At 51.0% G+C, this 57,671-nt stretch carries 54 protein-coding genes, 2 pseudogenes and 1 riboswitch; of the genes and pseudogenes, 46 read left to right on the forward strand and 10 right to left on the reverse strand.

Going from position 1 to position 57,671, the window contains the following annotated elements; genetic code table 11:
- A partial coding sequence (locus ACX1DY_RS13045) for an IS256 family transposase (protein WP_458964630.1) occupies positions 1-782 on the reverse strand: 782 nt, incomplete at its 3' end.
- A gap of 94 nt (positions 783-876) precedes the next feature.
- Positions 877-1,071, reverse strand: coding sequence for a hypothetical protein (locus ACX1DY_RS13050; protein WP_458964631.1), 195 nt, complete (start codon positions 1,069-1,071; stop codon positions 877-879).
- 181 nt (positions 1,072-1,252) lie between these two features.
- Between ACX1DY_RS13050 and ACX1DY_RS13055 the strand changes: the two genes are divergently transcribed.
- The 7 genes from ACX1DY_RS13055 to ACX1DY_RS13085 all read left to right on the forward strand — a co-directional run bounded on the left by ACX1DY_RS13055 (position 1,253) and on the right by ACX1DY_RS13085 (position 6,025).
- Entirely contained in the window at positions 1,253-1,840 is a 588-nt protein-coding gene (locus ACX1DY_RS13055; protein WP_458964632.1) for a TetR/AcrR family transcriptional regulator, read from the forward strand.
- Positions 1,841-1,856: 16 nt separating this feature from the next.
- Positions 1,857-2,198: an Asp23/Gls24 family envelope stress response protein gene (locus tag ACX1DY_RS13060; protein ID WP_458964633.1), complete on the forward strand. Its 342-nt coding sequence runs from the start codon at positions 1,857-1,859 to the stop codon at positions 2,196-2,198.
- Positions 2,186-3,001: a glycosyltransferase family 8 protein gene (locus ACX1DY_RS13065; protein WP_458964634.1), complete on the forward strand. Its 816-nt coding sequence runs from the start codon at positions 2,186-2,188 to the stop codon at positions 2,999-3,001. Before ACX1DY_RS13060 ends, ACX1DY_RS13065 begins: the two co-directional genes overlap by 13 nt.
- A gap of 116 nt (positions 3,002-3,117) precedes the next feature.
- Positions 3,118-3,909, forward strand: a complete 792-nt coding sequence (locus ACX1DY_RS13070; RefSeq protein WP_458964635.1) for a helix-turn-helix domain-containing protein — start codon at positions 3,118-3,120, stop codon at positions 3,907-3,909.
- Positions 3,906-4,544: a GNAT family N-acetyltransferase gene (locus tag ACX1DY_RS13075; protein ID WP_458964636.1), complete on the forward strand. Its 639-nt coding sequence runs from the start codon at positions 3,906-3,908 to the stop codon at positions 4,542-4,544. The genes ACX1DY_RS13070 and ACX1DY_RS13075 overlap by 4 nt, the downstream gene beginning before the upstream one ends.
- 246 nt (positions 4,545-4,790) lie before the next feature.
- Positions 4,791-5,798 carry an alpha/beta hydrolase family protein gene (locus tag ACX1DY_RS13080; protein ID WP_458964637.1) on the forward strand — a complete coding sequence of 336 codons (1,008 nt, stop codon included), beginning with the start codon at positions 4,791-4,793 and terminating at the stop codon, positions 5,796-5,798.
- Between the two features lie 44 nt (positions 5,799-5,842).
- Entirely contained in the window at positions 5,843-6,025 is a 183-nt protein-coding gene (locus ACX1DY_RS13085; protein ID WP_458964638.1) for a hypothetical protein, read from the forward strand.
- A 78-nt stretch (positions 6,026-6,103) separates the two neighbouring features.
- Here ACX1DY_RS13085 and ACX1DY_RS13090 read toward each other — a convergent pair whose 3' ends face one another.
- Complete coding sequence (locus ACX1DY_RS13090; RefSeq protein WP_458964639.1) at positions 6,104-6,982, reverse strand: glycosyltransferase family 2 protein; 879 nt, start codon at positions 6,980-6,982, stop codon at positions 6,104-6,106.
- 142 nt (positions 6,983-7,124) lie between these two features.
- On the opposite strand from ACX1DY_RS13090, the gene ACX1DY_RS13095 reads away from it, so the two are divergent.
- The 15 genes and pseudogenes from ACX1DY_RS13095 (at position 7,125) to ACX1DY_RS13165 (ending at position 23,681) form a co-directional block, all read left to right on the forward strand.
- A complete protein-coding gene (locus ACX1DY_RS13095; RefSeq protein WP_458964640.1) occupies positions 7,125-7,376 on the forward strand; it encodes a CarD family transcriptional regulator in 252 nt (83 codons plus the stop codon).
- Between the two features lie 216 nt (positions 7,377-7,592).
- Positions 7,593-8,261 (forward strand): annotated as a pseudogene (locus ACX1DY_RS13100) (excinuclease ABC subunit UvrA); the annotation flags it as partial.
- A 33-nt stretch (positions 8,262-8,294) separates the two neighbouring features.
- On the forward strand, positions 8,295-8,615 hold the full coding sequence (locus ACX1DY_RS13105; RefSeq protein ID WP_458964641.1) for a hypothetical protein: 321 nt from the start codon (positions 8,295-8,297) through the stop codon (positions 8,613-8,615).
- A gap of 260 nt (positions 8,616-8,875) precedes the next feature.
- Positions 8,876-9,481 carry a pentapeptide repeat-containing protein gene (locus tag ACX1DY_RS13110; RefSeq protein WP_458964642.1) on the forward strand — a complete coding sequence of 202 codons (606 nt, stop codon included), beginning with the start codon at positions 8,876-8,878 and terminating at the stop codon, positions 9,479-9,481.
- Between the two features lie 341 nt (positions 9,482-9,822).
- On the forward strand, positions 9,823-11,574 hold the full coding sequence (locus tag ACX1DY_RS13115) for a sensor histidine kinase (protein WP_458964643.1): 1,752 nt from the start codon (positions 9,823-9,825) through the stop codon (positions 11,572-11,574).
- A gap of 32 nt (positions 11,575-11,606) precedes the next feature.
- Positions 11,607-12,293, forward strand: a complete 687-nt coding sequence (locus ACX1DY_RS13120; RefSeq protein WP_458964644.1) for a response regulator transcription factor — start codon at positions 11,607-11,609, stop codon at positions 12,291-12,293.
- Positions 12,294-12,320: 27 nt separating this feature from the next.
- On the forward strand, positions 12,321-12,845 hold the full coding sequence (pssA, locus tag ACX1DY_RS13125; protein WP_458964645.1) for a CDP-diacylglycerol--serine O-phosphatidyltransferase: 525 nt from the start codon (positions 12,321-12,323) through the stop codon (positions 12,843-12,845).
- A 5-nt stretch (positions 12,846-12,850) separates the two neighbouring features.
- Positions 12,851-13,342 (forward strand): DedA family protein, encoded by a 492-nt coding sequence (locus ACX1DY_RS13130; RefSeq protein WP_458964646.1) that lies wholly within the window; start codon positions 12,851-12,853, stop codon positions 13,340-13,342.
- A gap of 85 nt (positions 13,343-13,427) precedes the next feature.
- Entirely contained in the window at positions 13,428-14,261 is an 834-nt protein-coding gene (locus tag ACX1DY_RS13135) for a metallophosphoesterase (RefSeq protein WP_458964647.1), read from the forward strand.
- 415 nt (positions 14,262-14,676) lie between these two features.
- Positions 14,677-16,284 (forward strand): extracellular solute-binding protein, encoded by a 1,608-nt coding sequence (locus ACX1DY_RS13140; RefSeq protein ID WP_458964648.1) that lies wholly within the window; start codon positions 14,677-14,679, stop codon positions 16,282-16,284.
- A 94-nt stretch (positions 16,285-16,378) separates the two neighbouring features.
- Positions 16,379-17,281 carry an ABC transporter permease gene (locus ACX1DY_RS13145; protein WP_458964649.1) on the forward strand — a complete coding sequence of 301 codons (903 nt, stop codon included), beginning with the start codon at positions 16,379-16,381 and terminating at the stop codon, positions 17,279-17,281.
- A 39-nt stretch (positions 17,282-17,320) separates the two neighbouring features.
- Entirely contained in the window at positions 17,321-18,193 is an 873-nt protein-coding gene (locus ACX1DY_RS13150) for a carbohydrate ABC transporter permease (protein ID WP_458964650.1), read from the forward strand.
- A gap of 24 nt (positions 18,194-18,217) precedes the next feature.
- Positions 18,218-19,921: a hypothetical protein gene (locus tag ACX1DY_RS13155; RefSeq protein WP_458964651.1), complete on the forward strand. Its 1,704-nt coding sequence runs from the start codon at positions 18,218-18,220 to the stop codon at positions 19,919-19,921.
- Positions 19,922-20,051: 130 nt separating this feature from the next.
- Entirely contained in the window at positions 20,052-21,236 is a 1,185-nt protein-coding gene (locus ACX1DY_RS13160; RefSeq protein WP_458964652.1) for an MFS transporter, read from the forward strand.
- 198 nt (positions 21,237-21,434) lie between these two features.
- On the forward strand, positions 21,435-23,681 hold the full coding sequence (locus ACX1DY_RS13165; protein ID WP_458964653.1) for a helix-turn-helix domain-containing protein: 2,247 nt from the start codon (positions 21,435-21,437) through the stop codon (positions 23,679-23,681).
- Positions 23,682-23,728: 47 nt separating this feature from the next.
- Here ACX1DY_RS13165 and ACX1DY_RS13170 read toward each other — a convergent pair whose 3' ends face one another.
- The gene (locus ACX1DY_RS13170) at positions 23,729-24,583 is read right to left on the reverse strand and encodes a LysR family transcriptional regulator (RefSeq protein WP_458964654.1); all 855 of its coding nucleotides are present in this window, start codon (positions 24,581-24,583) and stop codon (positions 23,729-23,731) included.
- Positions 24,584-24,734: 151 nt separating this feature from the next.
- Here ACX1DY_RS13170 and ACX1DY_RS13175 point away from each other — a divergent pair, with 151 nt between their 5' ends.
- From ACX1DY_RS13175 to ACX1DY_RS13185, 3 genes are all read left to right on the forward strand, one after another.
- A complete protein-coding gene (locus ACX1DY_RS13175; protein WP_458964655.1) occupies positions 24,735-25,040 on the forward strand; it encodes a DUF1330 domain-containing protein in 306 nt (101 codons plus the stop codon).
- 12 nt (positions 25,041-25,052) lie between these two features.
- Positions 25,053-25,847: an SDR family oxidoreductase gene (locus tag ACX1DY_RS13180; protein WP_458964656.1), complete on the forward strand. Its 795-nt coding sequence runs from the start codon at positions 25,053-25,055 to the stop codon at positions 25,845-25,847.
- Between the two features lie 102 nt (positions 25,848-25,949).
- A complete protein-coding gene (locus tag ACX1DY_RS13185) occupies positions 25,950-26,447 on the forward strand; it encodes a hypothetical protein (RefSeq protein WP_458964657.1) in 498 nt (165 codons plus the stop codon).
- Positions 26,448-26,533: 86 nt separating this feature from the next.
- Here the strand turns inward: ACX1DY_RS13185 and ACX1DY_RS13190 are convergent, their stop codons facing one another.
- Positions 26,534-27,751 (reverse strand): sugar efflux transporter, encoded by a 1,218-nt coding sequence (locus ACX1DY_RS13190; protein ID WP_458964658.1) that lies wholly within the window; start codon positions 27,749-27,751, stop codon positions 26,534-26,536.
- Positions 27,752-27,871: 120 nt separating this feature from the next.
- Here ACX1DY_RS13190 and ACX1DY_RS13195 point away from each other — a divergent pair, with 120 nt between their 5' ends.
- The 4 genes from ACX1DY_RS13195 (at position 27,872) to ACX1DY_RS13210 (ending at position 32,869) form a co-directional block, all read left to right on the forward strand.
- On the forward strand, positions 27,872-28,765 hold the full coding sequence (locus ACX1DY_RS13195; RefSeq protein WP_458964659.1) for a helix-turn-helix domain-containing protein: 894 nt from the start codon (positions 27,872-27,874) through the stop codon (positions 28,763-28,765).
- A gap of 180 nt (positions 28,766-28,945) precedes the next feature.
- Positions 28,946-29,620 carry a hypothetical protein gene (locus ACX1DY_RS13200; RefSeq protein ID WP_458964660.1) on the forward strand — a complete coding sequence of 225 codons (675 nt, stop codon included), beginning with the start codon at positions 28,946-28,948 and terminating at the stop codon, positions 29,618-29,620.
- The gene (locus tag ACX1DY_RS13205; RefSeq protein ID WP_458964661.1) at positions 29,614-29,928 is read left to right on the forward strand and encodes a hypothetical protein; all 315 of its coding nucleotides are present in this window, start codon (positions 29,614-29,616) and stop codon (positions 29,926-29,928) included. Before ACX1DY_RS13200 ends, ACX1DY_RS13205 begins: the two co-directional genes overlap by 7 nt.
- 115 nt (positions 29,929-30,043) lie before the next feature.
- Positions 30,044-32,869, forward strand: a complete 2,826-nt coding sequence (locus tag ACX1DY_RS13210) for a glycoside hydrolase family 3 protein (RefSeq protein ID WP_458964662.1) — start codon at positions 30,044-30,046, stop codon at positions 32,867-32,869.
- A 74-nt stretch (positions 32,870-32,943) separates the two neighbouring features.
- Here ACX1DY_RS13210 and ACX1DY_RS13215 read toward each other — a convergent pair whose 3' ends face one another.
- Together ACX1DY_RS13215 and ACX1DY_RS13220 are read right to left on the reverse strand one after the other, a co-directional pair.
- Entirely contained in the window at positions 32,944-33,330 is a 387-nt protein-coding gene (locus ACX1DY_RS13215; protein WP_458964663.1) for a hypothetical protein, read from the reverse strand.
- 188 nt (positions 33,331-33,518) lie between these two features.
- Positions 33,519-34,793 carry a helix-turn-helix domain-containing protein gene (locus tag ACX1DY_RS13220; RefSeq protein WP_458964664.1) on the reverse strand — a complete coding sequence of 425 codons (1,275 nt, stop codon included), beginning with the start codon at positions 34,791-34,793 and terminating at the stop codon, positions 33,519-33,521.
- A gap of 115 nt (positions 34,794-34,908) precedes the next feature.
- On the opposite strand from ACX1DY_RS13220, the gene ACX1DY_RS13225 reads away from it, so the two are divergent.
- From ACX1DY_RS13225 to ACX1DY_RS13300, 16 genes and pseudogenes are all read left to right on the forward strand, one after another.
- Positions 34,909-37,176, forward strand: coding sequence for a glycoside hydrolase family 3 C-terminal domain-containing protein (locus ACX1DY_RS13225; protein ID WP_458964665.1), 2,268 nt, complete (start codon positions 34,909-34,911; stop codon positions 37,174-37,176).
- A 253-nt stretch (positions 37,177-37,429) separates the two neighbouring features.
- Positions 37,430-38,788 (forward strand): glycoside hydrolase family 30 protein, encoded by a 1,359-nt coding sequence (locus ACX1DY_RS13230; protein WP_458964666.1) that lies wholly within the window; start codon positions 37,430-37,432, stop codon positions 38,786-38,788.
- A gap of 202 nt (positions 38,789-38,990) precedes the next feature.
- Complete coding sequence (locus ACX1DY_RS13235) at positions 38,991-40,775, forward strand: sensor histidine kinase (RefSeq protein ID WP_458964667.1); 1,785 nt, start codon at positions 38,991-38,993, stop codon at positions 40,773-40,775.
- 420 nt (positions 40,776-41,195) lie between these two features.
- Positions 41,196-42,281, forward strand: coding sequence for a response regulator transcription factor (locus ACX1DY_RS13240; RefSeq protein ID WP_458964668.1), 1,086 nt, complete (start codon positions 41,196-41,198; stop codon positions 42,279-42,281).
- A gap of 79 nt (positions 42,282-42,360) precedes the next feature.
- A complete protein-coding gene (locus tag ACX1DY_RS13245) occupies positions 42,361-43,671 on the forward strand; it encodes an ABC transporter substrate-binding protein (RefSeq protein ID WP_458964669.1) in 1,311 nt (436 codons plus the stop codon).
- A 100-nt stretch (positions 43,672-43,771) separates the two neighbouring features.
- Positions 43,772-44,656 (forward strand): carbohydrate ABC transporter permease, encoded by an 885-nt coding sequence (locus ACX1DY_RS13250; protein WP_458964670.1) that lies wholly within the window; start codon positions 43,772-43,774, stop codon positions 44,654-44,656.
- The gene (locus ACX1DY_RS13255) at positions 44,653-45,480 is read left to right on the forward strand and encodes a carbohydrate ABC transporter permease (protein ID WP_458964671.1); all 828 of its coding nucleotides are present in this window, start codon (positions 44,653-44,655) and stop codon (positions 45,478-45,480) included. The genes ACX1DY_RS13250 and ACX1DY_RS13255 overlap by 4 nt, the downstream gene beginning before the upstream one ends.
- Positions 45,481-45,868: 388 nt before the next feature.
- Positions 45,869-47,893, forward strand: coding sequence for a beta-galactosidase (locus ACX1DY_RS13260; protein WP_458964672.1), 2,025 nt, complete (start codon positions 45,869-45,871; stop codon positions 47,891-47,893).
- 78 nt (positions 47,894-47,971) lie between these two features.
- Positions 47,972-48,078: riboswitch (guanidine-I (ykkC/yxkD leader) on the forward strand.
- A 61-nt stretch (positions 48,079-48,139) separates the two neighbouring features.
- Complete coding sequence (locus ACX1DY_RS13265; protein WP_458964673.1) at positions 48,140-48,484, forward strand: DMT family transporter; 345 nt, start codon at positions 48,140-48,142, stop codon at positions 48,482-48,484.
- A 1-nt stretch (position 48,485) separates the two neighbouring features.
- Positions 48,486-48,800: a DMT family transporter gene (locus ACX1DY_RS13270; protein ID WP_458964674.1), complete on the forward strand. Its 315-nt coding sequence runs from the start codon at positions 48,486-48,488 to the stop codon at positions 48,798-48,800.
- A gap of 71 nt (positions 48,801-48,871) precedes the next feature.
- Positions 48,872-49,546: a response regulator transcription factor gene (locus tag ACX1DY_RS13275; RefSeq protein ID WP_458964675.1), complete on the forward strand. Its 675-nt coding sequence runs from the start codon at positions 48,872-48,874 to the stop codon at positions 49,544-49,546.
- On the forward strand, positions 49,534-50,739 hold the full coding sequence (locus ACX1DY_RS13280; RefSeq protein WP_458964676.1) for a HAMP domain-containing sensor histidine kinase: 1,206 nt from the start codon (positions 49,534-49,536) through the stop codon (positions 50,737-50,739). The genes ACX1DY_RS13275 and ACX1DY_RS13280 overlap by 13 nt, the downstream gene beginning before the upstream one ends.
- Positions 50,740-50,831: 92 nt before the next feature.
- Positions 50,832-51,506, forward strand: a pseudogene (locus tag ACX1DY_RS13285) (ATP-binding cassette domain-containing protein); the annotation flags it as partial.
- Between the two features lie 56 nt (positions 51,507-51,562).
- Positions 51,563-52,636, forward strand: a complete 1,074-nt coding sequence (locus ACX1DY_RS13290) for a hypothetical protein (RefSeq protein WP_458964677.1) — start codon at positions 51,563-51,565, stop codon at positions 52,634-52,636.
- Complete coding sequence (locus tag ACX1DY_RS13295; RefSeq protein WP_458964678.1) at positions 52,633-53,313, forward strand: hypothetical protein; 681 nt, start codon at positions 52,633-52,635, stop codon at positions 53,311-53,313. Before ACX1DY_RS13290 ends, ACX1DY_RS13295 begins: the two co-directional genes overlap by 4 nt.
- 100 nt (positions 53,314-53,413) lie before the next feature.
- Positions 53,414-54,277, forward strand: a complete 864-nt coding sequence (locus ACX1DY_RS13300; protein WP_458964679.1) for an aldo/keto reductase — start codon at positions 53,414-53,416, stop codon at positions 54,275-54,277.
- A gap of 45 nt (positions 54,278-54,322) precedes the next feature.
- Here ACX1DY_RS13300 and ACX1DY_RS13305 read toward each other — a convergent pair whose 3' ends face one another.
- Positions 54,323-54,589, reverse strand: a complete 267-nt coding sequence (locus ACX1DY_RS13305; RefSeq protein WP_458964680.1) for a hypothetical protein — start codon at positions 54,587-54,589, stop codon at positions 54,323-54,325.
- Between the two features lie 180 nt (positions 54,590-54,769).
- Between ACX1DY_RS13305 and ACX1DY_RS13310 the strand changes: the two genes are divergently transcribed.
- Entirely contained in the window at positions 54,770-56,113 is a 1,344-nt protein-coding gene (locus tag ACX1DY_RS13310) for a GH1 family beta-glucosidase (protein WP_458964681.1), read from the forward strand.
- A 66-nt stretch (positions 56,114-56,179) separates the two neighbouring features.
- On the opposite strand, the gene ACX1DY_RS13315 is transcribed toward ACX1DY_RS13310, so the two are convergent.
- Complete coding sequence (locus tag ACX1DY_RS13315) at positions 56,180-57,067, reverse strand: anti-sigma factor (protein WP_458964682.1); 888 nt, start codon at positions 57,065-57,067, stop codon at positions 56,180-56,182.
- The gene (locus ACX1DY_RS13320; protein WP_458964683.1) at positions 57,039-57,650 is read right to left on the reverse strand and encodes an RNA polymerase sigma factor; all 612 of its coding nucleotides are present in this window, start codon (positions 57,648-57,650) and stop codon (positions 57,039-57,041) included. Before ACX1DY_RS13320 ends, ACX1DY_RS13315 begins: the two co-directional genes overlap by 29 nt.
- Positions 57,651-57,671 lie beyond the last annotated feature (21 nt).

A 57,671-nucleotide genomic window follows, 5' to 3' on the forward strand; every position in this document is an offset into this window, starting at 1 on the left:
ATGACGTCCGTCTTGTGTTTGACCCGGATTTTGGGGAACGTGGCACGGACTTTGTGAACGACACAGTGCTGTACATCGGCCTTGGGGTACACTTCTTTGAATGCGGCATCCAGTCCGGGCAGACCGTCAAATACACCGAGCAGGACTTCCTGCGCTCCACGGTTGTAAAGATCTTTGAGCACCTCTCTCCAACCGTTCGAGCTCTCTTGACCCCCGACGTAAAACCCAAGAATTTGACGGTGTCCGTCTTCATCAATGCCCATAGCAAAATAGACAACTTCACCGCCGACGGTGCCTCGTTTGAGCTTCACGTACAGCCCATCCAGGTAAATCACGGAGTAGCGTTTGGCGAGTGGACGCGACTGCCAGTTCTGAATGTCCTCCAGTACCGTGGCGGTAATATTGCTCACAGTCGCTGCGGAATAATGGCTACCAAACATACTTTCAATAAAACGGGCAACATCCCGCGTACCCATGCCGCTTTTGTACATCTGGATCACCGCCTCTTCCAGCCAGCCGTCCCGGCGTTGGTAGGGCTCAAACATTTGCGTCTGGAAGTGTCCTCTACGGTCCCTGGGAACCTCCAGATCCTCTAGATGGCCGTACTTGGTGTGCAGACTCCGGGTGTAGTAGCCATTACGGCTGTTTCGCTCACCGGCTTGCTCGTTCTCCATGAAGTGCTGAATTTCAGCTCTCATGATGGATTCCAGGTTCTCTTTGACAAACTCAGTGACAAGATTTTCAAATAGATTATTCATTAGATTTTCGGGTACAATAGTCATCGAGTAGGGTTCCTCCTTGGTGGTTTCGCAATCCCGAGGATACCCTACTTTTTTGTTGCCTGGCTAGGCTCCAAATCTTGGTACACAACTTACTTTACGCCATCGGAGATGGAGGAAACAACGGCAGAAATGCCGTTGTTAGGCGATCCGGGGCCGGAGATGGAGGAACAACGGCAGAAATGCCGTTGTTGGACGGTCCGGGGCCGGAGATGAAGAAAACAACGGCAGAAATGCCGTTGTTAGGCGATTCAGGGCCGATGATTGTGGATGATGTGGCCGGGATTCCCATAAGCAGTGGGGACCCAGGCTTTTTTTTGTTGGGACGCATGCCTGGTTGTCAAGTAAAACGGCCGCAAGTTTGACTATTACCGGTGGGACAATTATCATATAATTATGATAGTATATTCTATCAAATGATTGTTATAGCAATCATAAATTGTCATGATATTGATCCAATAGAGGAGCCGCTGATGAAAAAAGAAATGACGGCAGTCAAACAAACGAGGCTTCATTCCATACTGGATGCGGCGACGAATTTACTGATCGACAAGCCGAGTGCATCCATGAATGAAATTGCCGAAGCGGCAGGAATCGGGATCGCGACACTGCACAGGTATGTGGAAAGCAGGGAGCAACTGATGGTTCACCTGGGACTTCGGGCCATTGAGGTGGTAAGCGAGACGATGCGAAGCGTTGCACTAAATGAAGAAAACTGTGAAGCCTACATTCCGGAACTGATCGAAGCGCTTATTCCACTAGGGGATAAAATATATTTTCTCGCCCATGATGCATCGGTTAACTATAACCCGGAAATTGATGCCGCGGACCAGAAGCTGAGAGAACCGGTCATGCATGTGATCGACTTATTGCAGAAGAAGGGCTTTTTGCGCTCCGATATGGATAGAGAATGGATTATGAACGTCCTGTACTCGTTGCTATTTTTAACCTGGCAGCAGGTGAAAAGCGGGCACATTGCAATGAAATCTGCGGCGGCGCTGGTGGTAGACACTTTTTACAATGGTGTTCAAATGAAGGCAGTTCAAGAGGCCAAGCGATAAACAGGAGGGGATTGTAATGTTGATTCAAAATATGCTGGGGAGCATCACCATTTCAAAAGAGGTAGTAACTAAAATCATCGGCACGGCAGCAGCCGGCACCAGCGGGATTGCTTCCATGTCAACCGGCATGGTCGAAGAAATTACCAGAAAGCTAAGCGGAACAGCCCTCCAAAGCGGCATTGAGCTTAGCTCTACAGAATCGGGACTCGATATTAATCTGAGAATTGTCGTGCATTATGGCGCAAGAATGAATGAGGTATGCAAGGAATTGCAGATGAATGTCCGGGAAGCCGTTGAGAAGCTCGCCGGACTGTCCGCCCGAAGTGTAAATGTTAGAGTAGAGAAATGCATCGTATGAATATTCTGGTCACCTTAAATTCCGGCTACCTCAAGCCGCTAAAGGTTATGTTGAAATCCATGTTCGTGAATAATCCTGGTGAGGATTTTGCCATCTATCTAATGCATTCCAGCATTGGAGCAGAGGAGCTTGAGGCCACCAGCCGCTTTGTGGAGCAGGAAGGGCACCGGCTGTTTATCATTACAGTGCAGGATGAGCTTTTTGATAAGGCTCCGGTGGTCAAGCATTACTCCAAAGAGATGTACTATCGCATATTGGCCTTCAGATTCCTGCCGGCGGAGATACGTACCATTCTCTACCTCGATCCGGACATGATTATCATCAACAAAATCAGGAAGCTGTACGATATCGACTTATCCGCCCACATGCTCGCCGCCGCCAGCCATGAGCGCATATCACTGAAAGAAATTAACCGCATCCGCCTGCTGCCGTATGATATTACGGATTACTATAATACAGGTGTGTTATTGATGAATCTCGAGAATATGCGGCAGAACATCAACGAAGCAGCATTGTTTGAATTTGTGGAGGAGTATAAAACCCACCTTATCCTTCCAGACCAGGACATTATCAATGCGCTTTATTCTGCAAGCATTTTGAAGATCAATGAGGTTGTCTATAATTATGACCCCCGCTTCTATCTCTATTATAAAATCTTAAGCGGAGGGCAACACGACATGCACTATGTAATACATAACAGCTCAATTATTCATTTTTGCGGAAAACGAAAGCCCTGGAACAAGAATTATACCGGCCAATTTCATTCCTTGTATAAGCATTATGAGAAAATAGCGTTATCCTAGCTGGCAGCCCCCATCTCCTTTTTGGGGCTTTTTTTGTTATGCCGCATTTTCTTGCTTGACCTTAGGTCTGACCTAAGGTGTATCTTTAGATCAAGCGCAGCGAAGGAGTGGGGAGAATGAAAAATGAGATCACAATCAGTGAGCTGGCCAAGCTAATGAATGTGTCTGTGCATCAGATCCGTTATTTCGAAGAAAAAGGAGTTCTGATGCCTTCCTATACGGGCGACAATCAGTATCGAATGTACGGCATTGAGCAGATTTATCAGCTGGCGCATATTCTGTTATTGCGTAAGCTGGGCCTGTCCGTGCAGTCGATCAAAGAATGTATGACGAGCTTTGGGCCGGAGCAGGTCCGGCAGATGCTTCAGAGCTATTTGAGCGAAACGAATGCGGAAATCATCCGGCTGCAGTCGCTCCAGCAGTTTATCAGCAAGGTTCTTCATGAGCACCAGGACTTCAGCCAAGAAAACACAGCTTACCAGGTGAAGTGGCGGGAACCGGTGAACTTGATGTTCTGGTTCGAAATGAGCACACAATCTGCGCTGCATGCCAGAGAGCTGGCCGGGCAAACCGGACAGATTGCCAATCTGTTCGAAACGGATATTCATTTTGTATACAATGGTGCGGGCAACGTCTCACTGTATACGGAGGTCAAGGAGCAGGGCAGCCGGGTCTTACCTGCGGGAGAGTACCTCTCCTCCCAATTCGTAATTGAACATGAAGCTGAGCTTGACCAGCGGATTGAGCAGTTCTATGACTATGCAGCAGCGCAACCCTATACTGTGACAGGGCCGCTTGTTCTCATTGAGAAATCGTATCTCTCCCTGTTCAGTCAGGATAAGCTTCATTACGAGCTGCTGATGCAGCTTGAAGCGGGCGCACCTGCCGAAAGGGGGAGTGCACCGTGACGAATGCCCCTATCACCATTGAACCGATGGAGGCCAAGTACAACCGGGAGGTCAGCTACCTGCTTGTGGACGGGTTCAGCAGCAAGTTTGGCCGCTTGTCGGGGCTTGCCCATAACGAGCTGGCGTTATTTTTCGAAAGGCTGCTGGATTTCTTCCCGGAAGAAACCGCCAGTCAAAGAATGGTGGCGCTTCAGGAAGGAACGGTCATTGGAACCCTGTCCATCAAGTGGAAGCCGGGGGTGGATTCGGGTGATGCTGCGGCCCGTTCCCCCGCCAGACTTCCGCTAATACAGGAAATTAATCGGTTTGGAAAATGGAAGGTATTCAAGCTGACAGCCGCTTTGTACTTTCTGGACCACAAGCCGCAGGCCGGAGAATGTTATATTGCGGACCTCTCTGTTCATCCTAAGCATCGCGGGAAAGGAGTAGGCAAGCTGCTGCTGCGCTGGGTACAGCAATATGCTCTTGGCCAGCCTTTGCTCAATTTTTTGAGCCTGCACGTTTCCGGCGGCAATCAGGGCGCCAAACGCCTGTATGAACAGCAGGACTTCCGCACGCAGGGGAAGGAGCACAGTCTGCTGAGCTATGTTCTTTTTCATGAATGGAAGTGGGAGTATATGATTCGGAAATTTTAGCTATAAGTTGAACTGGAAAAATCATAAAAAGGGCAGAAGTGACGGAGGGGAAGTTTGGAACTGGAGGAGCATCAGCGTCCGCCTTTGTTCACAGATTTCAACCGCCAGTAGCGGCCTCAAATCAGGAAATCTGTGAACAACAGCGGCCGGAAGTCCAAACATTCCCCGTAGTCACGACCAGCCCCCAATATGTAAATATTAAGTTCAACTTATATAGCATGAACTTTATTCTTGGAGGAAGCAGCTATGAGAAAGAAAATTGGCATAACAATCGTCGGTATTGTTCTGATATGCATAGGGGCGGTGCTCTATATACTGAAGCAAAACACCTTTGACATGGTGGAGGAGTCCGTTGAGATCCCCTCCCCTCAGGGCAAATTGACGGGCACGCTTGTCCTGCCTAAGCAAGAGTATGACAAGCTGGGATTGGTGCTGTTCATTCATGGCGACGGGCCGATCAATGCGTCTCATGATGACGGATATAAGCCGCTGTGGGAGAAGCTTGCTTCCCAGGGCTATGCTTCACTGTCTCTTAACAAGCGGGGTATTGATGGCTCTGAAGGGAACTGGCTCGATCAGAACATTGACGACCGTGTAGAAGAAGCCCGCCAGGCGCTGGCCTGGGCGAGAATGCAGCCGATGATTGACGATGCGCGCATCGGTGTGTGGGGAGCAAGTCAAGCGGGGTGGGTAATTCCGAAGCTTGCGGGGAAGGAGCCGCTTGCCTTCAGCATTCTGGTGTCCCCTGCTATCAACTGGCTGACCCAGGGGGAATACAACACCCGCGAGCAAATGGCAAAGGACGGACACTCTGAGGCTGAAATTTCTAAGCAAATTGAGTATGAACGGCAATTGAAGGAGCTTTTGAAAGAGGGAGCATCCTATGAGGAATATGTAACAGCAGCGCATAAGGACGACGTGATGTCCAAGGAACGCTGGACCTTTGTCAGCAAGAACTTTAAGGTCGATGCCGCCGCCGATCTGCATAACTTCAATACTCCTGTGCTCCTGCTCCTGGGAGACAAGGATATCAATGTGGATTGGAAGGAGACGGAGCAGGTGTACCGTAAAGAGGTGAGCCCTTCTTCCTTGCTTTCGGTCAAGGTTTTCCCGGATACAGAGCATTCCATGCTGACGACCCAGACCGCAGATTCAGAATTCCGCGCCTTGCTCATCAGCCTGTTCGCACCGAGAAAAATTACAGTGAACGGCTACATGGAGCAAATTGCACAATTTCTGAAGGAGCTGCCTTGAGGTTCCTGGTGCTTGCTGATGCTACAAATTATTGAGGAAAGGACATGAACCATGCCAAGACGGAGAAGGCTGAAGCCGGAAGTGCGGCGCAGCACGATTTGAACAGCGCCCGGTTCAAGGCCCGTCAGGCCGAAGTGAAGGCGAGGCTGCTGCGGCTGCAGTATTTTAGCAGCCTGTGCAAGATTGAAGCGATGGAGAAGGGGCTTATCCTAGCGGCTCCCAATTAGGTTAAACCAATATGCAGCAAAAAGACGGCGTACATTCTGTTACTCTCGAATATACGCCGTCTTTTTTTTCAGAAAATATTAATATCTGGATTGACTAAAGCATTGGGATAATACCATATTTAAGGTCTGGTGGTCATACTTTTGTCTCCGTAAATTGCCCTCCAGAATCTTGTGAGCCCATGCTAAGCATTTATTATAGTAATCGGGTTCATATATACGTATTCTAAAATGGCAAAAATCCAAGTGAATCTGGTACTCCTCAGCTGAGGGTTCAACGTCGAGCAGACGTAATTGATTTCTGCGGATGTTTTCAGACTGTATTTGTTGTGCATGTTGTTGAGTACTTGATATCTGATTGGAATGCTGTCTGTACATGAGCAACACATCAGGAAGATTAACTACCTGCGTAACTGCCGCTAATCGATTCCATATTTCATAATCCTCGGCATGATAATAATACAGATACCTGATACCATGGTTCTCTAGTACGGATTTTCGGATCATAGCGGTTGGATGCACGATCGTACAGTGGAATAACTGCCAGCATCTGATTTCCTCATGATTTAAAGGTTTCGTGGAAACACCATCTTTTCCCAAGAAACGAACCTGAGAACCGCAAACCCCGCAATGCTGGTGAATGTCCATGAATGTCACTTGACGTTCTAAGCGATGGGGCAAAGCGATATCATCACCATCCATTCGGGCAATATACTCCCCCGTACATAAATCGATGCCTTGATTTAAGGTCTCAATTAATCCCAGGTTTGTCGAATGCTCAATCACTTTAATTCTGCTGTCACCGAATTTTCTAATAATATTTAAGGTTCCATCCGTTGATCCGTCATCAATAATAAGTAATTCGAAGTCCTTATAGGTTTGCGTTAATATACTGCAGATTGCTTCTTCGATATACGGGGCCACATTATAAACCGGCATGAGAACTGATATTTTGGCCAATATCTACACCGCCCATCTTTTATTCTAAAATATTGTATGTGAGACTCGTGTTGTACGAACTGCATACTTGTCTATTTAGCTGAATATAGTCCGGAGTGTCCCAACTTTTCTTCCCATTCCGATATCCATCTGGGGTCAGCAAATGTTAGAATCTGGAGCCAAGGTGTTTTATCCGTTACAGGGAGCGGGCTGTGTAAGCTCCGTCGAGACGCTGCAGTTCATGGGTTGTCCAAGAGAGTACTATACAATCCACTTGCAGTTGAACAGCCTGATTGCGTATGTTCCGACAGACAATGCCGAGAAAATGGGGCTTCGCCGGCTTGCATCGCCAGATCAACTGGAGGAAGAGAGAAAGCTTTTTTTCTCCAAATCTGCCAAAATGCTAAGCTGCTGATCAAGAAGGTTACTGCGGAAGAAGCCGGACTGCTGGTACGGGAAGACATCCGGTAGAGGGAAGCGATTCTCGCGGATTAGGCGCATAGTAGATTTGATAGTTCTACTCAAAATAATTCTCAATAGAATAACAATATATGGTAAAAATACTTGACATGCATATGATAAAATTAATTTATGAAGAATGAAACGCTGCTTGGCCCGGGCTGATATCAGGACCTTATCCGGCGGCGAGAGCCAGCGCATTCGTCTGGCAACACAGCTCGGCTCCGGGCTTATGGGCGTGCTGTATATTTTGGATGAGCCTTCGATTGGCCTGCATCAGCGTGACAATGACCGCCTGCTTGCGGTTTTGGGGAAAATGCGTGATCTCGCCAATACCTTGATCGTAGTGGAGCACGATGAAGATACCATACGTCAAGCGGACTGGATCGTGGATATTGGCCTTTATGCGGGAACGAACGGAGGCAAGGTCATTGCACAGGGCGCTGTGCAAGACATTATGGCAGGGCGCGCCGGAACCGGTAACAAGCTGACTATCGTAGGTGCAGCCGCCAACAATCTGAAGGGATTAGATGTGTCTATTCAGCTGGGCACCTTCACTTGTGTAACAGGAGTATCAGGGTCCGGGAAATCCAGTCTCGTCAACGAAATATTGTACAAAAAGCTGGCCGCTTCCCTGAACAGAGCGCATACTGTTGCCGGCGCCCATTCGAGAATAGAAGGGCTTGAGCATCTCGATAAAATCATTAATATCGACCAAAATCCGATCGGACGCACGCCGCGCTCCAATCCGGCCACCTACACCGGTGTCTTTGACAATATCCGTACGCTCTTCTCGCTGACGAACGAAGCTAAGATTCGTTCGTATGGCCCCGGCCGGTATTTGCGAAAAGAGCTGGAAAAGGAGTATTAAAGAATGAATCTGATGAAAAAGCAGGTTTCTCATGTCCGTTTTGGTTCTGGAACAGTTTCAAGTAATGACGGCGGGCGGATCACGGTTGTATTTTCTGGAGAGGCTGGGGAGAAATGCTTTTTGTACCCGGAGGCCTTCGAGCATCATCTGAGCATTTCCGACCCGGCGATCCATGAGGAGATCATGAAGGATTTACAATTGAAGTCCGAGCAGGCTGCGGCCGAAAAGCTTCGTCAGGAGCAGCAATATATAGAAGAAATGGGCAGGCTGGCGGAGGAGAAGCTTGCTGCCAAGAAGAGACCGTTGCGCCGGAAAAAGCCGTAATCCTCCTAAAAGGGGCTGAAGTAATGGAGGGGAAGTTTGGAGGAGCGATAGCGACCGCCTTTGTCTTCAAGTTTCATCCGCTAAGAGCGGTATAAATCAAGAAACTTGAAGACAACAGCGGCCGGAAGTCCAAACATTCCCCGCAGTTACGACCAAGCCCCCATTATTAATAGTCTAAAGTTCAGTTTAAATAGAGACGGCGATCTTTTCCCAGGCTACAATTGGAGAAGATCGCTAAGTTTATGATAGGAGGCAAAATAGTGTATCAATACAAGGATCGGGAATTTACTGAAATCCGTTTTGACGGGCAGGATTTGCGTTACGGGGAGCTTGTCCGCTGCACGTTTACAAAGTGTACATTTATGAATACTTCTATGGAAGAAATTGATACAAGCCATTGCCGGTTTATTGAATGTGATTTTAAAGGTGCTGCCTTAAATGCGTCCATCCACACGGAATCGGCCTTCGAGAATTGCAAGTTCACCGGCGCTAATCTCTTTGTCACCAAATTCATCACCTGCAAAATGACCGGATCGGATTTCGCGGGCGCTCAAATGGACGGCATTACGCTAAGCGGGGGCGACTGGTCCTATACGAATCTGAGGCACACCAAGCTGGGTAAGCAGGATTTGCGGGGGATTCGTTTTTTTGAAGCGGACCTTTCGGAAAGTGATTTGACAAAGGCGGACTTAAGAGACTGCGACCTGACAAGAGTGATGCTGGGCAAAGCGAAACTGCTGGGAGCCGATCTGCGGGACGCCAAGCTGGAAGGCATTGATTTGAAGGCACTGGATGTCAAAGGCGTGCGAATGGACAGGGAGCAAGCGGTGTTGTTCTTGCGTTCCTATGGCGCGAAGGTAGATTAAATACATAACAAAAGGGCGGTTTCTTTTTGTGGTTTTAAAGAGATTTTTGAAACTTGTTCCGCTTAAACAGCGGACAGAACGGACTGATTGTGGAAAAGCGGCAGCGGTCGCCTTTGTCCCCGGATTTTCACCGCTAAGGAGAATAAAATAAAATCTGGCGACAACAGCGATTGGAACAACGGTCCGTTCGCGGAGCGTCCACACCAAGCGCTCACGTTAATCCTACAAGAGAGATGTTCCAAGCCATTTCCGGCTTCGGGACATCTTCTTTTTTATGGACACATAATGAACAAACCGATTAGTTATAATAGACAAATAGAGCTGATATGCAAGGAGATCCTATGAAAAATAGAAGCATTACGTTCAAGCTGTTTATGATCACGGTTTTGTTTTTTGCATTTTTTTATATGATGATCATTCTATCGCAACTGCTGCTGTTTAATAACTTTTACGAGAATCATAAATTGAACAAAGTGGAGCAGCGTCTGAAGAAGTTCGCGACTGATTATTCCCGCAAGGATTGGAGCTCAAGCCAGCTCACGCGTGAAATGCTCAAATTCATGACCAGCAACAGAAGCCAGCTGGCGATTATGGATATAGATGGAAAACTGATGGTTGATGATCCTTACCATATGGTTGTAACGCAGGATGACGGTCAGAAAATTCTTGTATCCTTATCTCTCTTTATGACTCTGTATGGAGACGAGTTCAGAGCTGCAAACATTCAGAAGGGGGACAGGATAACACTTTTGGGAGATGTTGAGCAACGGGGGAAAGAGAATACCGGCGTGCTGTACCCCGAGAAGATTCTCCTGTCGAAATCGAAAGCGATTGGCCAATACGAGGGAGAAGTCTCGTCTCAGATCTCAGGGATTGTAACCGATATTGAAATGCCTTACTTCAAAATCTGGAATCTGCGGCAAGGTCTGCTTATGCAGGCATTGTCTGAGACGTTCCCGTTATCCGGCGAATTAAAAAAGCGGCTGAGCAATATGGAAATGCAGCAGTTTCCGTGGTTTGAATCCTGGAGCGGAACGAACAATGAAATCATTTTGCAGCCTTTTCTGAAGAATAATGGAGACTTGGAAATACTGTTCTCGGTTACCTCTATTCAGGAGATTGGCGATGCCAATGATGCGCTTCGTGAGTTCTTTATCTATTTGGGAATCGGGGGATTCATCCTTATTCTCATTCTTTCATTATTCTTCTCAAAAATCGTGACCAAACCGCTGATCGCCTTGAATCAGATGGCCAAGCGGATGCTTAACTTCGACTTTACGGCCGTCTCTCCGATTCGTCAGAATGATGAGTTAGGCAGCCTGTCGGGCAGTATGCTGGAGATGTCCCAGAAGCTGGACAAGGCGCTCAGTGATCTGAAGGATGCCAACGTCAAACTACAGGAGGATATTGAGCAAAAACAGAGACTTGAGGTGCTCCAACAGAGCTTTTTCGCCAACGCTTCGCATGAACTAAAGACGCCGCTGAGCATTGTCAAAAGCTTCGCAGAAGGCTTGCAGGATGGTGTGAATGTTAATAAACGCGAGCACTATACTTCGGTTATTATCGAGGAAGCGGGCAAGATGGAAATGCTGATTAAGGATATGCTCGATTTGGCGAGGCTGGAGTCAGGGACGATAGAGCTGAGAAAAAAGATGTTTTTGCTCAGTGAACGGGTTGAGAAGGTTGCAGACAAGCTGGTGTATCTACTCAAGGAGAAGGAACTGGAAATTATCGTTGTGCCTGTGAATGAACAGCATGTGCTGGCTGATCCGGAATGGATTGAGCAAGTCATTGTCAACCTAATCATGAATGCCATTCGCCATGCGGAAGAAGGAAGTGTCATTACAATTGAAATTCACAGCGACACCAGTACCAGACTCTACGTAGATAATATAGGTGAGGGAATACCGGAAGATCAGCTCAAGCTGATTTGGGATCGTTTTTATCGGGGAGAGCCTTCACGCAGCCGCAAAACCGGAGGCACAGGGCTGGGCCTGTCGATCGCTCAGCAGATACTCGAGATGCACGGCTTTGACTATGCGGTGGAAAATTTGCCGAACGGGGTCCGGTTCATTATCCATTTCAGCAATTGACCCCAGTCTTAAGATTGAAAGAAGGGAACGCAGTGCCTAAGAAAGTTCTTATTGTTGAAGATGAGACCCGAATCCGGGAAATTATATCAGACTATTTCATTCAGGATGGCTGGGAGGTCATTGAGGCCGAGAACGGAATGGATGCGCTGGATGATTTCGATACGTTATACCCGGATTTATTGATTCTCGACGTGATGATGCCCAAGATGAACGGGTTCGAGGTATGCCGGAAGGTACGCAGCCGTTCAGGTGTGCCGATCATTATTCTCACAGCTAAATCAGCGGATCATGACAAGGTGTACGGCTTTGAGCTTGGGGCGGATGACTATGTGACCAAGCCGTTCAGTCCCAAGGTGCTTATTGCCAGAGCCAACTCGCTTATGAAACGTGTGATTGAAAATTATAAGCCGCAAGGGCATATGCTGAAATTCGGGTCTGCGGTTCTGAACACGTTAGCCCACAAGCTGGAGGTGGACGGCAGAGAGGTGGAGCTGACACCGAAAGAATATGAGCTGTTATTGCTGCTCATCAGTAATGAGAATGTAGTGATTTCGCGTGAGGCGATCATTAACCGGGTGTGGGGCATGGATTTTGACGGAGATCACCGGGTTGTGGATTCACATATTAAGAAGCTGAGAGCGAAGCTTGGGTATGAATCGAGCTTTATCCGCACGGTTATCGGGGCAGGATATAAGTTCCACCAAGAGGTTAGGGATTAGCAAGGGTTCAGGAAGGAGAAGACTCACATGATTTTGAAGTATATTCCAACTATTTGCACTGTATTCAATTTAGGAGCTGGAGCGGCTTCGCTGATTTTTACGATTGAAGGATATTATAAGATAGCTTTCATTCTAATTTTAATCGCGGCTTTTTTTGATGTACTGGACGGACTGTTAGCCAGATTAATGAACTGTACGAGTGATTTCGGCAAACAGCTCGATTCTCTGGCAGATCTGATTTCATTCGGGGCTGCACCTGTTTTCCTGATCCTGCTGCACCATTTGGGGGACTTGCACGGGGTAGAAGCCGTTGCGGCCATTGTATTTATAATATGCGGCGCTCTGCGGTTAGCACGGTTTAATATATCAGCATCCAGTACGGAATTTACGGGTATGCCGATCACAGCGGCGGGAGTCATTCTATCTTTCTTTTCCCTGTCTAAACTGCGTATGGAACCGGCTGCAATCATTGCGTTAATTGGCGCCCTTTCTTTTTTAATGGTTAGCCGTATCCGATTCCCATCGTTGAAGAAGATATCTATCAGGAAGTGACAATCATGGAAATGGCTATGCAGTATATATCGCAATACGGGTATGCGGCAATCCTAGTCTTACTCGCTCTCGGAATTATAGGCCTTCCCATACCGGATGAGACATTAATGGTGTTCGTTGGGTATTTATCTTCTATGCATGTGTTAAACTACTTGCTTGTGATCCTGTTCAGCTTCATTGGATCAGTAACAGGAATGACAATCAGCTATACTATCGGGAGAAAATTAGGCTACAGTATTATTCATAAATGCGGAAAATGGGTGGGACTGACGCCTAAACGATATCGAAAGGTCAAGAAATGGTTCGCAAAATATGGAGCCTGGACCGTTTTTTTCTCCTATTTTATTCCCGGAGTCAGACATGCAGCCGGATACATATCAGGAATAACTGTGATGCCGTTTAAAAGGTATTTTTCGCTATGCTGTATCGGAGCGGTCGTCTGGACCGTATTGTTTGTATCCATTGGCTTTTTTGTCGGGAATAAGTTTTCCTTCTAAGGGATAATGTCCACGATCTTCCATATGATGTTGAATATAAATGCTATACATATATTCAATACTTGCACGGAAGAGGTGGTCCGCGATGAAAAAGCTGGTAAAGTCTGGCGTCAAACGAAGTCTTCCCTCCAGCATCAGGCGTAAACGCAGCTTAAAGCCCGCAGTGAAGGCTCAGGTTATCCAATTTGCGGTTATAGGCGACAGTCATGTGGGATACGGGAACAGCTCCAGTATTTTCAAGAATCTCTTGCCGAAGACCGTAAGCAGCGGGAATAAGAGGTTTGTTATTTTTGGCGGAGATAATGCGCAAGCGGGAGCCGATCATGGAAGTCATGCGGATGAGTATTACAAGGATTTCAAAGATACGGTTACGGGCACACTTGGAGCTATTCCATACAAAGCTTCAATTGGAAATTGGGAGGCAAGCACCCGGCCATTGTTCACCAAATATTTGGGGGCTGCTGCCGGACAAATGAACTTCCCGGGAACACAGACCAAGGTGAAGTATGTATGGCTTGATTGTGCTCTGGGCGTATTCAGTCCAGCCAGCATTAAATTGCTCAAAAGTTTGGATGACAAGCATTATTACATTATTGATTTTCATTGGCCTTTGAAGGTGGCAGGTATCACTGTAGATCCCAGCCATGTGTTAAGCGGGGCGGAAACGAGCAAATTTTTCGGTGCGATCCCACTGAAAGCAAGGGACAGGGTCCTGGCAATTTTCACTCATCACGGACATTTATTTTACCGGAAGCTCAACAATATTTATCCAGGTTACACCAAAACCAAATTTTTCGTCTGCGGCTGCTCGGGGGATTATAAATGTAAATCGAACGGCAGCAGGGGATACTATGATGCCACATTGACCATCAACGGGAGTAACTATAGTGTCAATGCCTTCCGGGTAAGCGTGACATAGTAAACTAAAATCCATTTAGAGGCTAATAATGTGTTAGGTAATATAACATTAAATACAAATAACAGGCGTTTCTGGAATATTCCGGGAACGTTTTTTTTGATGTGTTATGATGTCCTTACGCGGAACCGGAGGGAATGGGGTAGGGCTAATTATAGGGATAAACCGGTCAATCCGGGATTAAAATAAGCTTGAGATCAGGCGGGACGGGCATTCGTGCGAGTTGTGGAAAGCAGTTTATTGTGGCGATAATTGTTTATCTCCCTTTCTGAAAATGATTTTCGTCTTTCTGAAAATGGTTTATTGTGCAGTTTCATATTCACGTGTAATACTAGGTGACATCGAAGGCGTAGTGAATATCAGGTGAAGCATTCGATGGTATGTTAAGTAACATTATAAGGGGAAAGGTGATGAGAGAATGACAAAAGGTTGGTCAAAAAAATGGGGAAGCCCCGCAATGGCAGTCGTATTAATCTCCTCAATGCTGTTATCCGCATGTTCTTCCAAGGAGGATGCTTCCAGCGGGAATGCAGCGTCAGATTCCTCAAAGCCTACTACATTAAAGGTGGAGCTGTTCGACCGGGGGAATTCACCTGCCGGCTATACCATCACCGACAGTTATTTGACAAGACTTGTGCAAGAGCGCTTCGGCAAGCCGAACAATATTGATGTACAGTTCGTGCCGGTGCCGCGCTCCGAAGAAATTCAGAAGCTGAACGTACTGATGGCCAGCCAGAGTGAAGTGCCGGACATTGTGTTCACTTACGATTCGGGTACTTTTAACCGGTATGCAGAGCAGGGCGGTCTGACGGATCTTACAGATTTGCTGGATAAAGACGCGCCTAATCTTAAGAAATTTCTGGGCGAAGATACTTTAGCCTACGGACAATATAAAGGAAAGCAATTCGCACTTCCAGGCAGAAGACTTGTGCTTGGCAAATACGCCGGCTACATCCGTCAGGATTGGCTGGACAAGCTGGGCCTGCCGGTGCCGCAGACAACAGATGAGCTGTACACTACGCTGAAGGCATTTAAGGAAAAAGACCCGGGCAATACCGGAGGAAAGGTTATTCCGTTCGGTGTGAGCCTGGCATCGGCCCAATATGAGCCGCTGCTCTGGTCCTTCATCCAGCCGCTCACCGATGAGCAGCGGTATACACTCACCCAGCAGCTTGGCTCCAATGATTATCCAACCCTGCTTCCGGGCTTCAAGGATGGTCTGAAATTCATGAACAAGCTGTACAATGAAGGCCTTATCAGCAAGGACTTCGGCCTGGATAAAGACAAGAAGCAATTGTGGCAGAATCTGCAGAACGGTCTGCTCGGCTTCTACACAGAGGATGCCGGAGAGCTGTACTTCAGTGCAAATGGCGGCTATGAGAACCTGCAGGCCAATGTTCCCGGCGCTGTGATTACTCCAGTCGATGTCTTCACGAACTCGGAAGGCAAGCATGCCAAACCGGCTTATGCACCAAACGCGATGTATGTCATGATTCCGAAATCCAGCAAAAATGCGGAAGCGGCGCTGAAATATCTCGATTGGATGGCTTCCGGCACAAACCTGTTCGATATGCAGTTCGGGGTAGAGAACGAGAACTATACGCTCGTAAACGGAGTACCTGTAGTGAAGCCTGATGCGACTCAGGAAGCGATGGACCGGATCTACAACTTCGGCGACCTGGCAATCATCGTTAATGGTAAATATGCCGGAGACGATGCCAAGAATGAAGCGGCGTACATTGCACAGACACCGGAGAAATACCAGGCAGACATGCGTAAATCGGTGGAAATCTCCAACACGGACAACATTCAGCCGGTGCGGTTCGTTCATCCGATTGAAGCGGAAGCGAAATACGGCACGGCGCTGGCCGACAAGTTCCAGGAAATCATCGTTAAGCTGACTATGATCAAGCCGGATCAGTTCGACAGCACATATGATTCGATGATGAAAGACTACATGGCCAGCGGCGGCCAGGCGATTCTGGACGAACGTACCGAAGCATACAAGGCAATGGGCTCCAAATAAAAAAAGCTGAATGACGGCGGATTATGGTGGATGGGGAGCCGGGGCCGGCTCCCTGCCATCCGCTGCCGCAGGGCGGACGAGGAGAGTGAAGGCAGTGAAGAATTCCGTTTACTTACGCAGACACTGGCAGTTGTATGCACTACTTATGCTGCCGGTCATTTACTTCATCATTTTTAAATATGGACCTATGTACGGGGTGCAGATTGCCTTTAAGGATTTTAACTTTTTCCAAGGGATTGGCGGCAGTGAATGGGTTGGGCTGGATGTCTTCCGGGAAGTGTTCCAGAACAACAACTTCTTTGTAGCACTGCGCAACACGCTGATGCTGAATTTGCTGGACCTGATCGTTTCTTTTCCCGCACCGCTGATTCTGGCCATTATGCTCTATGAGCTGAGAATTACCTGGTTCAAAAAATTCGCTCAAACGATCCTGTATATCCCCCATTTTATTTCATGGGTCATTATCGGCGGCATTGTGCTGCAGGTATTCGGAACCCAATCGGGATTTATTAACAATTTGTTGACTGGCATGGGGCTGGAGGCCATTCCTTTTCTTTCCGACAAAAATTATTGGCTTATCACCTATCTTCTAATTGGCGTATGGCAGAGCGCAGGCTGGGGAACGATTTTGTACCTGGCGGCGCTGACCGGAATCAATAAAGAGCTGTTCGAGGCAGCGGAGGTGGATGGGGCAGGCCGGTTCAAGAAGATTCTGCATATCTCCTTGCCGGGCATCAAAACTACCATCGCCACACTGCTTATCATCAACCTGGGTAATATGATCTCTATCGGCTTCGACCGCCCGTTCATTATCGGCAACGTTGCGGTGCGGGAATATTCGGAAGTGCTGAGCACCTTTGTATACCGCGTAGGGATTGAGTCCGGGCAAATTTCACTGGCAACGGCTGTAGGGCTGTTCCAAGCGCTGGTAGGACTGGTCTTCCTGCTCGGTTCAAACTATGCATCCAAGAAACTGGCGGATGAGAGCATACTCTAGTCCAGAGCCGGAACAAACAGAGAATGAGGGGGAAACTAAATGAGTGAGCGCGCAACCAACCGGGTATTCGATGTTGTTAATATCCTGTTAATTACTTTCGTTGTCATCTTGTGCCTAATGCCTTTTATTCATATTATTGCGATATCCTTAAGCTCCAGCCGTCCGATTATGGCGGGTCTGGTCAGCTTTTTCCCCAGAGAAATCAGCTTTGAAGCGTACACTCAGGTGTTCTCCGATATGTCTATGATCCGTTCTCTTGGTTTCACGATCTTTCTGACTATTCTGGCTACAGTGCTGTCTATGGCCATGACGATAGCCGTTGCGTTCTCGCTCTCCAAAAAGGATCTGCGGGGACGAAAATGGTTCATGATGATTATTGTAATTACGATGTTCTTCAGCGGCGGGATTATTCCCGATTACATCCTGGTGCGCAATCTCCATCTGCTGGATACGGTCTGGGCGCTGGTGCTGCCCGGGCTGATCAGCCCCTTCTATATGATTATCCTGATCTCCTTCCTGAACGGCATTCCCAAAGGCCTGGAGGAAGCGGCGGAAATTGACGGCACCACCCATCTTGGCACCTTGTTCCGTATTATTCTTCCATTGTCGCTCCCGGCGCTGGCTACGCTCAGCCTGTTCTATGCCGTGGGCCGCTGGAATGGATTCCAGGACGCACTGATGTATATCAACAATACAGATTTATATCCGCTGCAGCTCAAGCTGTACCAGATGATCCAGAACAATCAGGTCAGCGATTTGATGCAGCAGGAGGGTCTCGGCATGAACAAGCTGATGCCGGAGAGCCTGAAGGCGGCGAGTGTTATTTTCACAACTCTCCCGATCCTGATTGTGTATCCGTTCTTGCAGCGTTACTTCATCAGCGGTATGATGGTGGGCGCGGTTAAGGGCTAAGACAATAGGAGGGGGAAGCACAGAATGACCCAGGCAATGATGGACCGGCTTACAGAAAAGCAGCGTTACTTGATTGTTCAAGCCTTGGAGATGATGGACCCGCTCTATGATGAAGACATGGAGCTGCTCAGAGATGAAGAAGAGATAGGACACCACAATACCCGCAGCAGCGCACACTATGCGCTGGCTCTGCTTATCCGAAATAACCCTGGCGATGTACTGCGGGCCTGCAGGCTGCTGGACAAAGTGATGGACCTGCAGTATCACTGCCCGGACGAGATTTATCACGGTACTTTCCGCACCTCGCCACAGGCGGTCTACCCTCCGGCGGGCAACTATGACTGGAAGAAATTCGCGCTGGGGTTTGCGTTCTTCCTGAGTGAGACGGTGGAGAAGGTTGGCAAGAAGTTAACCGGGCAGCTAGCCGGTCAAGCGGATTTATCGGCGGCCGGTATGGATGACAAAGCCATCAGACAATCCCTGCGCAGCGCGGTGGATAAGGTGCTGCCCCCGGTATGGAAAAGCTATGACCCGAACTGGCGTGAGTTTATTGCCTGTACCTTCGCTGTGATTCTGGATGAATTCGAAGACTGGCTGCCGCAAGGGCTGGTCCGCCGGATGAATGAATCTATGCTTGCAGCCGTCGGGGCTTCGATTGACCGGCGCCTGTCCGATGCTATTCCGATGAACTCGAATATCCTGCTCATGCATATCTTCATTGTCCATTATTACGGACACCGGTTTGGGGCTAGCAGCTGGATTACGCACTCGGACAGGGAGGCAGCGGATGCACTTGCCGCATACGAGGAATTCGGTTCCTTGGCGGAGTTCAATACAACTACCTATTACGGTGTGGATCTGACTGTTCTGGGCATGTGGAGAATGTACGGTAAGTCTGTTGCCATCCGCCAAACCGGAGGCAAGCTGGAGCATGGACTGTGGGAGAATATCGCCCAGTTCTACAATCCGAATCTGGAAAATCTCTCGGGGCCGTTCTCCCGTGCCTACGAGATGGAGATGACCGCCCACAGCTCTATCGGCGTTTTTCTCTATCTGGCGCTGGGAGCAGGCTATGAACATATGACCGGCGTTAACTGTGAAACCAGCCATGATCCGCTGATTGCCCTGGTGGGGGCAGACCTCCCTGAAGTGCTGCTTCAGCAGTTTAGGGAGCATAGCGGAGACCGCAAAACGACGAAGCAGTTCCGCGAGCTGTGTGAGCGGGACAATCCTGAAGCGAACCGTAATCTGTGCACCGCGGCAGCCTGGATCGGACGGGACCGGATGCTTGGCGCCATGTCGGGCAGCCGGAACACGAACGGCCAGATGCATCCGGCGACGATTCACTGGAAGAATGCCGAAGGTGAGAAATGCTACCTGCGGCTGCTCCGCCGGGAGAAGGGCAAGGGCTGGAACACCCATTTGCGGGGAATTATTTTCGAAGCTTCTGTGGACAAGGATCTGCTGGCGGTAGAGGTAGAGGTGGATACGGATACGGAAATTGAAGTGTATTTTGAAGTCAGCGGGCCCGGATTGTCCTTCGCCGAGATTACTCCTGAATGCTGGAGGCTGCCAAATCTGGGCTGCAAGGTTTCTGCTGTGGCGCCGGAGCCGGCTGTTATCTGGAACGAAAGTGACAAGCTGCTGGAAATTGTCTATGCGTACCATCCGAAGGACGGAAACGTGAAGATGAGCTTCACCCTGCAGCTCGACCCGCTGAACCCATAGCAGACAGAAGCAGGCAACGGATGGCCTGAGCTTGCTTGAATAAAGGCCGTCCTAGATAGACCTCCAGCCAGGCTGTGGCGGGGTCTATCTTTTTCTAAGCGACTATCTTGTGATGAAGGAAGAATGCAACATGGAAAATGCGGCGATAATACCCATGCAAGCCAAAATGGAGCTGCTCAAGCTCCGCTTGTTATATTTGATCACAGGTTTGGCGGGTGGACTGTTCAATCCTTATTTGACTACCTTGTTTGTCCATCAGGGTCTTGGGGCAGATGTTGTGGGAGTGCTGATGTCGGTTGGCACGCTGCTGTCCATTCTGGTGCAGCCGGTTTGGGGTCTATTGGTCGACCGGTACCGCCAGACGAAGCTCGTGCTTATTCTGAGCATCTCTATACCTGCTATCCTTTCTTATTTGTACAGCTTGAAATTGTTCATAGTGATTGTGATGGTGTATATCATCTCCATTGTCTTTCAGGCTACGCAAAGCCCGATTGCCGATTCCTATGCAGTCTCCGCAGCGCGGAAGGGGCGCACCTCCTATGGAACCATCCGCAGTCTGGGCAGCCTGGGGACAGCGCTTGGGGGTTATGCCGGCGGCTTCTATCTGTCGAGCTTCGGGATTACCGAGCTGTGGATACCTTTTCTGGCGCTTAGCCTTGCAGGAGCTGCTACCGTACTCAGCTTGTCCCGCAGTACGGAGCGAAATGCTGCCGCGATCTCTTTGTCACAGGGATTTAAGGAGCTGCTCGGCAACCGCATGTTCGTGATGTTTCTGGTTGCCTGTTTTTTCGTGAATCAGACGCTTACGGCCTATAACTCCTTTTTTGTGCTCGCTTTTCAGGATGCCGGGGGCAGCTACTCTCTGGTGGGCACCGCTTTGCTGCTGGCTTCTCTGACCAATATCCCTTCCATGCTGCTTGCGGCCAAAATTCTCCGCAGAATCGGCCATGAACGGACGCTGCTGCTGGCGGCATTTTTCTATGCGCTGCGGTGGGGCATTCAATGGCTGTTTCCGGTTCCGGCCGTGATGGTCGGCGTTCAGGTGCTGCATGGCTTGTCCTTCGGCCTGTTCTATGTGGCTGCGGTAGAATATGTGGCTAACGCTTCCGGCAAAAAAATGCAGGCCACCGGTCAAAGCATATTTAATATGGTATTCTCCGGCCTTGGGGGCATCGTGGGCAATCTGCTGAACGGCTATTTGTATCATGCGGGCGGCGCGCAGGTGATGTATCTTGCCTGCACTCTCAGTGCACTAATCGGAGCCGGCATGTTATATTGGATAAACAGAATTGCGAAGTTGTCTCCGAGGTTGTGAGTATATAAGCTGAATTTAAGATAAAAGGACGGAAGTGACGGAGGGGAAGTTTGGATACTTACGGAGCGTCAGCGTCCGGAAGTCCAAACATTCCCCGCAGTTATGACCAGTCCTATTACGAAAGTCTATAGTTCAGCTTATTTAACAGAGCATAGAGGCAGGTCTCGGGTTCAAGTCAAGAGGGCAGGGGGAGTTCATATGAAGCGAAATTGGTCCAGCAGAATGATGTTCTCCTACTTTCCTATTTTTCTGCTGACCGTATCGATTCTCATCTTTCTCTCCTTTCTCATTGTAGGCGAGCTGTCGCGCAGTGAGACCAATAAGGCCAACCGTATCTCTACTGGCTTTGTAGTGGATTCCGTGCAGAATGCCTTGAGTGAAGTGGAGCTGGCGGTGCTGCAGGAGATGGAGACCAATCATGATTACAGTGATTATCTAAGCGGGCTGAGCGACCAGGGCGACCGTACCAGGCTGTACAGCACCGTGAAGGATATGAGAGGGATGCTGTACCGCAATCAGTTGATTGACTCCATCTACATTTACCGGAAGCTCGATGAAAAGGTGCTGACGCTGAACGGCTTGGTGGACAGAGATGTTTTTGCCGACCGGGATTATCTCAAGCAGGCGCTGACCGGGACGGATACTGGACAATGGAGTGAGGTCCGCAAGCTCCAGATGTTCAGCTCGGACCCAACTTCACGTGTGATTAGCATGTATAAGCGGCTGCCGCTGCCGTTCGGCTCCGAGGGTATGATTGTGGTTAATCTCAGCATGTATAGGCTCGAGCGGATGATTGCTGACATGACGAGCGGTCAGGTTTCTTTCATGCAGGTGGTCAATGATCAGGGAGAGCTGGTCTATGCGGCTCACGGGGAGAAGGAAATTCCGCAGGGAAGTGTGCTCACCCGTATCCACATGGACAATATAGGCTGGACCTTCGAGAGTGGCATCCGTGCGGGTGAGCTGTTCGCATGGATGTCGGTGGTTTCTTATATCTGGATTATTATCGGGATTCTGACCGTTATTCTGGGCACACTGTACATCCTGTACATCACCCGCAAAAATTACCGGCCGATCAAAGCGATGATGAACCGGATTCAGGCGCTGCAATTCCGCGAGGAGAGTCTGGATGGCACCTCAAGAAATGAGCTTGTGCTGATCGACCGGGCGCTCGAAACCCTGATTAATCAAACCATGGATTATCAAAAGCAATATGACGAAAATCTGCTGGTGCAGCGACGTCAGTTGTTCCTGGACCTGCTGGAGGGGGAAAGAATCACCTCTCTTGCGGACAGGCTGGAGCGATTCACTCCGTTCACCGGGGATTCGGTGCAATTTGCCTATATCGCAGCCGAAATCAACCACTACGATGATTTCCGCAGAAAATATCCGGCCAAGGATCAGAATCTGCTCAAGCTGACGCTTATGAATCTGTTCCAGGAGCTGGCGGGCGAAGAAGGTCTCCAGGGCTGGGCGGAATGGGTGAGCGGCAACCGGATTGGACTCATTGTCAGCTCTGGAGAGAGCCTCAGCGCGGACAAGCAAGCTCTTCGCGTATTGGCGGAGCGTTGCCTGAGATGGGTCAGTGATAATCTGGGGCTGTCGCTGGCTATTGGCGTAGGACCGGTGGTTGACGGGCTGGAGGCCATTCCTGAATCCTGCTCGGCGGCTGACATGGCCCTGCAGCATAAGCTGTCGCTCGGCAGAGACATGGTTGTGTTGAGTGACAGCCTGCCGGACAGGGCCGCGCTGCAGTCGTACAAATATCTGCAAATGCTCGGTGAAATTGTGCGGGAATTCCGCATTGCGGACGAGAACTGGCGGCACAGGCTGGATGAGCTGTTTCTCTGGTTCAGCGAGGACCAGGTGAAGGATGAGGAGATTCACATGCTGCTTCACACCCTGATCCAGATGCTGGACCGTGAGCTGGGGCAGTTGTCGGACAGTCTGAAAAGAATCTTCAGCGAGCCGAGCCTGCGGGGTTATTACAGTGAGATCGAAGCGGAAACAACTTTGTCGCAGGTACATGCCGTCATGCTGAAATGGCTCGCAGAAATTTACCGGATTTATGTATCCGTCAATGAGTCCAAAAGCTACCGCGCGATGATCAGTGAGATGAAGATATATATAGAAGAAAATTTTGCTAACCCTGACTTATCGCTCAAGCATCTAAGCGACCGGTTTCAGATTTCGGGCAAATATGCCAGCCATCTCTTCAAAGAGGAATTTGATATGAAGTTCGTGGATTTCCTGACCCAGCTGCGGATGCAGCGGGCGGAATATTTGCTCGCGACAACCAGCGATAATCTGCAGGATATCGCCCAGCAGCTTGGTTATGCCAACTCTATCACCTTCGGGCGGGTGTTCAAGCGGGTGGTTGGGGTCACACCTGGAGATTACCGCAAGCTGAAGCTGAATCCGGGAGAGCAGGAAGAGGGCGAATAGAGTACTAAGGGACGCACGGGAGCTGCCTTTGCTGAAATAACAGGAGCTTATCGCTGGTCAATAAAATCAATAAATTGTTTGGCCGCTGCCGGAAGGTAGCGGTCTTTTCGCCATTTCAGGCCAATCTCCCATTCCCAGCCTTCCTCGGTGATCGGAATCCAGGCGAGCCCCTCCAACATCAGCCCCGGTGTTTGCGGGAGGACGGATACGCCGAGCCCTGCCTTGATGAAGCCGGCTACTGTAACCAGATCCTCGGCATCGTAGGTGGAGGCGAGCTGAAACCCGGTATTTTCGAAGCGGGCGGTGATGGTGGCCTTTAAGCCGCAGTTCTTTTTGAGACCGACAAAAGGCTCGCCGGACAAGCGGGTTAGGCTGAGGGAGGACTGCCCGGCAAAGGGGTGCTGGGCAGAAACCACGATATATAAAGGAACTTTCAGGATCGTCAGCCATTCGTGCTTCATAATTGTGGACTCCTTGGAGGTGATCATCAGATCGGAGCTGCCCTGGTCAAAATGCTCATCCAGATCGCCAAGATTACCCTGAAATAATTCAAAACGGACCTTGGGGTGGTCCTGCTTATACTCTTTGACAAGGCTGGGAACCAGATCTACGCCTAAAATATTCAGATAGGAGATAGATATAACGCCAGTATCGGGATCGGACCACTCCCGGATCTCCTGCATGCCGCCTTCAATACTCCGCAGAGCCTCTTCTACCCGCTTGGCGAACTGTATCCCGTAACGGTTGAGCCGGATATTCCGTCCGCCCCGGTCAAACAACGGCAGCCCCAATTCATCCTCCAGCTTGGAAATCGCATGGCTTAAAGCGGGCTGGGTCAGGTTAAGGGCCTTGGAAGCCTTAGTCATATGCTGAAGCTTGGCGACTGTAATGAAATATTCCAATTGTGTGAGTTCCAGGAGAAACCCCTCCATTTTATATGAATAATAATAATCAATAATATGAATAAGATAAATTATACTTATGTAAAAGCGGATTGTAAAATAACACTGTACCTGCCAAGCAGACAATACAGCACAGGAATGGAGGGGCGCAATGAGCGCATATGTCATTTTTATTCGTGAGCAGAGCCTTGACCCGGAGGAGCTTCGTATCTATTCGCAAAAAGCGCCTGGAGGTCTGGCGGGGCATCCCGTAACCCCGCTTGCGGTGTATGGAACCTATGAAGTGATCGAAGGCCCTGCTGTTGAAGGAGCGGCCATTCTTGAGTTCCCGAGCTTCGAAGAAGCCAAGGTCTGGTATTACAGTCCCGCTTATCAGGATGCGGTGCAGCATCGGCTGAGGGGCGGGACCTACCGCGGGATTATTGTTGAAGGCGTGTCCCCAGCAGCAAAATCATAGGAGGAATCAGAAATGGCCGTAATCTATAAGGACCCAGCGCATGAATTTGCAGGAAAAAGAGTACTGGTAACCGGCGGTACCCGGGGAATGGGGGAAGCCATCGCCAAACGGCTGGCAGGCAGCGGAGCAACCGTGATGACCACTGCCCGCACCCGGCCAGCCGATCTGCCGGAGCCGGAGCTGTTCGTGCAAGCGGATATTGCCACACCAGAAGGGGTGGAGAAGGTTATCCATGGGGTGAGGGAAGTGCTTGGCGGCATTGATATTCTGGTCAACAATGTGGGAGGGTCCAGCACACCCCCTGGTGGAGCGCTTGTCCTGACCGATGAAGACTGGCTCCAAGCCTTGAACTGGAATCTGCTTGCCGCCGTCCGCTTGGACCGCGGGCTGCTGCCGATGATGCTGGAGCAGGGCTCCGGAGCCATCGTTCATATCTCCTCGATACAGAGACGTCTGCCGCTATATGAAACTACACTGGCCTATGCTGCCGCCAAAGCAGCCCTGACCAACTACAGCAAAGGCTTGTCCAATGAATTCTCGCCGCGCGGCATCCGCATTAACACAGTGGCGCCGGGCTTCATTCAGACCGAGGCGGCGGACGCGATGATTGACCGGATCGCCCAGGCCACAGGAAGCCGGGAAGCTGCATTGAAGGAGCTGATGGATTCACTGGGCGGCATTCCCCTTGGCCGTCCGGGACTGCCGGAGGAGGTCGGCGAGCTGGTGGCGTTCCTCGTTTCCGACCGGGCCGCTTCCATTACTGGTAGTGAATATGTGATTGACGGCGGGACGATTCCGACGGTGTAAAGGAGCTATTCACTCATTCAATAATTCAGCCGATGATATACTTGGAATATACTGGTTGTTCAAGGCTGGTTATTGAGAAGGCTCTGAAAGTAGGGAAGTAGTATGAAACGATCAGATAAGGTTATTTCGGGCGGTATTCTTATTATTCTTTGCATAATTTGCTTTGGAGTGGGCCGTGACGTTTTTAAAGAATTAGATGAGAAGCTATCCGGCCACTCCAGTGTGCCTGTAAGTGTTTCGATTATGTTTGTTGTTTTGTTAATTGGCATTGGGATAACACTGGGGTTTTTGTTAGAGGGGTCAGCCAGAATCAGTACAGTAATTATGACGTGGCCAGGAGTCCAGCTTATTGCTATGGCCGGATTTCTTATCCTAAGCAGAGTATGGGACCCTTTTATTATCGTGGCATTCGCCCCTCTTTTATGGTTGCCGATAAATCTGATTGGTGAGGGGATATCCATTGGGTTCCTGATCACCAGATTGTTTATTAGGAAAGATGCAGACATGAATTTCCTCTTAGTGGTGATTATCAATTTACTCATTATCAGTCTTGTTGTTTTTGAAATATCCAGTGAGAGAAGGGCAGAGCTCTTTATGTAAGTAAGTCAAAAACAAGCCTCCATCCGGCTTTGCCGATAATGGACGCTTGTTTTTTTTACCCATGATTTCATTGCAGATTCCTGCTGTTATATGATGCTGGCAGAGTGGCCTGCCTGTTCTGCGGATGAACGGCGGGGGATTACCAGCAAACCCAGAGCGACAGCAATCAGCAGCAGACAGCCCCAGTAGGCGTTACGGTATCCGAACCATTGCGCTGCCGCCCCTCCCAGCAGGTTGCCTGCCAGTCTTCCGATGGTGGTTGAGTTCGTGAAAAGCGTTGAAGCATATCCCGGCAAATCCGGGAGCAGGTCCTGAATATAGCTGATGCCGATAGCGGAAATGACGGCTACAAAAAAGGCCAGCAGCACCTGCCCGGCAATAATCTGCCATAGAGCTGTTGAGGTAAGCACTACTATGTAATAGACGATACCCAGCACGCTTCCCCAGATCATGAGCAGGCGGGCGGAATATTTGGCGGATAACAGGCCCAAGACAAGCATCAACGGAATCTCAAGCAGCGCACATATACTGGATAGTGAGGCGACATTCTGCGTGTTGCCTCCAAGTGTATTGGTGATGAACAGCGAAATATTTAAATTGTTCATCCATTGCCCTGAATATAACAGTGTCACCACGAGAGAAGGGATAAGCACTCTGGGGTTCTGATGCAGCTTGACCGGCTGGCGCGGGCTGCTGGCTGTTGGCCGCTGAACGGCGGCAGGGCTTTTTACAAAGCCAAGCATCAAAAACGCATTTAGAAGAAATACCAGCGTAGTGCTCATAAAGATGCCCTGAAAGTCGAAATGAGCAATGAGAATCGAGCCGATCAGCGGACCGGCGATGAAGCCTAAGGAAAACATCGAGCGAAGAAATGAATTGGCAAAAGCATGATCGGCGGACCGGCTGGCATTAACTGCCTCGCGCGCACTGGCGAACAGCTGCGGCATAGCCGGAGCGCCGATGGCTGTGAATACGGTCATATAAAGCAGCAGCCAATAAAAATCATGAATAAACAGGTAACCGGCAAAAGCTAGCGCATTAAAAAACATGGAAGCAACCATTAACTTTTTGCGGTTCAGGCCGCTGTCGGAGCGCTTGGCAATCGCCATGCTGAGCCACACGCCGCTTACGATAGTCACTGCGGTGAAGACACCGAATGTTCCGGCGGAGACACCCAGCTCTGTGGTAAAATACACTGCCAAAAAGGGTGCGCTAATGGAGATTGCCATTCCTTGCAGCAGCATGCAGGCCATAAAAACAGGATAGCTTGGAATCAGCAAAAGATTGCGGGTTCGATTCAACATAACGTGAGAGACTCCTTCAGGTACAGCTTGCGGCTATATCTTTTATTTGATTATAGTATAGATAATTATCGGTGTTTACAGAATGTTTTATCTGCTTGAATACCTCTACTATTTGGCTGGATGGTGATAAGCTTGGACTTGAGGCTGCATGCCTGTGCGTATTCTTTTCATACTCTTCCGTTTAAAACTTCCTTTAAGCCGCCTCCCTTTTTTCTGCTTCGCCTGCAGGTGGTAGGCAGTTGCCGGGCACTGGTGAACGGGAAAATGAAGCTCATAGAACCCGGTGATCTGCTGATTTACCGCCCTGGGGAGCCTTATCATTTAGAGGTAGGGACAATGGACGGGAGACTTGAGAGCGGCGATTATTTTATGCTCTGCGAAGGCTCATGGATTGAAGACTGGTGGAAGGCGAAACCCCGGCCGATTCAGCAAAAAATTCATCTGGACGCCGGCATGCTGAGCTTATGGCAGCAGCTCAACATCGAGCATCACCGGCGTGTGCAGGACAATTCTGAGCTGATCCGTCATCTGCTCTGCGCCTTATGTTTGTCGCTCGACCGTCTGCCGGTGGATTCCGGCTCTCGTGAGGATGACCAGGGCCATTCTAACGAAATAGTGATGCTGATGCGGCGGTATATCAATGAGCATGCGCTGCGCCCGCTGCGGGTAAAGGATGTTGCCGAGGCTGCAGGACTTAGCGTGTCCCGGGCGGTGCATCTTTTTAAAGAGCTGACGGGTTATACTATTATTCACTATGCGCAGGAAATCCGGTTGTCGAACGCCCTGGAGCAGATTCGCTATACCGACCTTGGGCTGGAAAACATCGCCGGGAGCTGCGGGTTCGGCACGTATTCCTATTTTCACAAGGTGTTCAAGGCGAGGTACGGGTTATCCCCCAGCGAGGTCCGCAGCCGTCCGCTTGAGCCTGGTCTGGAGGGGGCTTTTGCCACTGCCAGCGGCGCAGTGAACCGCGCCAACCTATCGCCGGATGCGCGGAGGTTTTTGACGAGTTGAGTGACGCTGGACTGAAATCTCTATGTGAGACAAACAATTCAGGACGTACGTAAACTAATTTATTGACAGCCGCTGTCCGTTATACCTATACTAATTTCCAAATAGGACGAAGCACGTCCCGTACTCATGCTTACATGGGTGCGGGATTTTTTTGTGCCCAAAGGAAGGGGATTGTATATTATGGGATTTCAAGAAGAGTACAGTAGATGGCTTGAGTATCATGCGAAGCGAAGAAAGGGCGAACGCCGGGATAGGCTGGAACGGGGACATGGCCATGGAGAGCGGATGTTTCTGGAGCAGGTGTGGTGGCCGATGATGGGGTCCCTGCAGGATTTGCACCCAGAATATGAGGTCGTGGACTTTCGGGGCCGGCCGTATTTTGTTGACTTTGTCTGGAAGCCGGGACAGGTGAAATTTGCATTTGAAGTGAAGGGATACGGGCCCCATGTGCAAAATATGGATCGCCGCCGTTACCGTCAGGAGCTTAACCGGGAAACTTTCCTGCAAATTGCCGGCTTTCGGGTAGCAGCGATTCCTTATGATGACCTTGAAGATACCCCGCAGCTTACGATTTCGCTGATGAGGTCACTATTGGCCCCGTTTCTAAGCGTGAAGCACACAGTGGAATCATTTACTCGTCTGGAACGCGAGATCATCCGGCTTGCGGTCTCCAGGGATGGAGTAATCCGCCCCGTTGATCTGGTCAAGGAGCTTGGAGTCAACCTGCGGACGGTTCGAAATGCGCTGCAGTCGCTGTCTGCAAAAGGCAGGGTCCGGCCTGTGCCAACGAATAGCGGCAAGAGGGTCTGCCGTTATGAGGTTATTCATTCATTCTCGGACGACCAGCTATGGTGAGCGAAGTGTGCGGGATGTCCATGAATAACGGCAAAAATGCCGTTGTTGAAGTCGCCGCGAGTGGGATGCCCTGTAACAACGGCAGAAATGCCGTTGTTGGACCCGCCGCGAGCGATATGCCCTGGAACAACGGCAGAAATGCCGTTGTTGAAGCTTGCGCGGCCGGAATGGCCTGGAACAACGGCAGAAATGCCGTTGTTGAAGCCGCCACGGCCGGAATGGCCGGGAACAACGGCAAAAATGCCGTTGTTGTCCCGCCCCCCCGGAGCTCTCGTCCCCAGACCCAGCTCGCCACCGCAAATCTCTAATTTTGAACTGATTTTTCTGTCAATTGTGCTGGTGTCGCTCCTGGAGGGAATCTTTTATGATGGAAAAGATAATCTGAAACCGTTGTCATAGAGAACAAAAGGAGTGTCTACTTGAATGGAAACAGCAATATATCCTTTTCAACAAATGGAGCTGCAGCTGAATGAACGCGTTCAGGACCTGCTATCCAGATTAACGCTGGATGAGAAGGCAAGCCTGATGCCACAATATCAAGCAGCCATCGAGCGTCTTGGAATCGGCGGCTACAAGCACGGTACGGAGGGAGCGCATGGCATTTCCTGGCTGGGCAAAGCGACCTCTTTTCCACAGCCTAGCGGTCTCGCTTGCACCTGGAACACGGAGCTGCTGCACAAGATTGGTGCGGCGATCGGTGACGAAGCCAGAGCTTTTTACCGGAAAAATCCTACAGTTAACGGCCTCACGCTTTGGGCGCCTACAGTAGATATGGAGCGCGACCCGCGCTGGGGAAGAACGGAAGAGGCTTACGGCGAAGACCCTGCATTAACTGGCCGTCTTAGCACCGCGCTCGTCAAGGGGATTCAAGGGGATCATCCCAAATATTTGAAAGCGGTAGCAACGCTGAAGCATTTTCTCGGCAACAACAACGAGATTAACCGTGGAGTGGATTCATCCAGCATTGATCCGCGCAATATGCGCGAGTATTATCTTGAGGCGTTCAAGCCTGCCTTCAAGGAAGGCGGCGCGCAGTCGATGATGACCGCCTACAACTCGGTGAACGGTGTACCGGTGATTTTGCATCCGGCGGTTATGGAGATTGTGAAGGGCGAATGGGAAATGGATGGCTTTATTGTAAGCGATGCCGGGGATTTGTTCGGGATTGTGAAGGACCATAAGTATTATGAATCGTTCGCCCAGTCTATGGCTGAATCCATCCAGAACGGCATCGACAGTGTGACTGAAGAGACGGAAGAGACGATTAAGGTTATTCATCAGGCGCTGAATGAGGGTCATCTTACCGAAGCGGATCTCGACCGTGCGCTCTTCAATACCTTCCGGGTCCGTTTCCGTCTGGGCGAGTTCGATCCGGAGGAAGGCAATCCGTATGCAGCTATCGACGATTCCGTAATTCTCAGCAAGGAGCACAGCGAGCTGTCGCTGGAAGCGGCGAAGCAGTCTATTGTACTGCTTAAGAATGACAATGCCACCCTCCCGCTCAGCAAAACAAAGCTGTCCAAAGTGGCGCTCATCGGACCGCTGGCGGATGAAGCCTTCAGAGACTGGTATTCCGGCACTTTGGCATATGGCGTTACGCCTTTGCAGGGGGTACGCAAGAAGCTTGCCGGGAAGCAGGTAGCTTTTGAGAGCGGTGATGACCGGATTATTCTGACATCGGCGGCAAACGGCAAAGCCGTGGGAATGACCGGCGAGGATGGCAGGCTGGCTGTGCTGTATGATGCACTTGAGCGCGGGGAGATGTTCCGCCATACGGCTTGGGGCTGGACAGCCCATACGCTGGAGGCGACCAGCCGGGGACAGTATGTTACGCTGAGCGATGCCGATACCCTGACAGCCTCTGCAGATGAAATCTATGGCTGGTACGTGAAGGAATCGCTGAATCTGGTGCCGGAAGCTGACGGCGCTGTAAGTCTGCGGACCTGGAATGACAAGCTGATCTCTATTGATGCAGAGGACGGGACGCTCCGGGTTGGCGCAGAGGATGCCAGCGCTGAAGAACGTTCCTTCCGCAAAAATACAGTCGTGAGCGGCATAGAAGCTGCGGTTGCTACCGCTAAGGCTGCTGAAGTCGCAGTTGTATTCGTAGGCAACCATCCGCTGCTGAACGGCAAGGAAGAAATCGACAGACCGGATATTGTGCTGCCGGAAGAGCAGGAGCGTCTGGTCAAAGCGGTACACGCAGCCAATCCGAATACGGTAGTAGTGATTGTGGGCAGCTATCCGATTTCTTCCACCTGGATTGACGAGAATATTCCGGCGGTGCTGTATACCTCCCACAGCGGACAGGAGCTGGGCAACGCGGTAGCAGATGTGCTGTTCGGCGACTATAGCCCGTCAGGCAAGCTGAATATGACCTGGTACCGTTCCGTGGAGCAGCTTCCTGATCTGATGGATTACGATATTATCAAAGGCAAACGGACCTACATGTACTTTGACGGCGAGCCGCTGTATCCGTTCGGGCATGGCCTGAGCTACACGAAGGTTGCCTACAGCAATCTGTCACTGGCAGACAAGGAACTGAAGCAGGACGGAAAGATTCAACTGTCGGTCCAGATTGAAAATACCGGTGATACCGCCGGAGACGAGGTCGTTCAGTTCTATGTGCATGCCTTGTCCTCGCGGGTTAAGCGTCCGCTGAAGCAACTGAAGGGTTTTGAAAAGCTTCATCTCGCCGTCGGTCAAAAGCAGACGGTAACCTTTACGCTGCCGGTGGCCGAGCTGGCCTTCTGGGATGTGACACGGGAACAATACTGTGTGGAGACCGGTGAATACGAGCTGATGATTGGCCGCTCCTCAAGCGACATCCAGTTGACCGGCAAGGTATACGTTCATGGAGAGACGATTCCTGCGCGTAACCTCTATCAAGAGGTCAAAGCAGAGAACTATGACGATTATGAAAAAGTATATCTGGATGAATGCAAGGCGGGCGGCGCATCCATTCATCCGGTAGCGGACGGGGCCTGGATCGCCTTCAAGGATGTGCAGTTTGACAAGGGCGCGACAGTGTTCCAGGGGCTTGTGTCCTCCGCGAAAGGCGGCAGCATCGAGATCAGAACCGGAGGTCCATCAGGAAAAATGGCGGGTACGCTTGAGATTCCGTCAGGCGGCGGGCTGCAGGAGTGGAAGAGTCTGACCGTTCTTGTGGGCATCGGAGCCGGGAATACGGACGTCTATCTGAGCTTTACCGGCGAGGTTCTGCTTAGCCGCTTCAAATTCAGCGTGTAGAATAACTTTTCGCAAAATAAAAATGCCCCGTACCCTCAGATTATTCAGACGATACGGAGCATTTTGCTCCGAATTTAATCCCCGCCTCCGCCGCCACCGCCGGAATCCCCGCCGCCAAAACCGCCGCCATCATGACCACCCCCGCCATAGCCGCCGCTGTCATGACCGCCGTGGCTGTGTCCGCCGCCATCCCAGCCGCCGTGACTGCCATGGCCGCTGCCCCAGCTGCTGCCGCCACTGCTATGGCCGTGATGCCCGTTGCTTCCATCATGATGATTGCCGGAGTGAGGCTTGTGATTGTCGTCCGCAGTGAAATCCATCCCGGCACCGGTATAGAAAAAACTGTCTGCGGAATCATTCCTGTACCTTCCGCTTCTGCGCTTTTTGTTGCTGTTATCTTTTACAACGGCTTGAACGACGATGTAGACAATCACTCCAATAAAAATGATGCCAATCCCCAATAGTATCACTCCTAAAAGTTTTGTTAGCCAAATACACCTTCGATTTACTTCGACAAAACTTGCTTCGGAAGCATAGACTTAGTTTTGTTAGCCTAATCTTCTTCGATTTACTCCGTACAAAACTAAATTCCGTTCTATAGAATTGTACCATATTATTGAAGCCTTGGGGCATTCTGAACCGCTGCTCCTTAGATGGTTATGCCCCGGTCTTGCCGGAACTGCTTGGGCGTCATGCCGGTATATTTTTTGAACACTTTGGTAAAATAGCTCTGGTCGTTGAAATGGAGCCGGGTGGCGATATCCGACAGAGTGATGCCCGGCAGCTCCATCAGGCGCTTGGCCTCCTCAATCCGTTCCCGCTGGATGTAATCGCTGACGGCAATGCCGGTCTCCTTCTTGAACTGCTGGGAGAGGTAGCTGGCGTTAAGTCCGGCGACCCCGGCAAGCGTACCCAGCGTAAGCTCTTCATACAAATGGTTAAAAATATAATTCTGGCACAGCGCGGACGTGCGGGAGAGCTTCGACCTGCGGTTGTCCTTCACATGATCGGCAAAATCGCAGAGTGCGGCAAGCTGGGCGCGTTCCACAGCCGGAATATCCGTCAGCTCTTCGATGTGCTGAATATGAAAGTCGCTCAGTGTGTAGGCGATTTCCCAGAACAGCCCTCCTTCAATCGCGGCGCGGGTCGCAAGTGTAATTGAGGAGATGGTGAGATTTTTTTTGCTGCGGAGCTGGCTTTTCTTGGAGAGACGTCCAAATTGCTCTTCGGAAAAGGTGGCATGGGTCCGCAGCAGCTCGGCTTTATTCCCATTGCGGATGTGCCGGAACAGCTCGCGCTCCAGCATCGGGTCATGGTGCAGCCAGATGTTTTCGCGCCGGTAGGACAGGTTAAGATCACTACCTTCTTCGGGAAGCTGCATGGGAGGGGCGGACTGTGATTGCAGCAGCAGCTCGCTGAGGGATAAGGCTTGGCCTGTAACTAGCGTATGCAGCAGCATAGCGGCATGATACAGCCGCATCCGGTCCAGCACGGGCAGCCCTTGATAATAGCGAAGCCAGCCTTCCTGCCGTCCCGGCGGAATGTTATGGTCGTGCAGCAGGCTTGCCGCATTCCCGCTGGTGAAGGGGGCGAACAGTGAAGGCCCGACGATGATGGCCCCGGCCTGCTTCAGCTCTCCGGCAAGCGGGAGCACGATGAGATTTTCCAGGTAAGCCGTGGTGTGGATGAGTGGAAGGGCTGCTCCCGTTTTATTGTTGCTGATAGGAATGGCTTGAATATGCTCTGTTATTTCGGCAAGCAGTCCTTTGCCGCCTTCAACCGGAGGCCGGTCCTCGAACGGCTGCGGCAGCAAGCCCTTGGCTTCACCCTCTGCATCCAGCCAAATGGCCGGAACCCGGCAGGACTCAGACATTAGTCTGCAGATATACGGTATTCTCTCATTATCCGCTATATTATCAAGCATGGCTCTTTTGGCTCCGATCCACAATGAAAATACCAGACATACAATGATAATGCCATAAATCGCTGGGGAAGTATATTAGAATGGAGAAAAGTAAGCACTTTCAAGGAGGCCCATAATGAAGACTGACATTCACAACCTGATCTCGCAAATGACGCTTGAAGAGAAAGCCGGACTCTGCTCCGGACTGGATTTCTGGCATACCAAAGGTATTGAACGGTTGGGTATTCCCTCATTGATGGTCACGGACGGTCCGCATGGCCTGCGCAAGCAGGCAGAGAGCGCAGACCATCTTGGACTCCATAACAGTGTGCCGGCTACTTGTTTTCCATCTGCGGCAGGCTTGGCTTCTACCTGGAACCGGGAGCTGATCGGCCGGGTAGGCGAAGCGCTAGGCAGAGAATGCCAGGCGGAGGATGTATCCATCCTGCTCGGACCAGGTGCGAATATCAAGCGCTCACCGCTGAACGGGCGCAATTTTGAATATTTTTCGGAAGATCCGTATTTGTCCTCCGAAATGGCCGCGAACCATATCAAGGGTGTGCAGAGCCAGGGCGTGGGCACGTCGCTGAAGCATTTTGCCGCCAATAACCAGGAGCACCGCCGTATGTCTACGGACGCTGTAATTGATGAGCGCACGCTGCGGGAAATTTATCTGGCGAGCTTTGAAGGGGCAGTGAAGAAGAGTCAGCCGTGGAGTGTCATGTGCTCTTACAACCGCGTTAATGGTGAATACGCTTCGGAAAGCGAAACGCTGCTGACCCGGATTCTCCGTGATGAATGGGGCTTTGAAGGTTTCGTGGTGTCTGACTGGGGTGCGGTCAATGAGCGGGTAAAGGCGCTGCAGGCCGGGCTGGAGCTGGAAATGCCGTCCAGCGGCGGCATCGGCGACGCCAAAATCGTAGCCGCCGTGAACAGCGGCGAGCTGTCGATGGAAACGCTGGATTTGGCTGTGGAACGGGTGTTGTCCTATGTTTTCAAAAGTGTGGAGAACCGCCGGGAGCAGGCGGCAGTTGATCCCGATCAGCATCACCGTCTGGCCCGAGAAGTGGCCCGTGAGAGCATGGTGCTGCTTAAGAACGAAGACCATATACTGCCGCTTGCCAAAAAAGGCACGCTGGCTGTCATCGGTGAGTTCGCCAAGAAGCCACGTTATCAGGGTGGAGGCAGCTCGCACGTAAATCCAACCAGGTTGGATGATGCTTTTGCCGAACTGCAGTCGGTGGCGGGAGATGCTGCAAGCTTCCTGTACGCGCAGGGCTATGAGCTTGACAGCGATGGGATCAATGAGGCGCTGCTGCAGGAAGCGCGGGAAACAGCGGCCAAAGCAGATGCTGCCGTACTGTTCCTTGGCTTGCCGGACCGCTATGAGTCGGAGGGCTATGACCGCAGCCATTTGTCGCTGCCGGAGAGCCATATCGCGCTGATCGGCGCGGTCGCTGAAGTTCAGGAGAATGTTATCGTCGTGCTGAGCAACGGCTCTCCCGTGATTATGCCCTGGATCGGCAAAACCAAAGCGATTCTGGAGGGCTATCTGGGTGGTCAGGCCTTCGGTGGAGCTGTTGCCGATCTGCTCTTCGGAGAGGTGAGTCCAAGCGGCAAGCTGGCCGAGACATTCCCGGTGAAGCTGAGCGACAATCCGTCATTCCTGAACTTCCCGGGCGAAGGTGACAAGGTGGAGTATAAGGAAGGTCTGTTCGTCGGCTACCGCTATTATGATAAAAAAGAAATCGAGCCGCTGTTCCCGTTCGGCTTCGGTCTGAGCTACACCGAATTCGAGTACAGCGGGCTGAAGCTGGATAAAACCAGCATCAACGATACGGAAACCGTGCATGTTAGCGTAACCGTGAAGAATACCGGCACCCGGACCGGCCAGGAAATCGTGCAGCTTTATGTCAGCGATGTGCAGAGCAGTGTCATTCGTCCGCTGCAGGAGCTGAAGGGCTTCCAGAAGGTGGAGCTGCAGCCCGGAGAAGCGCGGGAGGTTTCTTTTACACTGGATAAACGTTCCTTTGCCTATTACAATGTGGAGCTTAGCGATTGGCATGTGGAGAGCGGCGGCTTCCATATTTCTGTCGGGTCCTCTTCACGCGATATCCGGCTGAGTGCTTCACTTGAAGTGAGCTCCAGCACCGAAATTGCAGTACGCTTCCACCGCAACACAACAGTCGGCGACCTGCTGGATAATCCGCTTACGGCAGAGAAGGCGAAGAAATACAGCAGTATTTTTGGGCTGGAGAGTGCGATGGAGGATAACCCGGACATGTTCATCGCGATGATGAAATACATGCCGCTGCGGGCGATGATCGGCTTTGGGCAGGGCAAATATACCGAGGCTGATTTGGCTCAGGATTTGCGGGAGCTGAACGCGCTGGTGGCGAAGTAGATTTTCTTGGAAACAGGCAGTATTTTCGGATTAGTTCATGCAAAAGCAGCGATTCCCATTTACGGATGGCTGCTTTTGCATTTTTTGCAGATATGTAAGGTTAAAAAAGTCCAATCCCGGATTGCCGGATTGTCCAATTCACCTGATCTCAATCTCAAGTTATAATGAAAGCGCAACCATTCGGTGTCTATTTCCATTTCAATTGATTGAGCAATAAAATTATAAAAAAATACAGCAATGGAGGTTTCACAATATGTCTACACTAAAGCTTAATTGGTTCTCCAGCACGGAGCAGTCGCCCTGGACTGAACGTGACGTGCCGGAGGCGCAAGCTCCCGGAACAGAGAACACTGCGGCGGCGAACCTGACGTTTACAGGCGACACCTATCAAACGCTGGAAGGCTTCGGCGGGTGCTTCAATGAGCTGGGCTTTGCCGCACTGGGTCATCTCCCGGATGATGAACGGGCCAAAGTGATGCATAATTTGTTCCATCCCGAGGGAGAGCAGCGCTTCAGCATTTGCCGCCTGCCAATCGGGGCCAGTGATTATGCGCTGGACTGGTACAGCCTGAACGAAACGGATGGCGACTACGCCATGGAGCATTTCTCTATTGAACGCGACCGGAAGCTGCTGATTCCTTATATCAAGGAAGCTCTGGCGCTGAACCCGGAGCTTAAATTATTCGCTTCTCCCTGGAGCCCACCGACTTGGATGAAGTTCCCAAAGGCTTATAATTACGGCACGCTCCGCTGGGAGCCGGAGATACTTGCCGCTTACGCGCTGTACTTCGTGAAGTTCGTTGAAGCGTACCGGGCAGAGGGGATCACCATTCACCAGGTGCATGTACAGAATGAAGTGGTTGCTGATCAGAAATTCCCGTCCTGTGTCTGGACCGGGGAGCAGCTGAGAATTTTTATCCGCGATTATCTTGGTCCGGCCTTTGAAGAGCATGGACTGGAGACCGAAATCTGGCTGGGCACCATCAACGCCCCGGAGCCGTGGGATGAATGGCTGAAGAAGAAATCGAGTGATCATGACGCTTTTGCCGGAGTGGTGCTGGGTGATCCTGAAGCGTACAAATACGTCAAGGGCGTTGGCTACCAATGGGCCGGCAAGCATGCAATTCAGCGGACGGCGCAGAGCTACCCGGAGCTGCGGTACATGCAGACGGAGAATGAATGCGGCGACGGCGAGAACACCTGGTTCTATGCCAAGTATATTTTTGGACTGTATCAGCATTATTTCACGAACGGTGTAAACGCCTATATTTACTGGAATATGGCGCTTGAGCCGAAAGGGCGCAGTACCTGGGGCTGGGAGCAGAACTCCATGCTGACCATTGAACCCTCAACGAGACAAGCCATTAACAATCCAGAATACTATGTGATGAAGCATTTCTCCCGCTTTGCTGTTCCAGGTTCGGTAAGAGTAGGGCTGAAGGGGCCTTGGACCGGACATGCGATTGCGTTCCGTACGCCGGAGGACGAAATGGTAGTCGTCATTGCCAACCCTTACAAAGAAGCGCGGATGCTGCACCTGAACAGCGGATCAGATCAGTATTCTTGTCAGCTTGAGGCAGAATCCTTTCATACCTTTGTGCTTGGTAAATAAGCATTATTCTCTTGAAACTAACGTCCGGCTTGCGGGACGTTAGTTTTTTGCTGCAAATATGCTGCACGCTGCAGGCTATCCTTCTATACTTAGAGAACGGAAGCGGTTTCTTTTAGAGGAAGGCGAGGCCGGTTCTGTTACTATTAATCTGCTCTGCCTTGGGTAAACTACGGCAAGAGAAACAAGGAGGCTGGGGCGCGTTATGCTTGCCAAATGGATGATGAAGCTGTCCGGTCCTTTCCGGCGCAGTATCCGCAATAAGCTCATTTTGACGATGATTCTTCTAGCCACCCTTCCCATTGTGGCAATAACGGGGCTTGCTGCCGAGAACAGCCGCCGCTCGATGGAGACCGAAGTCATTAACACGAATCTCTCCAATATGAAATGGACAGGCATTTATTTGGGCGACCAGTTCGCCCAGCTTAACAATCTGATCTACACAGTGATGATCAGTCCGCACTTAAGCGATTATCTGGCAAGCGCCGAAGAGCCGAATCTGTCCAGCCAGTTCACTGCACAGCGGAATATTATTGATACCTTAACGAATCTGTTCTACTCGGCCGGAAATCATGTGGTCGGGGTGGAGATGTATTTGAAGGAATACAACAAGCTGTTCACTGTCAATGCCTCAAGGAATGATATCCAATCACCGGCAGTTGTTCCGGCTCCCTATAAGCAGCTGTTCGACCAGGACAAGGACTTCATGATCACCACGGACAGCAGTGACGGGACCAAGTTCCAGCTCATCCGCAGCATTAACCGTTTTGAGAATCAGGAGAAGCTGGGCGGCATTTCATTGGCGATCCGCTGGGGGATGCTTGACCAGACGCTGAACCTCCTGGGAAGGGGGAACGACCATACGGTATTTATCGCCGGGGCTGACGGCAAGGTGCTGTATCAGCCCTGGGGCAGCGCTCCGTCTTCCCGAACCTTGTCCCGTATCGCTGACACCAGCGAGACTCAGGGATATTTTCGCAGCGACCATGAATATGTGTTCTACAATACCATTGATCCCGTGGGCCTCAAGCTGGTCACCGTCATCCCGGACAGCTTCATTAATCAGAGTGCAATGGCGACCATGAACTTCGGCTTGATTGTAGGCGCTGTCTCCATAGGTGTGGCGGTCCTGCTTGCCGTCGTTCTCGCCTGGCGGCTGGCTACGCCAATCGTCAGTCTTGCCCGTTCCATTCAGGGCTTCGGCATGATGAAGGATCGGGGTGTGCGCCATAGCAACCGTGTGGATGAGATCGGCCTCTTGGAGACGAAGCTGGATCAAATGTCGCACCGCATCCGCGAGCATATCCGCACGGAATATATGATCAGCCTGGAGAAGAAGAGCAGCGAGCTTAAGGCGCTGCAGGCGCAGATCAATCCGCATTTCCTGCAAAATACACTGCAGATGATTGGTAGCATGCTGTTCAAGAACAGTCCGGCAGAGAGCTACGACGTGCTGCGCTCGTTAAGCGATATGTTCCGCTATATCATCCGCGAGCCGGAGGATCTTGCGCCGCTGCGGGCGGAGCTGAACCATTTGAACAACTACATGCAGATCCAGCAGCAGCGCTTTACCGCCCGGCTGGACTACAGGCCCCAGGTGGATGAAGGAACGCTGAACAGCTTAATTCCGAAGCTTAGCCTGCAGCCCATTGTGGAAAATGCTTTTTTTCATGGCCTGGAGCGCCAGGAGGGCCCTTGGGAACTGGAGGTCAAAGTGAGCCGCGCCGGTGAGGACACGGTTATTGTTATCCGCGACAACGGAGTGGGCATTGAGCCGGACAGGCTTGCCGAGCTGCAGCGCAGGCTTACGAGCCGCAGCGGGAAGCTGTGGACGTATGGCGAGCGGATCGGGCTGAGCAATGTCGCTTCGCGGATTCATCTGCATTTTGGCGGCAGGTACGGCATCTCCGTCGAGAGCAAGGAAGGCCAGGGAACTACGATAACCGTGAGAATTCCACTTGAAATAACAAACAAAAAATTGAGTTTGTGATTTATTTAAATTCGGGCAGAAGTGGCGGAGTGGAAGTTTGGAACTGTAGGAGCGATAGCGTCCGCCTTTATGGTTGGATTTCTACCGCGAACAGCGGTACAAATCAGGAAATCCAACCATAACAGCGGCCGGAAGTCCAAACATTCCACGCAGTCACGACCGAGCCCACTTTAAATAACAAACAAAAAATTGAGTTTGTGATTTTTTAAAATTCGGGCAGAAGTGGCGGAGTGGAAGTTTGGAACTGTAGGAGCGATAGCGTCCGCCTTTATGGTTGGATTTCTACCGCGAATAGAGGTTCAAAATCAGGAAATCCAACCATAACAGCGGCCGGAAGTCCAAACATTCCACGCAGTCACGACCGAGCCCGAATTTGAGAACTCCCAAACTCAACTTACACCCCCCGAAAGGATGAACGCCATGATAAAAGTGCTGCTGGTGGACGACGAAAGCTGGAACCGGGATATTGTGCGGACGTTCGGCTCCTGGGAGGAGCATGGGATGGAGATTGCCGGCGAAGCCGAGGACGGACGGGAGGCGCTGCGCCTGACAGACGAGCTGTCCCCGCAGATCGTCATTACCGACATGCGCATGCCCGGCGCGGATGGCGTCATGCTGATGAATAATCTTCATGAGAGCTACCCTGAGATCAAGGTCATCGTGGTCAGCGGCTATGATGATTTCAAATATGCCCAGAATGCCATCCGGTATGGGGCCGTGGATTATTTGCTGAAGCCGATTGACCCTAAGGAGCTGAACGCTGTGCTGGATAAATGCCGGAGGGAGCTGCAGGAGGCTGGGCGGGAGCAGAGTGCATACGCGCTGGATATTGATGTGTCGCTGTGCCTCTCTTCCTATAAACAGCTAATGCGGGTGCATTTCAACGAATTGAATGCCGAGGGAGTAAATTCGGTTCTGGAAGGGGTACGCAGAGAACTGGAGCTTGGGGGAGCCAAAGGACCTGGAGCACTCCGGCAGGCGGCAAGCGAGATGCTGCTGCTGCTGAAGGAGCTGATGCGGGGGAACCGGCTGGAGGATGAACTGCTGAAGGCGGAAATATCTCATGAAGCACTTACTTCAGCGGCGAATGTCGAGGCGTATCTGAAGGCGCTCTATGGGGGCAGCCTTGAGCTGCTGATCGGGCAGCGCAAATTCAAGAATAAGCTGAACCTTGAAGAGGTGAGGCAGTATATCGACGGGCATTTTGCCGAGGCGGTGACGCTGGAGGGACTGGCGCGGGCTTTTTTTGTCAGCAAGGAATATTTAAGCAAGGTGTTCAAGCTGGAATACGGCTGCAACGTTACGGACTACATTCTCGGGCTGCGTATGGATAAGGCGAAGGAGTGGCTGGCTGATGAGAATATTCCAATCAAGACGGTCGCCGAGCTTGCCGGGTACGAGGATGTAGGCTATTTCTACAGAGTGTTCAAAAAGCATTACGGCGTCGCTCCGGGTGAAATGCGCAAGCAAAGCTCCAGTTTAAAAATGTCCAACTCCGAAGGGTAATTCCGTCCAATTAAACGCTTTCATAATCAAGGTACAATGAAAGCGTAAACAAAACATAGACATTGGGAGGTCTTACAGCATGAAAAAGATGAACAAAGGTCTACTCTGCACATTCCTCGCCGCTACTCTGCTTGCAGGCTGCAGCAGCAACAGCGGTGGCGGCAACGAAGCCGCTTCAACCGGAGAAAATACAGGCAGCGGCAGCGCTGCCGCCAAAAGTGTAACACTCAAAATGTTCATCGCACAGCCCCGCTTCAAGGAGCAATACGATAACTATATCGCTGAGTTTGTGAAGAAGGAAAAGACTGACAAGAACATCGACGTCTCGGTGCAGCTCGAAATGCCTACGGCGGACAACGCCTCGCAAATACTGAAGACACGGCTTGCTTCTAATGACGCGCCCGATATTTTCGCCATTCATGCCGTTAACGAAATCCCATCCTACTATAAAGCCGGATATTTGGAGGATCTGAGCAGCCAGCCGTTTGTCGGCAAGCTCCTTGATAGCGTGAAGCCTTCAGTGACCACTACAGACGGTAAGGTTGTGGCGCTGCCGCTGGAAACTCTCTCCTGGGGATATCTGTACAATAAGAAAATTTTCAGTGAGCAGGGACTGACTCCGCCTACAACTCTGACAGAAATGAAGACGGTCATTGAGAAGCTCAAAGCTAAAAAAATCACCCCATTCGTACTCTCCTATAAAGAGTCCTGGATTCCGCAGCTGGTGCTGCCGCTCGCCGTGGGCGGGATGATGAAGACAAAAGATCCTGAGTTCGTGAACAAAATGAACAAGGATGAAGGCTCCTTTACGGAAATGAAATCGGCGATCTTCGACGTGTTCGATCTGATCAACGCTAACGGTACGGAAAAAGCGACCGAGGTCGGCGGCGATGACGGCGCGGCAGCCTTTGCTGCAGGCAAAGGAGCTATGTGGCTGATGGGCCCTTGGTATGCTGAAACAATCCTGAAATCGAATCCTGATCTGGACTTCGGCGTAGCTCCGCTGCCAATCAACGATGATGCCAATGCAACCTTGATCAATCTCAGCGCTTCGACATCGCTTGCCGTATCGCCAACCAGCAAGAACAAAGAAGTAGCGCTTGATTTCCTGAACTATGTGCTGGACGATCAGGCCTCCAATGCCTTTTTCCAATCACTCAAATTCAACCCGGTATCCACGGTCCACACCTATGAAAGCTATCCTTGGATCACTGAGGCTACCACCTATGTAAAAGCGGGCAAATCCGTGCAGGACCCGGCTATTCCGCAATCGGTCAAGGATGAAGTGGGCAAGGGGCTGCAGGCGTATTATGCCGGACAAATGTCGCAGGATGATGTTCTGAAGGCGCTCGACAAAGCTTGGAAGTCCTACAACAAAGTAAACAAATAAGCTGCGGCAGACTGCCAGGGATGGAAGAACAGAGGGGAACCCCAGCTTCGTCCATCCCTGTTTGCTGCTGCCCACATCATGGAGGAGAGGAGCGGTTACTGTGCCGATTAAGAGATACAAAAATGTTCTTTCACTGCTTGCTTTCGTCGCGCCCGCATTTATTATCTACTTATTGTTTCTGATGATTCCCACGATTGGCGGTATGTATTACAGCTTTACGGACTGGAATGGACTGAATCCCAACTATTCCTTCATTGGCCTCGGCAACTTCATTGAAGCGCTGCGTGATGACCCGGATTTCGTGAATTCTCTGTTGTTTACGTTAAAATATGTACTGTTCATGATCGTTCTGCAAAATGTATTCGCGCTTGTGCTTGCTGTGTTCATTGAGACGAAGACCCGAACCAAGGGCTTCTTCCGTACGATTTTCTTCATGCCAAATATGATCAGTACCATTATCAGCGCCTTCATGTGGACCTTCGTGTTCTCTCAAGTGCTGCCGCAAATTGCCGAAAAAACAGCCATGTCCTTCCTGGACCAGCTGTGGATCGGAGATCCTAAGGTATCCTTCTATTCGATCATAATCGTATCGCTGTGGAATGGTGTCGGCTATATGATGATTATATATCTGGCCGCCCTGCAGGGTGTGCCGCAAAGTCTTAAGGAAGCCGCTGTCATTGACGGCGCAAGCCCGTTCCAGACCTTCCGCAAGGTGACGCTGCCGATGATTACGCATGCGGTGACCATTTGCTTCTTCCTTACGCTTAACGGAGCGTTCAAGGTATTCGAGGCGGTGTACGGCTTGACCGGCGGCGGTCCGGGACGCAGTACGCAGGTAATCACGATGAATATTTATGAAGAGGCGTTCTCCAACAACTTCCGTTACGGCTACGCCAGCGCCAAATCGGTCATTCTGTTCGTGATTATTCTGCTCTTCACCTTCATCCAGATTGGTGTCATGAAACGAAAAGAGGTGGAAGCATGAGACTAAGAAAAGGGGCCTCGTTATTTATTACCCTGTTTCTCTGTGTCGGCGCGGTAATTTCCTTCTTCCCGATCTATCTGGCGATCATTAATTCGGTGAAAACCCAAGGGGAAATGTTCGCATCCTTCATGGCGCTGCCGACCAAGCTGCATTTCGAGAACTACAGCCAGGCCTTTGATAAAATCAATCTGCTGCACAGCACGGTGAACTCAGTGATTGTATCCGTGATCGGCATCGGCGGCATCATCTTCTGTGCGGCCCTGGCCGGCTACAAGCTGTCCCGGACCTCCGGCAAGCTGAGTGCTGCTATCTTCTCGCTGTTCATCGCTTCGATGCTGGTGCCGTTCCATTCAATCATGATTCCGCTGACCCGGATGGCCAAAGCGCTGCATGTCAGCGGCAGCACCTACGGCTTGGCCCTGATTTATATCGGCCTTGGTGTGAATATGGCGATTTTCCTGTATCATGGATTTGTGAAATCCATTCCCCGCGAGCTGGAGGAGGCGGCGCGCATTGACGGCTGCGGCGAGTTCCAGACCTTTTTCCGGATTATCTTCCCGCTGCTGGTGCCGATTACGGTCACGATTGCGATTCTTGATTTTCTGTGGATCTGGAATGACTTCCTGCTGCCGCTGCTGATGCTTACGGACTCCAACAACTATACCCTGATCCTGTCAACGAACACGCTCTTCGGGGAATACAACAAGGAATGGTCGCTTATCCTGGCGGCGCTGGTGCTGACCGCGCTTCCCGTCATCATCATCTACGGCTTCTTCCAGAAGTTCATTATGCAGGGGATTGCTGAGGGCGCAATTAAAGGTTGAGTTTAAGGTAAACCTCAAGATTATGAATAGGGTTAAGTCGTACTGCGGGGACTGTTTGGACTTTCGGCCGCTGTTGGCGGACGCTGCGCTCCTACAGTTCCAAACGTCCCCTCCGTACTTCTACCCTATTTTTTTATTTTAGAGTTCACCTTATATGGGTGGTGAGCAGGGGCTTCAATCAGAATAACGGCAGAAATGCCGTTGTTGGAGCGAGGAAAGGGAAGTGAGGAAATTCCATCTCAGGTACATGGCAATAGGGTAAATGCTTCCGAAACCAGTTATTCCTGAAACTTTTAGCGCAGGGGTTTAAAAAAATCCGTAAGCGATTGCCCTGAGTGAGTGAGTAGAACAATGACAAGAGAAACAGTGAGGGAGGAAAAGGAAAAAAATGACTACACTTCGCTACGGCGTAGCTTATTACGACGAATATATGCCTTACGAGAGGCTGGACGAGGATATCACCATGATGAAGGCGGCGGGCATCAATACAGTCCGCATTGCCGAATCGACCTGGAGCACGCATGAGCCGCAGAACGGCGTATTCGACTTCACCTCTGTTGACCGGGTGCTGGATGCGATGCATGCTGCAGGGATTGCGGTAATCGTCGGAACACCGACTTATGCCGTTCCCACCTGGATGGTCAAGGAGCACCCGGATGTTCTGGCCGTAACGCCAAAAGGGCCGGGGAAATACGGCGCTCGCCAGATCATGGATATTACGAACCCCACCTACCTGTTCCATGCGGAGCGGATTATCCGCAAGCTGATCGGCCGGGTCTGCAAGCATCCGGCGGTGATCGGCTATCAGACGGACAATGAGACCAAGCATTACGACACGGCCGGAGCTAATGTGCAGCTTCTGTTCGTCAAATATATGCGGGAGACCTTCGGAACGCTGGAGGAGATTAACCGCCGCTTTGGGCTGGATTACTGGAGCAACCGGATCAATAGCTGGGAAGACTTCCCTTCGGTAGTGGGCACCATTAACGGTAGCCTGGGGGCGGAGTTCGCCCGTTTCCAGCGTAAACTGGTGACGGATTTTCTTGCCTGGCAGGTCGCACTGGTGAACGAGTACAAGCAGCCGGGACAGTTCGTTACGCAGAACTTTGATTTTGAATGGCGCGGGCATTCGTTTGGGGTGCAGCCGTCTGTGGACCACTTTGCCGCAGCCCGAGCTTTTGACATTGCCGGAGTGGACATTTACCATCCTTCACAGCATGAGCTGACCGGAACGGAAATCGCCTTCGGCGGCGATATGACCCGCTCCCTGAAGCGCAGCAACTATCTGGTACTGGAGACACAGGCGCAGGCATTTCCTAACTGGACACCTTATCCGGGCCAACTGCGGCTGCAGGCCTTCAGCCATCTCGCTTCCGGTGCGAACATGGTCGCCTACTGGCATTGGCACTCCATCCACAATTCGATTGAGACGTATTGGAAAGGGCTGCTGAGCCATGATTTCCAGCCAAATCCGGTGTATAACGAAGCGATCACCATTGGCCGGGATTTTGCGCGCTTAAGCGGGCAGCTTTATGGTCTGCGCAAGCCGAACAAGGTGGCGGTGATGGTGAGCAACGAAGCTCTGACAGCAATGGAGTGGTTCAAGCTGCCAGACGGGCGGAGCTATAATGATGTCGTGCGCTGGATGTATGATGGACTGTACCGGATGAACGTTGAATGTGACTTTATTCAGCCGGGTTATCCCGGTCTGTCGGAGTATGACCTGATCGTCGTTCCGGCGCTGTATGCGGTTACCGATGAAGCCCTGGAGGGGCTGAACGAATATGTAAGACAAGGCGGACATGCCGTGTACACCTTCAAAAGCGGATTCGCAGACGAAGTCATCAAGGTGCGTACGACCGTTCAGCCGGGCATCATCAGCGCGGCCTGCGGCATCGGCTACAGCGTGTTCGTGACGCCGCATGAGGTGCGGCTGAAGAGTGAGAACGCGGCGATTAGCGCGAAAGACAATAAAGTGGAGTCGTGGATGGAGCTGATCACGCCGACGACGGCGGAGGTGCTCCTCCGTTACGATCACCCGCACTGGGGCGAGTATGCCGCAGTAACGCGGAACCGTTACGGGAAAGGGAGTGCGACCTATATCGGCTGCATGACGAGCAGCGAAATGGCGGAGAGCATTCTGAAGGCGGCTGTGCAGGAGGCCGGATTATGGGGAGCCGACCAGGAGCTGGATTTTCCGCTGATCGTCAAAACAGGCGTGAATCAGCAGAACCAGACGGTGCGTTACTACTTCAACTACTCTGACGCGCCGCAATCCCTTGTGTATCCGCATGGCCCTGCGAGAGAGCTGTTATCGGGACGGACAGTCGCGCCGAGAGAGGAGCTTGAACTATCGCCTTGGGGCTTTGTGATTCTGGAAGAGCATGCAGCAGCACAGGGTGCTGATGAATAAGCTTCAGATGTGCCCAACCCACAAAAGGGTTGCCTTTCGCTACAGAATTTGCTAACATATGATGTAACATTATAGTTGTTTTAAGTTTTCTAGGGTTCCGCAGCACTTTCAGGCTGGCAGGTCCGAGGGAAAACGCACGGAGTTAATATTCCGTGTCTACACGGAGGGATAAAAGCCCGGGAGGTATCGTCGTTAGACGATGGCCTTCCGGGCTTATTTGTTTGCACAAGAGGAGGAGATTTGCAGATGAAGAACAATAGTACATGGGTGACAATCGCAGGGGCCGCCTGCCTGGAGGTTGTGTGGGTAACCGGATTGAAGCATGCGTCCGCTCCCTGGGAGTGGATCATCACGGGGCTGGCGCTTGTAATCAGCTTCTACACCATAGTCGTTGCCAGCTCCAAGCTGCCTGTAGGTACGGTATATTCGGTATTTGTTGGACTAGGCACTGCCGGTACTGTCCTTGTGGATATGCTGTGGTTCGGTGAACCGTTCAAGCTGATTAAGCTGGCGCTTATATTCGTGCTCCTGGCTGGGGTCATTGGCCTCAAGCTTATTACCGGAGATTCCCGGATGAAGGAGGTGTCATAACATGGTTTGGCTAATGCTGATTGCCGCAGGCTGCTTCGAGATGCTCGGGGTGGCTATGCTTGGCAAGCTCCATAAGGAGCGCGGCTGGAAGACCTTTTGCCTGTTCCTGCTCGGCTTTGGAGGCAGTCTGTTCCTGCTGTCACAGGCCATGAACAGTCTGCCGATGGGGACAGCTTATGCGGTATGGACGGGAATCGGCGCTTCCGGAGGAGCGGTGCTCGGCATGGTGCTGTATGGAGAAGGGCGCGGCATACGGCGGATTATCTGCATCGTAATGATTCTCGGATCGGCTGTGGGCCTCAAGATATTAGGGTGAACCTCTATGAGAGTTGATCAATAGTTGATAAATGTGCTATATCCTTTATGGGATATGGAGGTGCTTGCGAAGTGAGCAATCGGATATTAATCGTTGACGACGAACAGGATATCATCAGCTTATTGAAGGATCATTTTGAATACGATGGCTATGAGGTGCTTTCCGCCGGGAGCGGCGAGGAAGCCATTCAACAAGCAGAGCAGCAGCCGGACGTTATTCTGCTTGATATTAATATGCCGGGGATGGATGGCTTTCAGGTTTGTGACCGGATACGCAATTTTGTTGCCTGCCCGATTATTTTCTTGACGGCGCGGATTGAGGATGCAGATAAGGTGCTTGGCTTCGGGCTTGGCGCAGACGATTATGTGATCAAACCATTTTCTCTCGATGAGCTTAGCGCAAGGGTTGCCGCCCACATCCGGCGCGACCAAAGAGGGCTGACCAGAATAAAAGCCAAATTCGAAGATGACTTAGCCATTAATTACGCTGCAAAGGAAATCAGCTATAAGAATGTTCCTATTTTACTGGCAAAAAAAGAAATTGAGATTGTGGAATTGCTGTCCCTAAACCGTGGACAAATCTTCGATAAAGAAAGAATTTACGAAAAGCTCTGGGGGTACGATAGTCCGGGGGATGCGTCCGTGGTAGCCGAGCATATCCGAAAAATCAGAGCAAAAATGGCGGCGGCGGGTGCTAAATCGCATATTGAGACCGTCTGGGGGGTCGGATACAAGTGGGTAAAGTGAAAAAATGGCTGAACGACCTCTCTATCCGCAAAAGTTTTGCGCTGTATATGCTATTTTTTATGCTGCTGGCCACTGTGCTTGGCGGGCTTGCTTTGAAAACCGTTGATATCGCCACAGAGAAAATTCGATCTTCCTACTTTACAGGACAAAGTGAACGCTACTATTTAACGACGGAGGAGGGTAAACGGCTTGGGGATGGTGCCGAAATCATTGAGAAGCCTGTAGAACCCAATTACTCTGCACAAGATAAGCGCAAGCTATTTGCCTTAGGCGCGCTTCAAGAAGTGGTTAGTCCTCTCGCCTATTTACTGTGCATCGGAGCGGCTGCCATGCTTTTTTATCGCAATAAATTGCGTCCTCCGCTGTCAGTATTACATACAGCCTCACAAAAAATCACCGCTAACGATCTGGACTTTTCAGTGGAATATAGCAGTAAGGATGAGATGGGGAGGCTCTGTGCCTCCTTTGAGAAAATGCGGGGTGTGCTCGAAAAGAACAATCGGGAGCTGTGGCGGTCAGTGGAGGAGAGAAAAAGGCTTAACGCCGCTTTTACCCACGATTTGCGTACCCCGCTGACGGTATTGCGCGGATATGCCGAGTTTCTGTCAAGCCACCTGGAAGAAGATAAATTGCCAAAGGAAAAAGTAATGTCCACTATTCACACGATGGGCAATCAGATCGGACGTCTGGAGTCATACGTACAAAATGTAAATGGCATACAAAAATTAGAAGAAATCGAACCCCATCCGCAAAAGATTGCTCTCTCCGGGGTGCTGCAAGCTTTTAGGGAAACTGCGGACATCGTGCGGGGGGAGAAGCTGGTGTGCTTTACACCTTTGCAGCAAGCCGCTGAAATGATTGCAGTAGACCTGGATTTAGTATTGCAGGTATTTGAGAACCTCATGTCCAATGCGGCCCGCTACGCTGACAATCGGATTGATATTGCCGTTATTGCGGATGACAAGGCGCTTACAATTACGGTTGCCGATGATGGGCGCGGATTTAGTAGGGAAGACATCCACAAGGCCGCCGATCCCTTTTACCGTGCTGACGATAGAAAGGATGCACAGCATTTTGGGCTGGGTCTGTATATTTGTAAAATCATTTGTGAAAAACATCAAGGCCAGCTGCTCTTGTCAAACGGCCCCGCTGGAGGGGCAAGCATTGGCGCAACCTTTCATGCCAGTACTTGATAAAAAGTTGAACAATAATGAGTACCATATCCTTAAGGGGAGATGGTGCTTTTTATTTTCCCCTCCAAGATAAGGGAGGATGTAAAGTGACGATACAGGTTGCACATTTAACACAGCAATTCGGCAAGGATACGGTTGCGCTCAAGGATGTCTCTTTATCTATTGACAAAGGGATTTTCGGTTTGTTAGGCCGCAACGGTTCGGGCAAAACAACCTTAATGCGCATATTAACCACACTGCTTGAACCGACAAAGGGCAGCGTTCATGTTCTGGGTATGGAGAGCAATCGCTTAAATGCTATGGAAATTAAAAGGAATATTGGTTATCTGCCGCAGGAATTTGGCTTCTATAAGGAATTTACCGTATGGGAAATCATGCAGTATATCTGCATTATGCGCGGAATCACGAAAGATCAGCAGAAGCGGCTTATCACAGAGGTGCTCGAAAAGGTAAATATGCTGGAGGATAAAAAGAAAAAATACCGTCAGTTGTCTGGCGGGATGAAACGCAGGGTGGGCCTCGCGCAGGCCATGCTTGGAAATCCTCCTATCCTGATTGTGGACGAGCCTACGGCTGGCGTTGATCCAGAGGAAAGAATCCGAATCCGCAAGCTGTTAAGCAAGTACAGCAGGAGCAACACCGTTTTATTCTCTACACACATCATTGAGGATATTGAGTATACCTGCAATAAGCTTGCCATTTTGGAGCAGGGCAGTTTGCTGTTTGGCGGCACGTTAGCTGAATTATTGGCGATGACACCCGGAAATGAAGCCACACTCGAAGCTGCCTATGTATTTATGACGGCAAAAGGGAGAGTGGCGGAGTGAAAGGACTCAGATTGACGGCCTTTGAGGTTAACCACCAACTGCGAAGCATTACATTCATTGCCCTGCTGTGTCTATTTACAATCTTTGTTGCTGATCAAATGAAGGAAGTTTTTCATTATCCTGTACATAACGCTAAGGACATTGAAGTGCTGCAAAAAAGCGGTGCACATGAATATTTGTTCGTTCCGGCTTCGGAGGCTGAATTAAAGTCTGCAACCATACAATACCTTCAGGACAATATAGACACCAGCAGCATTCCTGCGGAGAGAGTGAACGATGCCAGACATGTGATCGGGTTATTGCAGAACAAAACCTTTGATGAGGTGTATACAGCCATGCATGAGGACGAATGGATTAGCGGTTGGCTTCGTGCCGGCAAAAATCAGTTCAGCCAGAAAATAGGCAGCATTGCGGAGGTCAACCAGAACCTGCAAAGGGCTGTAGGAACAACGGGATACGGACCGCAGCTATACGAAAAATATGTTACCTATATGCAAATATGTGCGGCAATGCTGATGTTTCCTCTCTTCTTGCTTTTGTTCACCAGGGATTCAAGGCATAATATGTCCGAAATGATATATTCACAGCCCATATCCTCTGCAAAATATATTTTATCCCGGTATCTAGGGACGCTGCTTTCTCTGCTGCTCTACCTCTATGGGTTCGGAATGGTTCTGAACCTGATTAGCACAGCCCGGTTTGCCTATGCCGGATGGGATATGGGGTACACGTTCTTTTTTAAGGATTTCGTTGTTTATCTATTGCCGACAGTAGTCTTTCTGAGCGCATTTATTATGCTCCTTATGCTGCTGTTCAAAAAAGCCATCGCTGTGTTCCCGGTCTATATTGCCTACGTTCTTTATAATGCAACACCGGGGGTGTTTGAGGGCGGGAGCAGCTTCGGTATGTTGTTCAGAGCGATTATCCGGCTTGATAATCAGACTGTAAGCTTACAGGAGGTCATGCTGAATCGGTGCATCTATCTCTTGTTGTCAGCGGTGATGATTGTTGCAGCCTGCAAGCTGTATGCACGCATGAACAACAGCTTGAGTAAGGGGGTAACCCTATGAGATATAATCTGAAGCTCCTGTTTTCTCCAATCAAATGGCTGATCTGTCTGCTGTTTGTTGCCATTCTTCCTGTTCTCATGTACGCGCCGACTTATTTCGATTTTACCAATATCAGCACCCTGTATATGCCCTTTGTGGGGGTCGTTCTGTTCACGGATATCGTGATGATAGATAAGAGCAGCAGCTTTGGGGAAATTGCTTATCTGTCCAACCGGAAGCCTGTACGAACATTTTTGCAGAGATACTGCATTATGGCTGTTCTGCTGCTGGTATTCGTATTGCTTGCGAGCGGAATGTTCAGGCTGTCTCAGCTAATCCATAATGATTTTGCTCCAGAGCCGATTTCTTTGCTGGAATATGTGCTGTTTGCCTGCGGCAGCAGCCTGATGCTCGGAACGCTGTCCATGAGTATTGCTAATGTATTGAGTAATCCCTATGCCGGTTATGGCGCTGCCTTGCTCTATTGGCTGTATTGGAATATAAATTTTGAGAAGCAAGCCCTGCTTAACCTGTTCCCTTTTATCGCCAATCCGGCATCCTACGAAAAAATCCTGACGGCAGAATACCTGCAGGTTGCTGGGCTCTTGATTCTTAACGGCCTGCTTGCCAAGAAAAGCCCGTTTTTCTTAACAAACAAGGTCCAAAGACTTGGGAATAAGCGATCACAATTAAATTAAAAAAATGGACACTTGTACGATGTTTCGGAGGGAGCAACATGGTAAGTATATATGGTAGGTATATTAAGTTACCCAATCCAGTAGAAGGAGACTTTCGCCAATGAATGCCAATATATCTGATGCTACCCGCTTGCCGGATGGAACCTCTGTGCCGAGACTCGGGCAGGGCACCTGGAATATGGGTGACAGCGCTGCCAGCCGGACCGAAGAAATTGCCGCGCTAAGATTGGGTGTGGAATTAGGATTGCAACTGATTGATACCGCCGAAATGTATGGAGAAGGGCGCTCCGAGGAGCTGGTTGGTGAAGCCATCCGGGGAATCCGCGACGACGTGTTCCTGGTCTCCAAGGTATATCCGCATAATGCGGGAAAAGAACGGCTCGCCCGCAGCTGTGAAGCAAGCCTGAAGCGGCTGGGTACGGATCACCTGGATCTCTACCTGCTGCACTGGCGGGGGAACGTTCCCCTTGAAGAGACAGTAGAAGGCATGGAGCAACTGGTAGCCTCCGGTAAAATCGCCCGCTGGGGCGTATCCAATCTGGATACGGAGGATATGCGGGAGCTGATGCGCATCCCTGGCGGTGACCGTTGTACTACGAATCAGGTTCTCTATCACCTGGGCTCAAGAGGCATTGAGCATGAGCTGCTCCCATGGCAGCGCAGCCACAACATTCCTGTTATGGCCTATTCCCCGCTGGCACAGGCGGGCACGCTCCGTAAAGGACTTGCCGAGAATGAAGCGGTACAGGAGATTGCCCGGGATCATGGAGTTACTCCGCTGCAGGTCATGCTGGCCTGGAGTATCCGTGAAGGCAATATGATCGCCATTCCCAAAGCCTCCACCCGCCAGCATGTCGCCGAGAACGCGGCCGCCGCGAAGATCCGGCTTAGCAACGAGGAATGCTGGAAGCTCGATGACGCTTTTCCGCAGCCGGCCTGGAAGGTGCCGCTGGATATGCTTTGAGGTTGGTTTGGTTAGAAGGGGCTGTCCCGTCGTGGGGGCGGCCCTTTATTTTGGTCCGGCGCGGCCAGAAATGCCGTAAACAACGGCATTTCTGCCGTTGTTGGGCGTGCCACGGCCGGAAAGTGCATAAACAACGGCATTTCTGCCGTTGTTGGGAGTGCCGAGGCCGGAAAGTGCATAGACAACGGCATATCTGCCGTTGTTGGGCGTGCTATGGCCGGGAAGTGAGTAAACAACGGCATTTTTGCCGTTGTTAGGCGTGCTATGGCCGGGAAGTGAGTAAACAACGGCATTTCTGCCGTTGTTGGCCATGTTTACAATGTTAGTTTTGGTTTGTTATAAAAACTAAATATAGGATAACAAAATAAGTGTTCAAGACCCTGCTTGCAATTTATAATATAGTAAGTGTTACATAACATATTTGAGGTTTCCAGGAGCAGTGGAAGCACTCTGATTCATGCTAACAAGAATAACAGGAGGTTTTATTGTTTTATGACTAAGATTCAATTTCCGCAGGATTTCACCTGGGGGGCCGCCACAGCCGCCTATCAAATCGAAGGTGCTTACCAGGAGGACGGACGCGGGCTGTCGATTTGGGATACCTTTTCCCGCATTCCGGGCAAGGTTGTAAACGCCGACAATGGCGATACCGCTTGCGACAGCTATCACCGCTACCCTGAAGACATTGTGCTGATGAAAGAGCTTGGCATCAAGGCATACCGGTTCTCCATTGCCTGGCCGCGTATTTTTCCGCAGGGCACCGGCGAGGTGAACCCGAAGGGTCTGGCGTATTATGAGGATTTTATTAATATGCTGCTGGAGAACGGCATTGAGCCTGTCTGCACGCTCTACCATTGGGATTTGCCGCAGGCGCTGGAGGATCAGGGAGGCTGGAGCAACCGCAGCACCATTGACGCTTTTGAAGGATATTGTGAGACGGTATTCAGAGCCTTTCATGGCAAAATCAAACAGTGGTACACGATAAATGAGCCTTGGTGCGCGTCATTTCTCTCCTACTACTACGGCGAGCATGCCCCGGGTAAAACAGATCTGCAGACTGCTCTCGACGTAGCTCATCACCTGATGTTGGCTCACGGCAGAGCGGTCAGAAAATTCAGGGAGCTGGGGTTTGAGGGCGTAATCGGCTATGCGCCAAATGTTACCTGGATGGAGCCCTACAGCACCCGCCAGGAGGATATCGAAGCCTGCAGACGGCAGACCGGCTGGTTCCTGGAATGGTTCATGGACCCGGTATTCAAAGGCGAGTACCCGTCCTTCCTGGTGGACTGGTTCGAGGCCGCCGGAGCGAAGCTGCATATAGAGGAAGGCGACATGGAGCTGATCAGCGAGCCGATTGATATTCTGGGCATCAACTATTATAACGGGACTGTGGCCCGCCATGATAGCGAAGCCGGATTGATGCAGCTCAGCACAGTGGATGTGGGGTACGAGCACACGGACATTGGCTGGCCGATCTACCCGCAGGGCTTTTACACTGTTCTCAGCCGCATTCATGAATTGTACGGAGATATCCCGATTTATATTACGGAGAATGGCGCTTGCTATAATGACGGGCCGGTGGATGGTGTGGTGGCAGACCAGAGGCGGATTGATTATATCCATAAGCATCTGATCCAACTGGAGCGCTGCATCGCTTCGGGCATTCCGGTCAAGGGCTATTATTCCTGGTCGTTGATGGATAATTTCGAATGGGCTTTTGGCTACACCATGCGTTTCGGCCTGATTCATGTGGATTATACTACGCTGGCAAGAACGAAGAAGATCAGCTTTTATTGGTATCAGGATACGATTAAGAACAACGGCATTCATATTTAAAAAGAAGCAGGGACTTCACCTCGGTTTGAGGCTGAGGTCCCTTTGTGTATAGCGGGCCAGTCCAGGCTACCTTTTGCCAAGGTGAACCCAGACCGCGTCCGGGGAGGTTGGGCTGGGACTGCCGCCCATTGGTTCCACGGTCAGGGCAATGTTGTCCGCTTCCCCGAGGTGGCCGCCCTTTACGTACAGATGGCCCTTCGTGTCCTCAATCTGCACCAGCCCCAGCGTATTCCTGCTGCCGCCCTTCACTGCCCAGGCCTGAATCGAGCGATTGTCGCCCAGCGCAACATTCTCGATTAGCACAAACAACTCCTGGGAGCTGCCGTTGTACCATACATTGCCGGAGAACTGATCTGTTTGGCTCCGGTCCAGCGGATAGGCCACTGTCTCCGGCCTGCTGAGCACCGCCATCGCCTGAGGCTCATAGCTGCTTATATAGCGGTTCTGTTCGGAGCTTCCGTGCTGCTCCGTTCCGTACAGGCCGAGCAGCAGCAGCACGGCCGCGCCGCAGAGAGCAGCGGCTGCTGCGCCGCGCCGGTAAGCGGGGCGCAGTTCCGCAAGTCTGCGCCGCCATCCCGTCCGGCGGACGCGGCGTCTTAATTTCCGCCGCACAGCGTCCGGCGGAAAGAGGGAGGGAGCCGGTGCATTCTGAACGGCTGCTGCTCCGCTATAGTCTGCGCCGGTGTCCCCGTTTCCTTCGGCAGCTTCGAAATGTACCGCTGGCTCCTCCGCTGCGGCAGGAAATGGTGCCGTGAGCAGCGGCACCCAGATATCATATATTCCACGGCATGCGGAGCACTCTGCCAGATGCTGGCGCATGTCCTCCCGTTTGCTGCCCTGAATGGCATTTCCGATCCAATCAATCCATTCCTCTTCGCTGAAATGGCGGGAGGGTACACGGGAGCTGCCGCCGTTGAAGTGAAATTCAGGATTTTCGTTTCTGTAACGGTTCATTGCGTGTGTCTCCTTCCGGCTGCTCCATCCAGCCCTGCTTGATGAACTGCTTGCGCATATTGGCGACGCCGTATTTGATCCATGATTTGACTGTGCCGAGCGGAACGCTCCAGGAGTCCGCCAGCTCCTGATGCGTATGTGCGGCATAATAGGAGCCGAGAATGGCTTTCTTCTGGTTGTCGGGAAGACGCTGCATTGCGCTTCCCAGCGCCTCGCTTTGCAGTCTGCGCACAACCGGGTCCTCCTGCGGCGGACCGCTCTCGTCCCGGCGCAGGGCATCGGGATCGGCCAGAGGTTCTATCCGCGCCTTGCGCCGCAGCCTGTCGATGCAGCGGCTGCGGGTCATTACCGCAAGCCAGGCCTTGATCGTGCCGCGTGAAGGATCATAGGCTCTGCCCTTGCGCAGCACCTCCAAAAAGATATCCTGGCAAATATCCTCCGCCTCCATTAAGTCCTGTGTCTGCCGATAGGCGATCTGCATGACGAAAGGCGCATAGCAGCCATAAAATTCATCAAACGCGGCTGTAGAGCCTTCACACATTTGCACCAGCGCTTCGGCCATCGCCTCGTTATGAGGGTCCATCGCTGTTCTTCCTCCCTTACA

It is taken from the genome of Paenibacillus sp. BAC0078, from assembly GCF_054483875.1.

What these genes read in the sequence shown, in the direction of transcription:
- ACX1DY_RS13050 (WP_458964631.1), bottom strand. Translation starts at nt 1,071, where the DNA reads ATGGGAATCCCGGCCACATCATCCACAATCATCGGCCCTGAATCGCCT.
- ACX1DY_RS13055 (WP_458964632.1), top strand. Translation starts at nt 1,253, where the DNA reads ATGAAAAAAGAAATGACGGCAGTCAAACAAACGAGGCTTCATTCCATA.
- ACX1DY_RS13060 (WP_458964633.1), top strand. Translation starts at nt 1,857, where the DNA reads ATGTTGATTCAAAATATGCTGGGGAGCATCACCATTTCAAAAGAGGTA.
- ACX1DY_RS13065 (WP_458964634.1), top strand. Translation starts at nt 2,186, where the DNA reads ATGCATCGTATGAATATTCTGGTCACCTTAAATTCCGGCTACCTCAAG.
- ACX1DY_RS13070 (WP_458964635.1), top strand. Translation starts at nt 3,118, where the DNA reads ATGAAAAATGAGATCACAATCAGTGAGCTGGCCAAGCTAATGAATGTG.
- ACX1DY_RS13080 (WP_458964637.1), top strand. Translation starts at nt 4,791, where the DNA reads ATGAGAAAGAAAATTGGCATAACAATCGTCGGTATTGTTCTGATATGC.
- ACX1DY_RS13085 (WP_458964638.1), top strand. Translation starts at nt 5,843, where the DNA reads ATGAACCATGCCAAGACGGAGAAGGCTGAAGCCGGAAGTGCGGCGCAG.
- ACX1DY_RS13095 (WP_458964640.1), top strand. Translation starts at nt 7,125, where the DNA reads ATGTTAGAATCTGGAGCCAAGGTGTTTTATCCGTTACAGGGAGCGGGC.
- ACX1DY_RS13105 (WP_458964641.1), top strand. Translation starts at nt 8,295, where the DNA reads ATGAATCTGATGAAAAAGCAGGTTTCTCATGTCCGTTTTGGTTCTGGA.
- ACX1DY_RS13115 (WP_458964643.1), top strand. Translation starts at nt 9,823, where the DNA reads ATGAAAAATAGAAGCATTACGTTCAAGCTGTTTATGATCACGGTTTTG.
- pssA (WP_458964645.1), top strand. Translation starts at nt 12,321, where the DNA reads ATGATTTTGAAGTATATTCCAACTATTTGCACTGTATTCAATTTAGGA.
- ACX1DY_RS13130 (WP_458964646.1), top strand. Translation starts at nt 12,851, where the DNA reads ATGGAAATGGCTATGCAGTATATATCGCAATACGGGTATGCGGCAATC.
- ACX1DY_RS13135 (WP_458964647.1), top strand. Translation starts at nt 13,428, where the DNA reads ATGAAAAAGCTGGTAAAGTCTGGCGTCAAACGAAGTCTTCCCTCCAGC.
- ACX1DY_RS13140 (WP_458964648.1), top strand. Translation starts at nt 14,677, where the DNA reads ATGACAAAAGGTTGGTCAAAAAAATGGGGAAGCCCCGCAATGGCAGTC.
- ACX1DY_RS13150 (WP_458964650.1), top strand. Translation starts at nt 17,321, where the DNA reads ATGAGTGAGCGCGCAACCAACCGGGTATTCGATGTTGTTAATATCCTG.
- ACX1DY_RS13155 (WP_458964651.1), top strand. Translation starts at nt 18,218, where the DNA reads ATGACCCAGGCAATGATGGACCGGCTTACAGAAAAGCAGCGTTACTTG.
- ACX1DY_RS13160 (WP_458964652.1), top strand. Translation starts at nt 20,052, where the DNA reads ATGGAAAATGCGGCGATAATACCCATGCAAGCCAAAATGGAGCTGCTC.
- ACX1DY_RS13165 (WP_458964653.1), top strand. Translation starts at nt 21,435, where the DNA reads ATGAAGCGAAATTGGTCCAGCAGAATGATGTTCTCCTACTTTCCTATT.
- ACX1DY_RS13175 (WP_458964655.1), top strand. Translation starts at nt 24,735, where the DNA reads ATGAGCGCATATGTCATTTTTATTCGTGAGCAGAGCCTTGACCCGGAG.
- ACX1DY_RS13180 (WP_458964656.1), top strand. Translation starts at nt 25,053, where the DNA reads ATGGCCGTAATCTATAAGGACCCAGCGCATGAATTTGCAGGAAAAAGA.
- ACX1DY_RS13185 (WP_458964657.1), top strand. Translation starts at nt 25,950, where the DNA reads ATGAAACGATCAGATAAGGTTATTTCGGGCGGTATTCTTATTATTCTT.
- ACX1DY_RS13190 (WP_458964658.1), bottom strand. Translation starts at nt 27,751, where the DNA reads ATGTTGAATCGAACCCGCAATCTTTTGCTGATTCCAAGCTATCCTGTT.
- ACX1DY_RS13195 (WP_458964659.1), top strand. Translation starts at nt 27,872, where the DNA reads ATGGTGATAAGCTTGGACTTGAGGCTGCATGCCTGTGCGTATTCTTTT.
- ACX1DY_RS13200 (WP_458964660.1), top strand. Translation starts at nt 28,946, where the DNA reads ATGGGATTTCAAGAAGAGTACAGTAGATGGCTTGAGTATCATGCGAAG.
- ACX1DY_RS13205 (WP_458964661.1), top strand. Translation starts at nt 29,614, where the DNA reads ATGGTGAGCGAAGTGTGCGGGATGTCCATGAATAACGGCAAAAATGCC.
- ACX1DY_RS13210 (WP_458964662.1), top strand. Translation starts at nt 30,044, where the DNA reads ATGGAAACAGCAATATATCCTTTTCAACAAATGGAGCTGCAGCTGAAT.
- ACX1DY_RS13220 (WP_458964664.1), bottom strand. Translation starts at nt 34,793, where the DNA reads ATGCTTGATAATATAGCGGATAATGAGAGAATACCGTATATCTGCAGA.
- ACX1DY_RS13225 (WP_458964665.1), top strand. Translation starts at nt 34,909, where the DNA reads ATGAAGACTGACATTCACAACCTGATCTCGCAAATGACGCTTGAAGAG.
- ACX1DY_RS13230 (WP_458964666.1), top strand. Translation starts at nt 37,430, where the DNA reads ATGTCTACACTAAAGCTTAATTGGTTCTCCAGCACGGAGCAGTCGCCC.
- ACX1DY_RS13235 (WP_458964667.1), top strand. Translation starts at nt 38,991, where the DNA reads ATGCTTGCCAAATGGATGATGAAGCTGTCCGGTCCTTTCCGGCGCAGT.
- ACX1DY_RS13240 (WP_458964668.1), top strand. Translation starts at nt 41,196, where the DNA reads ATGATAAAAGTGCTGCTGGTGGACGACGAAAGCTGGAACCGGGATATT.
- ACX1DY_RS13245 (WP_458964669.1), top strand. Translation starts at nt 42,361, where the DNA reads ATGAAAAAGATGAACAAAGGTCTACTCTGCACATTCCTCGCCGCTACT.
- ACX1DY_RS13255 (WP_458964671.1), top strand. Translation starts at nt 44,653, where the DNA reads ATGAGACTAAGAAAAGGGGCCTCGTTATTTATTACCCTGTTTCTCTGT.
- ACX1DY_RS13260 (WP_458964672.1), top strand. Translation starts at nt 45,869, where the DNA reads ATGACTACACTTCGCTACGGCGTAGCTTATTACGACGAATATATGCCT.
- ACX1DY_RS13265 (WP_458964673.1), top strand. Translation starts at nt 48,140, where the DNA reads ATGAAGAACAATAGTACATGGGTGACAATCGCAGGGGCCGCCTGCCTG.
- ACX1DY_RS13270 (WP_458964674.1), top strand. Translation starts at nt 48,486, where the DNA reads ATGGTTTGGCTAATGCTGATTGCCGCAGGCTGCTTCGAGATGCTCGGG.
- ACX1DY_RS13295 (WP_458964678.1), top strand. Translation starts at nt 52,633, where the DNA reads ATGAGATATAATCTGAAGCTCCTGTTTTCTCCAATCAAATGGCTGATC.
- ACX1DY_RS13300 (WP_458964679.1), top strand. Translation starts at nt 53,414, where the DNA reads ATGAATGCCAATATATCTGATGCTACCCGCTTGCCGGATGGAACCTCT.
- ACX1DY_RS13305 (WP_458964680.1), bottom strand. Translation starts at nt 54,589, where the DNA reads ATGGCCAACAACGGCAGAAATGCCGTTGTTTACTCACTTCCCGGCCAT.
- ACX1DY_RS13310 (WP_458964681.1), top strand. Translation starts at nt 54,770, where the DNA reads ATGACTAAGATTCAATTTCCGCAGGATTTCACCTGGGGGGCCGCCACA.
- ACX1DY_RS13315 (WP_458964682.1), bottom strand. Translation starts at nt 57,067, where the DNA reads ATGAACCGTTACAGAAACGAAAATCCTGAATTTCACTTCAACGGCGGC.
- ACX1DY_RS13320 (WP_458964683.1), bottom strand. Translation starts at nt 57,650, where the DNA reads ATGGACCCTCATAACGAGGCGATGGCCGAAGCGCTGGTGCAAATGTGT.